Source organism: Streptomyces noursei ATCC 11455, assembly GCF_001704275.1.
GTDB lineage: Bacteria > Actinomycetota > Actinomycetes > Streptomycetales > Streptomycetaceae > Streptomyces > Streptomyces noursei.
The window spans coordinates 5,239,494-5,294,107 of record NZ_CP011533.1 but is presented as its reverse complement, the minus strand read 5'-3'; the positions used below and the strand labels follow the sequence as shown (position 1 = coordinate 5,294,107).

General features: G+C 68.7%; 65 protein-coding genes and 1 tRNA gene (2 of these 66 cut by a window edge). 5 read left to right on the top strand and 61 right to left on the bottom strand.

Features of this window, described 5'->3' with window-relative positions; all coding sequences use genetic code 11:
- The 3 genes in view from tsaD to tsaB are tightly spaced (at most 44 nt apart) and all read right to left on the bottom strand, a layout consistent with a single transcriptional unit that may run on beyond the window.
- Positions 1–595: the 5' portion of a tRNA (adenosine(37)-N6)-threonylcarbamoyltransferase complex transferase subunit TsaD gene (gene tsaD / locus SNOUR_RS22540; RefSeq protein ID WP_067350046.1), read on the bottom strand. It extends 533 nt beyond the left edge of the window; only the first 595 of its 1,128 coding nucleotides appear in the window; it begins with the start codon at positions 593–595; the stop codon falls past the left edge of the window.
- Between the two features lie 2 nt (positions 596–597).
- Positions 598–1,122 (bottom strand): ribosomal protein S18-alanine N-acetyltransferase, encoded by a 525-nt coding sequence (gene rimI, locus SNOUR_RS22535; protein WP_067358637.1) that lies wholly within the window; start codon positions 1,120–1,122, stop codon positions 598–600.
- 44 nt (positions 1,123–1,166) lie between these two features.
- Positions 1,167–1,844 carry a tRNA (adenosine(37)-N6)-threonylcarbamoyltransferase complex dimerization subunit type 1 TsaB gene (tsaB, locus tag SNOUR_RS22530; protein ID WP_067350041.1) on the bottom strand — a complete coding sequence of 226 codons (678 nt, stop codon included), beginning with the start codon at positions 1,842–1,844 and terminating at the stop codon, positions 1,167–1,169.
- Between the two features lie 131 nt (positions 1,845–1,975).
- Here tsaB and SNOUR_RS22525 point away from each other — a divergent pair, with 131 nt between their 5' ends.
- Positions 1,976–2,554 (top strand): hypothetical protein, encoded by a 579-nt coding sequence (locus tag SNOUR_RS22525; RefSeq protein WP_067350038.1) that lies wholly within the window; start codon positions 1,976–1,978, stop codon positions 2,552–2,554.
- Positions 2,555–2,587: 33 nt separating this feature from the next.
- Here SNOUR_RS22525 and SNOUR_RS22520 read toward each other — a convergent pair whose 3' ends face one another.
- From SNOUR_RS22520 to SNOUR_RS22485, 8 genes are all read right to left on the bottom strand, one after another.
- Entirely contained in the window at positions 2,588–2,878 is a 291-nt protein-coding gene (locus tag SNOUR_RS22520; RefSeq protein WP_067350035.1) for a hypothetical protein, read from the bottom strand.
- Between the two features lie 178 nt (positions 2,879–3,056).
- Positions 3,057–3,611 carry a tRNA (adenosine(37)-N6)-threonylcarbamoyltransferase complex ATPase subunit type 1 TsaE gene (gene tsaE, locus SNOUR_RS22515; RefSeq protein ID WP_067350033.1) on the bottom strand — a complete coding sequence of 185 codons (555 nt, stop codon included), beginning with the start codon at positions 3,609–3,611 and terminating at the stop codon, positions 3,057–3,059.
- A gap of 70 nt (positions 3,612–3,681) precedes the next feature.
- Positions 3,682–4,989 carry an alpha/beta fold hydrolase gene (locus tag SNOUR_RS22510; protein ID WP_067350030.1) on the bottom strand — a complete coding sequence of 436 codons (1,308 nt, stop codon included), beginning with the start codon at positions 4,987–4,989 and terminating at the stop codon, positions 3,682–3,684.
- On the bottom strand, positions 4,986–6,173 hold the full coding sequence (gene alr, locus SNOUR_RS22505; RefSeq protein WP_067350027.1) for an alanine racemase: 1,188 nt from the start codon (positions 6,171–6,173) through the stop codon (positions 4,986–4,988). Before alr ends, SNOUR_RS22510 begins: the two co-directional genes overlap by 4 nt.
- Before the next feature lie 319 nt (positions 6,174–6,492).
- Positions 6,493–7,923 carry a bifunctional ADP-dependent NAD(P)H-hydrate dehydratase/NAD(P)H-hydrate epimerase gene (locus tag SNOUR_RS22500; protein ID WP_067350024.1) on the bottom strand — a complete coding sequence of 477 codons (1,431 nt, stop codon included), beginning with the start codon at positions 7,921–7,923 and terminating at the stop codon, positions 6,493–6,495.
- A gap of 86 nt (positions 7,924–8,009) precedes the next feature.
- On the bottom strand, positions 8,010–8,378 hold the full coding sequence (locus SNOUR_RS22495; protein ID WP_067350023.1) for a holo-ACP synthase: 369 nt from the start codon (positions 8,376–8,378) through the stop codon (positions 8,010–8,012).
- Positions 8,379–8,382: 4 nt separating this feature from the next.
- Positions 8,383–10,230 (bottom strand): glutamine--fructose-6-phosphate transaminase (isomerizing), encoded by a 1,848-nt coding sequence (gene glmS / locus SNOUR_RS22490; RefSeq protein ID WP_067350020.1) that lies wholly within the window; start codon positions 10,228–10,230, stop codon positions 8,383–8,385.
- A gap of 70 nt (positions 10,231–10,300) precedes the next feature.
- Positions 10,301–10,558 (bottom strand): hypothetical protein, encoded by a 258-nt coding sequence (locus SNOUR_RS22485; protein ID WP_079142825.1) that lies wholly within the window; start codon positions 10,556–10,558, stop codon positions 10,301–10,303.
- Between the two features lie 155 nt (positions 10,559–10,713).
- On the opposite strand from SNOUR_RS22485, the gene coaA reads away from it, so the two are divergent.
- Positions 10,714–11,712, top strand: coding sequence for a type I pantothenate kinase (gene coaA, locus SNOUR_RS22480; RefSeq protein WP_376738535.1), 999 nt, complete (start codon positions 10,714–10,716; stop codon positions 11,710–11,712).
- Between the two features lie 75 nt (positions 11,713–11,787).
- Here coaA and glmM read toward each other — a convergent pair whose 3' ends face one another.
- The 3 genes from glmM to rplM form a co-directional block, all read right to left on the bottom strand.
- Complete coding sequence (gene glmM / locus SNOUR_RS22475) at positions 11,788–13,146, bottom strand: phosphoglucosamine mutase (RefSeq protein ID WP_067350015.1); 1,359 nt, start codon at positions 13,144–13,146, stop codon at positions 11,788–11,790.
- A 140-nt stretch (positions 13,147–13,286) separates the two neighbouring features.
- Entirely contained in the window at positions 13,287–13,799 is a 513-nt protein-coding gene (gene rpsI / locus SNOUR_RS22470) for a 30S ribosomal protein S9 (RefSeq protein ID WP_018538734.1), read from the bottom strand.
- Between the two features lie 42 nt (positions 13,800–13,841).
- Positions 13,842–14,285 (bottom strand): 50S ribosomal protein L13, encoded by a 444-nt coding sequence (gene rplM / locus SNOUR_RS22465; RefSeq protein WP_067350012.1) that lies wholly within the window; start codon positions 14,283–14,285, stop codon positions 13,842–13,844.
- A gap of 337 nt (positions 14,286–14,622) precedes the next feature.
- Between rplM and SNOUR_RS22460 the strand changes: the two genes are divergently transcribed.
- The gene (locus SNOUR_RS22460; protein WP_067350010.1) at positions 14,623–15,486 is read left to right on the top strand and encodes a hypothetical protein; all 864 of its coding nucleotides are present in this window, start codon (positions 14,623–14,625) and stop codon (positions 15,484–15,486) included.
- A 45-nt stretch (positions 15,487–15,531) separates the two neighbouring features.
- On the opposite strand, the gene truA is transcribed toward SNOUR_RS22460, so the two are convergent.
- The 47 genes from truA to SNOUR_RS22225 all read right to left on the bottom strand — a co-directional run bounded on the left by truA (position 15,532) and on the right by SNOUR_RS22225 (position 52,655).
- Positions 15,532–16,383, bottom strand: a complete 852-nt coding sequence (gene truA / locus SNOUR_RS22455) for a tRNA pseudouridine(38-40) synthase TruA (protein WP_039635404.1) — start codon at positions 16,381–16,383, stop codon at positions 15,532–15,534.
- Positions 16,384–16,469: 86 nt separating this feature from the next.
- The gene (rplQ, locus tag SNOUR_RS22450; RefSeq protein ID WP_067350007.1) at positions 16,470–16,937 is read right to left on the bottom strand and encodes a 50S ribosomal protein L17; all 468 of its coding nucleotides are present in this window, start codon (positions 16,935–16,937) and stop codon (positions 16,470–16,472) included.
- Between the two features lie 191 nt (positions 16,938–17,128).
- Positions 17,129–18,151: a DNA-directed RNA polymerase subunit alpha gene (locus tag SNOUR_RS22445; RefSeq protein WP_003956430.1), complete on the bottom strand. Its 1,023-nt coding sequence runs from the start codon at positions 18,149–18,151 to the stop codon at positions 17,129–17,131.
- Positions 18,152–18,267: 116 nt separating this feature from the next.
- Positions 18,268–18,894: a 30S ribosomal protein S4 gene (gene rpsD, locus SNOUR_RS22440; RefSeq protein WP_067350004.1), complete on the bottom strand. Its 627-nt coding sequence runs from the start codon at positions 18,892–18,894 to the stop codon at positions 18,268–18,270.
- 27 nt (positions 18,895–18,921) lie between these two features.
- Positions 18,922–19,326: a 30S ribosomal protein S11 gene (gene rpsK, locus SNOUR_RS22435; RefSeq protein ID WP_004571845.1), complete on the bottom strand. Its 405-nt coding sequence runs from the start codon at positions 19,324–19,326 to the stop codon at positions 18,922–18,924.
- Positions 19,327–19,390: 64 nt separating this feature from the next.
- On the bottom strand, positions 19,391–19,771 hold the full coding sequence (gene rpsM, locus SNOUR_RS22430; RefSeq protein ID WP_067350002.1) for a 30S ribosomal protein S13: 381 nt from the start codon (positions 19,769–19,771) through the stop codon (positions 19,391–19,393).
- 197 nt (positions 19,772–19,968) lie between these two features.
- Positions 19,969–20,082: a 50S ribosomal protein L36 gene (gene rpmJ, locus SNOUR_RS22425; RefSeq protein WP_003956441.1), complete on the bottom strand. Its 114-nt coding sequence runs from the start codon at positions 20,080–20,082 to the stop codon at positions 19,969–19,971.
- 60 nt (positions 20,083–20,142) lie between these two features.
- The gene (infA, locus tag SNOUR_RS22420; RefSeq protein ID WP_003956442.1) at positions 20,143–20,364 is read right to left on the bottom strand and encodes a translation initiation factor IF-1; all 222 of its coding nucleotides are present in this window, start codon (positions 20,362–20,364) and stop codon (positions 20,143–20,145) included.
- Positions 20,365–20,550: 186 nt separating this feature from the next.
- Positions 20,551–21,387, bottom strand: a complete 837-nt coding sequence (gene map / locus SNOUR_RS22415; RefSeq protein WP_067349999.1) for a type I methionyl aminopeptidase — start codon at positions 21,385–21,387, stop codon at positions 20,551–20,553.
- A 196-nt stretch (positions 21,388–21,583) separates the two neighbouring features.
- Complete coding sequence (locus SNOUR_RS22410) at positions 21,584–22,237, bottom strand: adenylate kinase (RefSeq protein ID WP_067349997.1); 654 nt, start codon at positions 22,235–22,237, stop codon at positions 21,584–21,586.
- Positions 22,237–23,550: a preprotein translocase subunit SecY gene (gene secY, locus SNOUR_RS22405; RefSeq protein WP_067349994.1), complete on the bottom strand. Its 1,314-nt coding sequence runs from the start codon at positions 23,548–23,550 to the stop codon at positions 22,237–22,239. Before secY ends, SNOUR_RS22410 begins: the two co-directional genes overlap by 1 nt.
- 228 nt (positions 23,551–23,778) lie before the next feature.
- Complete coding sequence (rplO, locus tag SNOUR_RS22400) at positions 23,779–24,234, bottom strand: 50S ribosomal protein L15 (protein ID WP_067349991.1); 456 nt, start codon at positions 24,232–24,234, stop codon at positions 23,779–23,781.
- A 1-nt stretch (position 24,235) separates the two neighbouring features.
- Positions 24,236–24,418, bottom strand: coding sequence for a 50S ribosomal protein L30 (rpmD, locus tag SNOUR_RS22395; RefSeq protein ID WP_018538746.1), 183 nt, complete (start codon positions 24,416–24,418; stop codon positions 24,236–24,238).
- On the bottom strand, positions 24,418–25,020 hold the full coding sequence (gene rpsE, locus SNOUR_RS22390; RefSeq protein ID WP_039635375.1) for a 30S ribosomal protein S5: 603 nt from the start codon (positions 25,018–25,020) through the stop codon (positions 24,418–24,420). The genes rpmD and rpsE overlap by 1 nt, the downstream gene beginning before the upstream one ends.
- 46 nt (positions 25,021–25,066) lie before the next feature.
- Positions 25,067–25,450, bottom strand: coding sequence for a 50S ribosomal protein L18 (gene rplR, locus SNOUR_RS22385; protein WP_039635373.1), 384 nt, complete (start codon positions 25,448–25,450; stop codon positions 25,067–25,069).
- Positions 25,451–25,453: 3 nt separating this feature from the next.
- Complete coding sequence (gene rplF, locus SNOUR_RS22380; protein WP_018538749.1) at positions 25,454–25,993, bottom strand: 50S ribosomal protein L6; 540 nt, start codon at positions 25,991–25,993, stop codon at positions 25,454–25,456.
- Between the two features lie 21 nt (positions 25,994–26,014).
- Entirely contained in the window at positions 26,015–26,413 is a 399-nt protein-coding gene (rpsH, locus tag SNOUR_RS22375; RefSeq protein WP_039635369.1) for a 30S ribosomal protein S8, read from the bottom strand.
- Between the two features lie 239 nt (positions 26,414–26,652).
- Positions 26,653–26,838: a type Z 30S ribosomal protein S14 gene (locus SNOUR_RS22370; protein WP_003956452.1), complete on the bottom strand. Its 186-nt coding sequence runs from the start codon at positions 26,836–26,838 to the stop codon at positions 26,653–26,655.
- A gap of 5 nt (positions 26,839–26,843) precedes the next feature.
- Complete coding sequence (gene rplE, locus SNOUR_RS22365; RefSeq protein ID WP_018538751.1) at positions 26,844–27,404, bottom strand: 50S ribosomal protein L5; 561 nt, start codon at positions 27,402–27,404, stop codon at positions 26,844–26,846.
- Complete coding sequence (gene rplX / locus SNOUR_RS22360; protein ID WP_067349989.1) at positions 27,404–27,727, bottom strand: 50S ribosomal protein L24; 324 nt, start codon at positions 27,725–27,727, stop codon at positions 27,404–27,406. Before rplX ends, rplE begins: the two co-directional genes overlap by 1 nt.
- A gap of 3 nt (positions 27,728–27,730) precedes the next feature.
- A complete protein-coding gene (gene rplN / locus SNOUR_RS22355; RefSeq protein ID WP_003998823.1) occupies positions 27,731–28,099 on the bottom strand; it encodes a 50S ribosomal protein L14 in 369 nt (122 codons plus the stop codon).
- A gap of 141 nt (positions 28,100–28,240) precedes the next feature.
- Entirely contained in the window at positions 28,241–28,522 is a 282-nt protein-coding gene (gene rpsQ, locus SNOUR_RS22350; RefSeq protein WP_030589651.1) for a 30S ribosomal protein S17, read from the bottom strand.
- Positions 28,522–28,746, bottom strand: coding sequence for a 50S ribosomal protein L29 (gene rpmC / locus SNOUR_RS22345; RefSeq protein WP_067349986.1), 225 nt, complete (start codon positions 28,744–28,746; stop codon positions 28,522–28,524). Before rpmC ends, rpsQ begins: the two co-directional genes overlap by 1 nt.
- Entirely contained in the window at positions 28,746–29,165 is a 420-nt protein-coding gene (gene rplP, locus SNOUR_RS22340; protein WP_016571059.1) for a 50S ribosomal protein L16, read from the bottom strand. Before rplP ends, rpmC begins: the two co-directional genes overlap by 1 nt.
- A gap of 5 nt (positions 29,166–29,170) precedes the next feature.
- The gene (rpsC, locus tag SNOUR_RS22335) at positions 29,171–29,992 is read right to left on the bottom strand and encodes a 30S ribosomal protein S3 (RefSeq protein WP_067349983.1); all 822 of its coding nucleotides are present in this window, start codon (positions 29,990–29,992) and stop codon (positions 29,171–29,173) included.
- Positions 29,992–30,339 (bottom strand): 50S ribosomal protein L22, encoded by a 348-nt coding sequence (rplV, locus tag SNOUR_RS22330; RefSeq protein ID WP_039635356.1) that lies wholly within the window; start codon positions 30,337–30,339, stop codon positions 29,992–29,994. The genes rpsC and rplV overlap by 1 nt, the downstream gene beginning before the upstream one ends.
- Before the next feature lie 44 nt (positions 30,340–30,383).
- Positions 30,384–30,665: a 30S ribosomal protein S19 gene (rpsS, locus tag SNOUR_RS22325; protein WP_043264896.1), complete on the bottom strand. Its 282-nt coding sequence runs from the start codon at positions 30,663–30,665 to the stop codon at positions 30,384–30,386.
- A 12-nt stretch (positions 30,666–30,677) separates the two neighbouring features.
- On the bottom strand, positions 30,678–31,514 hold the full coding sequence (gene rplB / locus SNOUR_RS22320) for a 50S ribosomal protein L2 (protein ID WP_016571056.1): 837 nt from the start codon (positions 31,512–31,514) through the stop codon (positions 30,678–30,680).
- Positions 31,515–31,554: 40 nt separating this feature from the next.
- Entirely contained in the window at positions 31,555–31,878 is a 324-nt protein-coding gene (gene rplW, locus SNOUR_RS22315) for a 50S ribosomal protein L23 (RefSeq protein ID WP_039635354.1), read from the bottom strand.
- Positions 31,878–32,528, bottom strand: coding sequence for a 50S ribosomal protein L4 (rplD, locus tag SNOUR_RS22310; RefSeq protein ID WP_067349979.1), 651 nt, complete (start codon positions 32,526–32,528; stop codon positions 31,878–31,880). Before rplD ends, rplW begins: the two co-directional genes overlap by 1 nt.
- Before the next feature lie 8 nt (positions 32,529–32,536).
- Entirely contained in the window at positions 32,537–33,181 is a 645-nt protein-coding gene (gene rplC / locus SNOUR_RS22305) for a 50S ribosomal protein L3 (protein ID WP_067349978.1), read from the bottom strand.
- A gap of 14 nt (positions 33,182–33,195) precedes the next feature.
- A complete protein-coding gene (gene rpsJ, locus SNOUR_RS22300; RefSeq protein ID WP_003948644.1) occupies positions 33,196–33,504 on the bottom strand; it encodes a 30S ribosomal protein S10 in 309 nt (102 codons plus the stop codon).
- A gap of 423 nt (positions 33,505–33,927) precedes the next feature.
- Positions 33,928–35,121 (bottom strand): elongation factor Tu, encoded by a 1,194-nt coding sequence (tuf, locus tag SNOUR_RS22295; RefSeq protein ID WP_039635340.1) that lies wholly within the window; start codon positions 35,119–35,121, stop codon positions 33,928–33,930.
- 158 nt (positions 35,122–35,279) lie between these two features.
- Positions 35,280–37,400, bottom strand: coding sequence for an elongation factor G (gene fusA, locus SNOUR_RS22290; protein WP_067349975.1), 2,121 nt, complete (start codon positions 37,398–37,400; stop codon positions 35,280–35,282).
- A 39-nt stretch (positions 37,401–37,439) separates the two neighbouring features.
- Positions 37,440–37,910: a 30S ribosomal protein S7 gene (gene rpsG / locus SNOUR_RS22285; protein WP_018538761.1), complete on the bottom strand. Its 471-nt coding sequence runs from the start codon at positions 37,908–37,910 to the stop codon at positions 37,440–37,442.
- Between the two features lie 2 nt (positions 37,911–37,912).
- A complete protein-coding gene (rpsL, locus tag SNOUR_RS22280; protein ID WP_003948652.1) occupies positions 37,913–38,284 on the bottom strand; it encodes a 30S ribosomal protein S12 in 372 nt (123 codons plus the stop codon).
- Positions 38,285–38,630: 346 nt separating this feature from the next.
- Positions 38,631–39,119, bottom strand: coding sequence for a DUF1707 and DUF4190 domain-containing protein (locus SNOUR_RS22275; RefSeq protein ID WP_067358635.1), 489 nt, complete (start codon positions 39,117–39,119; stop codon positions 38,631–38,633).
- Positions 39,120–39,320: 201 nt separating this feature from the next.
- The gene (locus tag SNOUR_RS22270; protein WP_067349972.1) at positions 39,321–43,220 is read right to left on the bottom strand and encodes a DNA-directed RNA polymerase subunit beta'; all 3,900 of its coding nucleotides are present in this window, start codon (positions 43,218–43,220) and stop codon (positions 39,321–39,323) included.
- Positions 43,221–43,318: 98 nt separating this feature from the next.
- Positions 43,319–46,804: a DNA-directed RNA polymerase subunit beta gene (rpoB, locus tag SNOUR_RS22265; protein ID WP_067349970.1), complete on the bottom strand. Its 3,486-nt coding sequence runs from the start codon at positions 46,802–46,804 to the stop codon at positions 43,319–43,321.
- 629 nt (positions 46,805–47,433) lie between these two features.
- Positions 47,434–47,820 carry a 50S ribosomal protein L7/L12 gene (gene rplL / locus SNOUR_RS22260; RefSeq protein WP_039635312.1) on the bottom strand — a complete coding sequence of 129 codons (387 nt, stop codon included), beginning with the start codon at positions 47,818–47,820 and terminating at the stop codon, positions 47,434–47,436.
- A gap of 107 nt (positions 47,821–47,927) precedes the next feature.
- The gene (gene rplJ / locus SNOUR_RS22255; RefSeq protein WP_039635310.1) at positions 47,928–48,458 is read right to left on the bottom strand and encodes a 50S ribosomal protein L10; all 531 of its coding nucleotides are present in this window, start codon (positions 48,456–48,458) and stop codon (positions 47,928–47,930) included.
- Positions 48,459–48,766: 308 nt separating this feature from the next.
- The gene (locus tag SNOUR_RS22250; protein WP_312633222.1) at positions 48,767–49,624 is read right to left on the bottom strand and encodes an SCO4651 family lipoprotein; all 858 of its coding nucleotides are present in this window, start codon (positions 49,622–49,624) and stop codon (positions 48,767–48,769) included.
- A gap of 168 nt (positions 49,625–49,792) precedes the next feature.
- On the bottom strand, positions 49,793–50,509 hold the full coding sequence (rplA, locus tag SNOUR_RS22245; RefSeq protein WP_067349967.1) for a 50S ribosomal protein L1: 717 nt from the start codon (positions 50,507–50,509) through the stop codon (positions 49,793–49,795).
- A 109-nt stretch (positions 50,510–50,618) separates the two neighbouring features.
- Complete coding sequence (rplK, locus tag SNOUR_RS22240) at positions 50,619–51,053, bottom strand: 50S ribosomal protein L11 (protein WP_004941595.1); 435 nt, start codon at positions 51,051–51,053, stop codon at positions 50,619–50,621.
- A 167-nt stretch (positions 51,054–51,220) separates the two neighbouring features.
- Positions 51,221–52,105 (bottom strand): transcription termination/antitermination protein NusG, encoded by an 885-nt coding sequence (nusG, locus tag SNOUR_RS22235; protein WP_067349964.1) that lies wholly within the window; start codon positions 52,103–52,105, stop codon positions 51,221–51,223.
- A 73-nt stretch (positions 52,106–52,178) separates the two neighbouring features.
- A complete protein-coding gene (gene secE, locus SNOUR_RS22230; RefSeq protein ID WP_067349960.1) occupies positions 52,179–52,475 on the bottom strand; it encodes a preprotein translocase subunit SecE in 297 nt (98 codons plus the stop codon).
- A gap of 107 nt (positions 52,476–52,582) precedes the next feature.
- Positions 52,583–52,655 (bottom strand) — tRNA-Trp (locus tag SNOUR_RS22225).
- Positions 52,656–52,836: 181 nt separating this feature from the next.
- Between SNOUR_RS22225 and SNOUR_RS22220 the strand changes: the two genes are divergently transcribed.
- Entirely contained in the window at positions 52,837–54,072 is a 1,236-nt protein-coding gene (locus SNOUR_RS22220) for a pyridoxal phosphate-dependent aminotransferase (RefSeq protein WP_067349957.1), read from the top strand.
- A gap of 123 nt (positions 54,073–54,195) precedes the next feature.
- On the top strand, positions 54,196–54,614 hold the 5' end (the start) of the coding sequence (locus SNOUR_RS22215) for an adenosine deaminase (RefSeq protein WP_067358631.1). It continues 610 nt past the right edge of the window; only the first 419 of its 1,029 coding nucleotides appear in the window; it begins with the start codon at positions 54,196–54,198; its stop codon lies beyond the right edge, outside the window.

The following is a 54,614-nucleotide window of genomic DNA, read 5'->3' as shown; positions in this document are numbered from 1 at the left end:
GGTCGCCCTCGCGGGCCATCCGGTCGATGACCGGGCCGCCGGGGAAGCCGAGGTGGAGTACCCGCGCCACCTTGTCGAACGCCTCGCCGGCGGCGTCGTCGATGGTCGCGCCGAGCGGGCGGACGTCGGAGGTGATGTCCGGGGCCAGCAGCAGCGACGAGTGGCCGCCGCTGACCAGCAGCGCCATCGTCGGCTCCGGCAGCGGACCGTGCTCCAGCTGGTCCACGCAGATGTGCGAGGCGAGGTGGTTGACGCCGTAGAGCGGCTTGCCGAGGGCGTAGGCGTACGCCTTGGCGGCCGAGACGCCCACCAGCAGGGCGCCCGCCAGGCCGGGGCCCGCGGTGACCGCGATGCCGTCCAGGTCGGAGGCGGCGACCCCGGCGTCCTTCAGCGCGCGCTGGATGGTGGGGACCATCGCCTCCAGATGGGCGCGGGAGGCCACCTCGGGCACCACTCCGCCGAAGCGGGCGTGCTCGTCGACGCTGGAGGCGACCGCGTCGGCCAGGAGGGTGTGGCCGCGGACGACGCCGACACCGGTCTCGTCGCAGGAGGTCTCGATACCGAGGACGAGCGGTCCACCGCGGGAGTCAGCCATGTTCACGTTCCTTGTACGGAGGGTGCTTCGGAGGAGGTCTGGGAGGGGCGGCGCATCACCAGTGCGTCGACGTTGCCGGGCTGGTAGTAGCCGCGGCGGAAGCCGATCGGCTCGAAGCCGAAGCGCTCGTAGAGGCGCTGCGCGCGGGTGTTGTCGACCCGCACCTCCAACAGCACCTCCTGGCATTCGAAGTCGGTCGCGGTGGCGAGCAGCGCGGACAGCAGCCGGGTGCCGAGGCCGCTGCCCCACTGGTCGCGGGCGGTGGCGATGGTCTGCACGTCGCCGGTGCCGTCGATCGCGGCCAGCCCGCCGTAGCCGACGATCCGGCCGGCCCGCCCGTCGTCCGTCGAACGCCCCTCATCGGCACCGCCGCGCGGCACCTCCAACTCGGCGACGAGGTAGCGGCGGGTGGCCAGCGGGCCGCGGGCGTGCGCGAGTTCGGACCAGAACATCCCCGGCGACCAGGCGTCCTCGGGGAAGAGGTCACGCTCCAGCTCCAGCACGGGGTCCAGGTCCCACCAGCGCATCTCCCGCAGCACGACGGACGGCCCGGTCGCCTCGGGTCGGCCGCTCACTGGGGAGTGACCACCTTGTAGTTGGCCGGTACCTGGGCGTCGGGGCGGCGCAGGTACAGCGGTCGCGGCGGCAGCAGCTCCTCGCCGGCGGCCAGCTTCCGCGCGGCGAGCTCGGCCAGCGCGGCGGCGGACTGGTGCTCGGGCCCGTCCCGCCGGACGCCGGTGAAGACGGTGTCGTAGAGCAGCGCGCCGGCGCCCACGGCGGGGACCCCGGCGACCTCGTCGGCGATCTCGGCGGGGCGGTCCACGGCCGGCTCGGTCAGCCGGTCCGGGGGGAGGTCGGGCGACGGGCGGGCCGCGTAGCGCGCCCAGTAGACCTCCTTGCGGCGGGCGTCGGTGGCCACGACGAAGGGTTCGGTCAGACCGGAGGCGTGGGCGATGCCGTCCAGCGAGCACAGGCCGTGGACCGGGACGTCCAGCGCCGCCCCGAAGGTGGTGGCCGTCACCAGCCCCACCCGCAGCCCGGTGTACGGGCCGGGTCCGACGCCGACCACGATGTCGGTGACCTCGGCGAGCTTGCGCCCGGCCTCGGCCAGCACCCGGTCGACGGCGGGCAGCAGCAGTTCGCCGTGCCGGCGCGCGTCCACGTCCCCGGCGGCGGCGAGGGTGCGGGAGCCGTCGTGGAGCGCGACGGTGACGGCGGGGGTGGCGGTGTCAAGAGCTAGCAGCAGCACGCCTTCAAGACTACGGCGCGGCCGGCGGTGCCCGGCGCGGTGCTACCGTCGATCCGCAGCCAGCCCGGTCAGCACGACAGCCAGCAGCCTCCCGCCCCCGGGCGAGGAGCGTACGGAAAGGTGGCACCGCGGTGCCCGCTAAGAGCAGCACGATCGTCACCGGTCTCACCGCGGCCGCCCTGGTCGCGATCGGCGTGCTGGGCTACCAGGCGTCCGCCTCCGCCGCCGATCCGCTCGCCCCGGTCCGGGGCGACGCCCGGGCGGCCGACAAGAAGCCGGACGCCCGCGACCAGCACGACAAGAAGGACAAGCCGCCGGCCCCGGTGCCGGTCCCGGCGCAGTCCGGCGCCGGCAAGCGCGTGGTCTACGCGCTGGACGCCAAGCGGGTCTGGCTGGTGGGCGCGAACGGCACGGCGCAGCGGACGTTCACGGTGACGCCGAGCACGGTGCACCCGGCGCCGGGGACGTACCCGGTCAGCTCGCGGTCGGTGAGCGTGACCGGCTCGGACGGGGTGGCGATCGAGCACGTGGTGCGGTTCGCCGGCGTCGACGGGGTGGCCATCGGCTTCAGCGCGGCGGTCGACGGCTCCACGCCCACGCCGAGCGGGGCGAGCGGGAAGAAGACCGGCGGCATCCGGGAGTCGCGCGAGGACGGCGCGGCACTGTGGGACTTCGCGGTGCGCGGTGTGAAGGTCGTCGTCGTCCCCTGAGCCCGCCGGGCCCGGCCGCTTCGCCCCTGTGGGTTACGCGGCGTCGCGCCCCGGAGTGGACGCCCGCCCCTCGGGCCCATCGCCGCCCGCCCCGCCCGTTCGCCCGGCTTCGGTGTCCTCGGTCCGCTCCTGCGCGCCGTTGCGCTGCTGTGCGCGGGGTTCCGCCGCGGTGTCCGGCGGTGTGGAGACGGCGCTGGCCGCGGCGCAGGCCGCGAGGAGTTCGTTCATCGTCGGCGGCGCCTTCCGCGCGTCCTGTTCGGCGCGCCCGGCCGCCGCGACGGGGGTGGCCCCGCGCCGTTCGGTCGTGGGCTGGTGGGGGGACATGGACGCCTCCCGGGCTCCTGGGGCAAGCGACAGGGGTTAGGGTCTACTTAGGTACACCTAACCAGGGCTCTCCCACCCATGTGACCACGCCTGACACCGCCGACGCAACATCTTGCCGACGGCTTGTCGGAAACTACCGCCCCACACCGCCCGATAGGGGCCCTTTTGCGCCCTTTCGTCAGCAGATCTCCAGGTCCGGAAGCCCGGCGTCCGCCCAGCGCCCACCGATCCCGGTGACCGTCACCTCGCGGACGTCGTCCACGTCCTCCTCCGGGTGCCCGTCCACGCCACCCGGCTCCGACAGGAGGTCCGCGCCGTCCCCTCCCACGGCCCGGCCGATGACGACGTGCAGCCGGTCCTCCGCCAGCTCCTCGACCTTGCCGTCGCCCCACTCGACGACCACCACCGACTCCGGCAGCGAGACGTCGAGGTCCAGGTCCTCCATCTCGTCCAGGCCGCCGTCGAGGCGGTACGCGTCGACGTGCACCAGCGCCGGGCCACCGGTCAGCGACGGGTGCACCCGGGCGATGACGAAGGTCGGCGAGGTCACGGCGCCCCGCACGCCCAGGGCCTCGCCCAGACCGCGGGTCAGCGTGGTCTTCCCCGCACCCAGCTCACCGCTGAGCAGCACCAGGTCGCCGGGGCGCAGCAGCGGCGCCAACCGGCGGCCCAACTCCTGCATCTGATCGGGGGACTTGACGGTTACGCGGGCAGTCGCGCCAGTGGTGCTCATGCCGCAAATGGTACGGCCCGGACGGGGCGGCGGTCCCGCACCGAGCCCGGGACCGCCGCCCGGGGCCGGCTCAGGCCCGCGCGGTGCGCGACCGGCGGGCCGCCGCGCCCGCCCGTTCCACCAGCGCCACCAGGTGGTCGTTGACCAGCTCGGGCCGCTCCAGCATCACCAGGTGCCCGGCGTCCGGCACGCACACCAGCTCGGCGTCCGGCAGCACCTCGGCGATGGTCCGGCTGTGCTCGGCCGGGGTGATCAGGTCCTCCTCGCCGGCGAGCACCAGCGCGGGCACCGCGTCGTACGCCACCAGCGCCTCGGTCTTGTCATGGACCGCGAACGCCGGGAAGAACTCGGCGACCACATCGATCGGGGTCGCCTCGATCAGCCGCTCCCCGAACCGCGCGATCGCCGGATCCACGTCATCGGACCCGAACGAATAGCGCTTGATCAGCCCCGCGAACAGATCGGCGGTGGCCCGCCGCCCGCGCTCGACGATCTCGCTCTGCCGGCCCAGCGCCTTGAGCACCCCCGGCGCCAGCCAGTGGAACGCCTTGGAGCCCATCGACGGCAGCCCGAACCCGACCTCGCTCAGCCGGCCCGCGGACGTCCCGATCAGCGCCACGCCGACCACCCGCTCCGCGACGTACTCGGGGAACTGGTCGGCCAGCGCCATCACCGTCATCCCGCCCATGGAGTGCCCGACCAGCACGATCGGCCCCTCGGGCACCGCGGCGTCCAGCACCGCCTTCAGGTCCCGGCCCAGCAGGTCGATGGTGACCGGCTCGGTCCCGTCGACCTGTCCGTGGCCGCGGGCCGAGCGGCCGTGGCTGCGCTGGTCCCAGTGGACGGTACGGAGCGCGCCGCGCAGCGCGGCCCGCTGGAAGTGCCAGGAGTCCTGGCTGAGGCAGTAGCCGTGGCTGAAGACGACCGTGGGCGCCGGGGAGCGCCGCCCCAGGGCCGCCGTGAGCCGCTTGTGCAGCCCGCTCCGGGCGTCCTGGGCGGCCCGCGCCTCCTTGCCCACGCGGCCGCCCGCGGTGCCGTTCACGGCCGTCCTGCCGCCCTTGGTCCGCTTGGCGGCCGGGCCGTCCACCACCTCGTCGACCTCGTAGTACAGCTCGGTCCCGTCCTCGGCGATCGCCGCACCCGGGGTGCCGCGCAGCGTGCCGTACGGGCCGGCCGCGTCCAGCGCCAGCCGGGCCCGGCGGCGCATCCCGCGGCCGACCGTCAGACGCTCTATGGCCACCCCGGCCGCCGCGCCCGCCGCGACCACGCCGATCGCCAGGCCCGCGACGCCCGCGTGGCGGCCCGCCCGGGCCCAGTTCCCGGCCGCCTCCGCGGCCGTCTCCACGGCCTGCGCGGCGGCCTCCGTGCCGTCGGTCATGCCACACCCCCCGTCAGCGCCGTGTCCTCCGTGGGCCGGTCCGGCACCTCGCTGTCCACATAGACGCGCGGCACCCGCTTCCCGATCCGGGTGACGATCTCGTACCCGATCGTCCCGGCCGCCCGCGCCCAGTCCTCCGCGCTCGGCTCGCCCTGGTCGCCGGGCCCGAACAGCACCGCGGGCTCGCCGGCCTCGGCGTGGTCCCCGCCCAGATCGACGACGAACTGGTCCATCGCGACCCGCCCCGCGACCGTCCGCCACTTCCCGGCGACCAACACCGGCCCCGTCCCCGAGGCGTGCCGCGGGATGCCGTCGGCGTACCCCAGCGGGACCAGCGCCAGGGTCGTCTCCCCCGGCGTCGTGTAGTGGTGCCCGTACGACACCCCGTGCCCGCCCGGCACCCGCTTGACCGACGCCAGCGACGCCTCCAGCGTCATCGCCTGCCGCAGCCCGAAGTCCTCCGGCGTCCCCACCTCGGGGCTGGGCGACACGCCGTAGATCCCGATCCCCGTCCGCACCAGGTCGAAGTGGGCCTCGGGGAGGGTGAGCAGCGCCGGGGTGTTGGCGATGTGCCGCACCTCCGGACGCAGCCCGGCCGCCTCGGCGACCGCCAGCGCCCGGCGGAACTCCGCCAGCTGGGCGGCGATCGACGGGTGCCCGGGCTCGTCGGCACAGGCGAAGTGCGACCAGACACCGGTGACCGCGAGCACGCCCTCCGCCTCGGCGGCGCGGGCGGCGGCGGTCAGCTCCGTCCAGTCCGCCGGCTGGCAGCCGTTGCGCCCCAGACCGGTGTCGATCTTGAGCTGGACGCGGGCGACCCGGCCGCGGTCGCGGGCCGCGGCCACCACCTCCCGCAGCGCCCACATACCGCTCACCGAGACATCGACGTCCTGCTCGATCGCCTGGCCCCAGGGCCCGCCCGGCGTCCACAGCCAACACAGCAGACGGCCGGTGTCCCCGGCCGCACGCAGCGCCAACGCCTCCTCGGGGAGCGCCACGCCCAGCCAGGGCGCACCGGCCTCGCGAGCGGCGCGGGCACAGCGGATCGCGCCGTGTCCGTAGGCGTCGGACTTGACGACGGCCATCAGCTGCGCACGGGGGGCGAGGCTCCGCAGTGCATGGACGTTCGACCGCACGGCGGCGAGGTCAATGACGGCACGGGCTCGCTTCGCTGTCTCGTTCATCTCCCTCAGTGTCGCAGGCGAGGCGCCGCGCCGGCCGCCTTCCCACGTTGTGGTGAGGGTGGGGTTCGCATTCCACCGGACACCGACGCCCCGGCGTGCGCGCCGCCGCGACCGCCCCCACCTGCGCCGTCGACGGGCATCCGCCGACGGGGCCGAGCCGGACACAGGCACGCGTGACACCCGCCCCCGGCGGGGCGGCAGACGGACCACCAGCCCCCACGAGGATCGGGTAAAAGTGTGGAACCTTCACAAATCGCCAACCCTGCCACGGCGGCGCGGGCGATCCGTGTCCGTCCGGGTCCGGCGGCGTCAACGGCCGCTACGACACCACGTTCTCCCAGGCCGCCCCCAACGCCCCGGCCACCTCCGACGCCACGATCGGCTCGCCCCGCGGCCCCGCCGCGTGCCGGCCCGCGAGCCCGTGGAGGTAGGCGCCCACCGAGCCCGCGTCCCGCGGCGCGAGGCCCGCGGCCAGCAGCGCCCCGGTGAGGCCGGAGAGCACGTCCCCGCTGCCGGCCGTCGCCAACCACCCCGTCCCGGTGGGGTTGACCCGCACCGGAACCCCGGCGTCCGGATCCGCCACCAACGTCGTCGAGCCCTTCAGCAGCACCGTCGCCCCGTACCGCCCCGCCAACTCCCGCACGGCGTCCAGCCGCGCCGCCTCGACCTCCTCGCGCCCGCGCCCCAGCAGCGCCGCCGCCTCCCCCGCGTGCGGCGTCAGCAGGGTCCCGGCCGCCCGCCGCCGCACCCGATCGGGCGTCAGGAAGCGGAGCCCGTCCGCGTCCACCAGCACCGGGACGTCCGCCGACAGCACGTCCTCCAGCCCCTCCGACTCGTCACCGAGACCGGGCCCGATGACCCACGACTGGACCCGGCCCGCCTTCCCCGGCGGCCCGGTGTGCACCAGGGTCTCCGGGAACCGCGCCAGCACCGCCTCGACCGCCGGCCCCACGTACCGCACCGCCCCGGCGCCGCCCCGCAGCGCGCCGGCCACCGCCAGCACCGCCGCCCCCGGATAGCGCGCCGACCCAGCGACCACCCCGACCACCCCGCGCCGGTACTTGTCGCTCTCGGCGGCCGGCCGCGGCAGCAGCTCCGCCACGTCCGCGTGCTGCAGCGCCTCCGCGTCGGCGGTGGCCGGCGGGCGCAGGCCGATGTCCACCAGGCGGAGCGCGCCGGCCCGTTCGCGCGCCGGGTCGATCAGCAGGCCCGGCTTGTACGCGCCGAACGTGACGGTCGCGTCCGCCCGTACGGCGTCACCGGCCACCTCGCCGGTGTCGGCGTCCACCCCGCTCGGCAGATCGACGGCCACCACGATCGCCGCCTCCCGCGCCGCGCCGGCGAGCCGGGCGGCCTCCGGGCGCAGCCCGCCCCGGCCGCCGATGCCGACGATGCCGTCCACCACCAGGTCGGCCCGCCCGATGTCGCGGAGCGGATCGGCCGAGACCCGGCCACCGGCCGCGCGCAGGGCCGCCAGACCGCCGGCGTGGGCCCGTTCGGGCGAGAGCAGCACGGCGACCACCCCGGCGCCGCGGCGGGCCAGCCGGGCACCGGCGTGGAGCGCGTCCCCGCCGTTGTCGCCGCTGCCCACCAGCAGCACCACCCGGGAGCCGTACACCCGGCCCAGCAACTCGGCGCAGGCGACGGCGAGTCCGGCCGCCGCCCGCTGCATCAGGGCCCCCTCGGGCAAACGGGCCATCAGTTCCTGCTCGGCGGCCCGCACGGTCTGAACGCTGTAGGCAGTCCTCATGCGGCCAGTGTCACACCGGGACGGGGCGGCGGGGCGGCGGCGCGGAGCGGCCCGCCTCCGGAGGAGACGGGCCGGGGCGCCCCGCCCTACCCCTCGGCGATCACCACCGCCGAGGCGACGCCCGCGTCATGACTGAGCGACACATGCCAGTTCTGCACGCCGAGTTCCGCGGCGCGGGCGGCGACCGTGCCGCGCACCCGCAGCCGCGGCTGGCCGCTGTCCTCGACGTACACCTCGGCGTCCGTCCAGTGCAGGCCGCCCGGCGCGCCCAGCGCCTTGGCCACCGCCTCCTTGGCGGCGAACCGGGCGGCCAGGGAGGCGATGCCCCGCCGCTCGCCGCTCGGCAGCGTCAACTCCGTCTCGATGAACAGCCGGTGCGCCAGCTCCGGCGTCCGCCGCAGCGCCGCCTCGAACCGGTCGATCTCCGCGACGTCGATCCCGACCCCGATGATCACCCGATCACTCCACCGTGACGGACTTGGCGAGGTTGCGCGGCTGGTCGACCTCGTTGCCGCGGGCGGTGGCCAGCTCGCACGCGAACACCTGGAGCGGCACCGAGGACACCAGCGGTTGCAGCAGCACCGGCGTCCGCGGGATCCGCACGAGGTGGTCGGCGTACGGGACCACCGCCTCGTCGCCCTCCTCGGCGATCACGATGGTGCGGGCGCCGCGGGCCCGGATCTCCTGGATGTTGGAGACGATCTTGTCGTGCAGGACGGACCGGCCGCGCGGCGAGGGGACGACCACGACGACCGGGAGGTCCTCCTCGATCAGCGCGATCGGGCCGTGCTTGAGCTCGCCGGCGGCGAACCCCTCGGCATGCATGTACGCCAGTTCCTTGAGCTTGAGCGCGCCCTCCAGCGCCACCGGGTAGCCCACGTGGCGCCCCAGGAACAGCACGGTGTTCTTGTCCACGAGCGAACGGGCCAGCTCGCGGACCGGCTCCATGGTGCCCAGGACCTGCTGCACCTGCGTGCCGATGGCGGCGAGTTCGCGCACCACGTCCCGGATCTCGTCGCCCCACTTGGTGCCGCGCACCTGCCCGAGGTACAGCGCGACCAGGTAGACCGCGACGAGCTGGGTCAGGAACGCCTTGGTGGACGCCACCGCGACCTCCGGCCCGGCGTGCGTGTAGAGCACCGCGTCGGACTCGCGGGGGATCGTCGAGCCGTTGGTGTTGCAGATGGCGAGCACCCGCGCGCCCTGCTCACGGGCGTGCCGCAGCGCCATCAGGGTGTCCATGGTCTCGCCGGACTGGCTGATGGCGATCACCAGCGTGCGGTGGTCCAGGATCGGGTCGCGGTAGCGGAACTCGCTGGCCAACTCGGTCTCGCAGGGGATCCGCGTCCAGTGCTCGATGGCGTACTTGGCGATCATCCCGGCGTGGTAGGCGGTGCCGCACGCCACGATGACGACCTTGCTGACCTCCCGCAGCACCGCCGGCGGGATCCGCACCTCGTCCAGCGAGAGCACCCCGGCCGCGTCGACCCGGCCCAGCAGGGTGTCCGCGACCGCCTTCGGCTGCTCGGCGATCTCCTTGAGCATGAAGTAGTCGTAGCCGCCCTTCTCGGCGGCCGACGCGTCCCAGTCGACGTGGTAGTGGCGGACCTCCGCGGGCGCACCGTCGAAGTCGGTGACCGTCACCCCGTCCCGGCGCAGCTCGACGACCTGGTCCTGGCCGAGCTCGACGGCCTCCCGGGTGTACGCGATGAACGCCGCCACGTCCGAGGCCAGGAACGCCTCGTCCTCACCGAGGCCCACCACCAGCGGGGAGTTGCGGCGGGCCCCGACGACCACGTCCGGCACGTCGGCGTGCACCGCGACGAGGGTGAACGCCCCCTCCAGCCGCCGGCACACCTGCCGCATCGCCTCGGCCAGCTCGCCGCACGAGGAGTACTCCTCGGCCAGCAGGTGCGCGACCACCTCGGTGTCCGTCTCGGACGTCAACTCATGGCCGCGGTCGGCGAGTTCGGCGCGCAGCGCGGCGAAGTTCTCGATGATGCCGTTGTGCACGACGGAAACCCGGCCGGCGTTGTCCAGGTGCGGGTGGGCGTTGGCGTCCGTCGGACCGCCGTGCGTCGCCCACCGGGTGTGGCCGATGCCCACCGTGCCCGTGGGCAGCGGCCGGTCGGCCAGCTCCTTCTCCAGATTGGCCAGCTTGCCGGCCTTCTTCGCCGCCGCCAGCCCGCCGTCGGCCAGCACCGCCACCCCGGCCGAGTCGTAGCCCCGGTACTCCAGCCGCTTCAGCCCGGCCAGCACCACCTCAAGGGCGCTCTGCCCGCCCACGTATCCCACGATTCCGCACATGGAGGCAGCCTAGGGCCTGCCGTCACCTTCCCGTCGTCGCCCGGAGCGGCCCCGCGGCGTCCGAGCCCGCTCAGTACCCGCGGGCTATCCGTTCCTGTGCCTCCCGGACCCGTTCGCGGAGTTCCGCGTCGGCCTCCGGGTCGGCGCCCGGCTCACGGCGCTCCAGGAAGTCCGTCAGGTCCTCGCCGAGATCCTCCTCCGGCAGTTCCTCGGCCAGCTCGGCGTGCACGCGGGCCGCGAAGGCGTCCGCCGCGGCCCGCGCGCCGGCCGCCTTGATCCGACGTTCCCTGGCCCGCTCGCGCAGCAGTTCCACCAGGCGTGCTCGCACGCCACCCCCCTGTGTCTCCACGGCGCGCTCCCCTGGCGCCGCCCCCGTCACCGACCGTACCGGGCACCGCGCCGCCGGGCACAGAAACGCCGGTCCGGCCGTACCGGGCGCGGCACCGCCACCCCGCCGCCCGGCGCCGGGTCCCGCCGCGGACAATGGGGCCCGTGCCCCAGACGACGGATTCGCCGCAACGACGCCGCACCGACAGCTCGCCGTACGTCGACCTGACGCGCGCGGAGTGGAGCGCCCTGCGGGAGAAGACCCCGCTGCCGCTGACCGCCGAGGAGGTCGAACGGCTCCGCGGCCTGGGCGACGTCATCGATCTCGACGAGGTGCGCGACGTCTACCTCCCGCTGTCCCGGCTGCTCAACCTGTACGTCGGCGCCACCAGCAACCTGCGCGGCGCGCTCAACACCTTCCTGGACGACACCGGCAACGGCCACGGCTCGCAGCCCGGCACGCCCTTCGTCATAGGCGTCGCCGGCAGCGTCGCGGTCGGCAAGTCCACCACCGCCCGGCTGCTCCAGGCGCTGCTGGCCCGCTGGCCGGAGCACCCGCGCGTCGAGCTGGTCACCACCGACGGCTTCCTGTTCCCCAACGCCGAGCTGCACCGGCGGGGGCTGATGTCCCGCAAGGGCTTCCCGGAGTCCTACGACCGCCGGGCGCTGACCCGCTTCGTGGCGGACGTGAAGTCCGGCAAGGCGGAGGTCACCGCGCCCGTCTACTCGCACCTGATCTACGACATCGTGCCCGGCGAGCGGCTGACCGTGCACCGGCCCGACATCCTCATCGTCGAGGGCCTCAACGTCCTCCAGCCGGCACTGCCCGGCGGGGACGGCCGCACCCGGCTGGGCCTCGCCGACTTCTTCGACTTCTCCGTCTACGTGGACGCCCGCACCGAGGACATCGAGCGGTGGTACCTCGGCCGCTTCCGCAAGCTGCGCCAGACCGCGTTCCAGAACCCGTTCTCGTACTTCCGCAAGTACACCCAGGTCTCCGAGGACGAGGCGCTGGACTACGCCCGCCTGATGTGGCGCACCATCAACCGGCCCAACCTGGAGCAGAACGTGGCCCCCACCCGGGGCCGCGCCAACCTGGTCCTCCGCAAGGGCCCGGACCACAAGGTGCAGCGACTGTCGCTGCGGAAGCTGTAGACACCGAAGCGGGGCCGCCCTCGACCCGGCAGCATCGCTGCCATACGAGGGCGGCCCCGCCCAGACGGAATCCCGTTATCCCAGCGCGGACTTGACCGCGTCGGCCAGGCGCTGGGCGACGGCCCGCGCCTGCTCGATGTCGGCCGCCTCGACCATCACCCGGACCAGCGGCTCGGTGCCGGAGGGCCGCAGCAGCACCCGTCCGGTGGCGCCCAGCTCCCGCTCCGCCTCGGCGACCGCAGCGGCCAGCTCGGCGGAGCTGGCCACCCGCGACTTGTCGACGTCGGGGACGTTGATGAGGATCTGCGGCAGCCGCTCCATCGCGCCCGCCAGGTCGGCCAGCGACCGGCCGGTCGCCGCGACCCGGGCCGCCAGCATCAGGCCGGTCAGCGTGCCGTCGCCGGTGGTGGCGTGGTCCAGCACGATGACGTGCCCGGACTGCTCGCCGCCCAGCGCGTAGCCGTGGGCCTTCATCTCCTCCAGGACGTACCGGTCGCCGACCGCGGTCTGCACGAGGTCGATGCCCGCGCCCTCCATGGCCAGCTTGAAGCCCAGGTTGGACATGACGGTGGCGACGACGGTGTTCTTGCGCAGCGTGCCGGCCTCGCGCATGCCGAGCGCCAGGACGGCGAGGATCTGGTCGCCGTCGACCTCGTTGCCGGCGTGGTCCACGGCCAGGCAGCGGTCCGCGTCGCCGTCGTGGGCGACACCGAGCGCGGCGCCGTGCTCCAGGACGGCGGACCGGAGCTTGTCGAGGTGGGTGGAGCCGCAGGCGTCGTTGATGTTCAGCCCGTCCGGCTCGGTGCCGAGGGTGACGACCTCGGCGCCGGCCCGCGCGAACGCCTCCGGCGAGACCCGGGCCGCGGCACCGTGCGCCCCGTCGATGACGATCTTGAGCCCGTCCAGGCGGTTGGGCAGCACGCCGACCAGGTGCGCGACGTACTTGTCGAAGCCCTCGTCGTAGTCGGTGACCCGACCCACACCGGCGCCGGTCGGCCGCTCCCACGGCTCACCGGCGCTGTGCCCGCGGTAGGTCTCCTCGATGCGGTCCTCCAGCTCGTCGGCGAGCTTGTGGCCGCCGCGGGCGAAGAACTTGATGCCGTTGTCGGGCATCGGGTTGTGGCTGGCGGAGAGCATCACGCCCAGATCCGCACCGAGCGCCCCGGTCAGATAGGCGACCGCGGGGGTCGGCAGCACCCCCACCCGCAGCACGTCCACCCCGGCGCTCGCCAGGCCGGCGACCACCGCGGCCTCCAGGAACTCCCCCGACGCCCGCGGATCGCGACCGACCACGGCCACCGGCCGATGGCCTTCGAACGTGCCCGCCTCGGCCAGCACATGCGCCGCCGCGACCGACAGGCCGAGCGCCAGCTCCGCCGTCAGGTCCGCGTTGGCGACGCCGCGCACACCGTCCGTGCCGAAGAGTCGTCCCACTGGTGTCCTCCGAAGTAGATGAGCTGTGACCGGGGCTTGGATTCCAGGTATACGCCGCGGTCTGTCGGAAGCCGAACGCCCCGGCAGCACGGAAGTGCCACCGGGGCGTTCGCCAAGGGCTGCCTGCGTGCAGCGCGTGATTAGCGCTTGCTGTACTGCGGCGCCTTGCGGGCCTTCTTCAGACCGGCCTTCTTGCGCTCGACCGCACGGTCGTCACGCTTGAGGAACCCGGCCTTCTTCAGGGCGGGACGGTTCGCGTCCACGTCCGCCTCGTTCAGCGCACGGGCCACGCCCAGGCGCAGCGCACCGGCCTGGCCGGAGATGCCGCCGCCGGCGATGCGGGCGATGACGTCGTAGCGGTTGTCCAGCTCGAGCACCTTGAAGGGCTCGTTGACTTCCTGCTGGTGCACCTTGTTGGGGAAGTACTCCTCAAGGGTGCGGCCGTTGATCTTCCACTTGCCGGAGCCGGGGACGATCCGCACGCGGGCGATGGCGTTCTTGCGACGGCCCAGGCCGGCGGCCGGCTGCGGCTCGCCGAAGCGGGACGCGAGGGACTCGGAGGTGTACTCACCCTCCAGCGGAACCTCGGTCTCGGTGGTGTACTGCTCGACCTCGACCTCGTCCAGCGGGGTCTCGGGGGTGGTCTCAGCCACGATGCTTCCTCAGATTCTCTGTCGTCTTGGGGTGGCCGGGACTTACTGCGCGACCTGGGTGATCTCGAACGGGACCGGCTGCTGCGCAGCGTGCGGGTGCTCGGCGCCCGCGTAGACCTTCAGCTTCGAGAGCATCTGACGGCCGAGGGTGTTCTTGGGGAGCATGCCCTTGATGGCCTTCTCGACGGCCTTCTCGGGGTTCTTGTCCAGCAGCTCGTCGTAACGGACGGAGCGCAGACCACCCGGGAAACCGGAGTGGCGGTAGGCCATCTTCTGGGTGCGCTTGTTGCCGGAGAGGTGCACCTTCTCGGCGTTGATGATGATGACGAAGTCACCGGTGTCAACGTGAGGGGCGTAAACCGGCTTGTGCTTACCCCGGAGGAGGGACGCGGCCTGGCTGGCCAGACGGCCCAGGACAACGTCCTGCGCGTCAATGATGTGCCACTGGCGCTGAACATCGCCGGGCTTGGGGCTGAACGTACGCACGTCTTAGCCTTCGCTTCGTGAGTTGGGTTATCCCCTGGGCGAGACCCAGGGAAAGGGTCCTGTACTGGCAGCGTGACCGCTCACACAGCGGAATGGCACTACGGGTGACGCAACCCGATCGTCCACCGCCGGTCAACGGCCTGGCTAGCCGGCGTAAGGCCCCTCACGTGAGATAGAGCAAGCCCATACGCATAACGAACCAGCAGGATACTGACCCAACCCCGGACGGGTCAAAACGTGGCCCGGACAGGCGTGCGGTCGCGTCCCCCGCGCACCGGCCCGAGGCGGTTCCGCTCCCCCCGCCACACGCGCACCCGCGCGCACTAGGATGCGCGGCATGAGTTTTGGGCAAGGGGGGCCGTTCGACGGCCCGGGGGGTTCCACTCCGGACTGGTCCGCGCTGGCCGAAGAGAGCGAGGCGCGCACGCGTCGCAAGCGCTGGCTGATGATCGGCGGCGGCGCGGTCGCCGTGCTCGCGGTGGCCGGCATCGTCGCCACCGCCGTGATCAACAGCGGCGGCCCGTCCGACGACAACCCCTCGGCCCACCCCACCGCCTCCGGCCAGACCGCCGTGCCGGACGACAAGCCGTCCTTCCCCGACGTCTCGGTCCCGCCCCCGCCCAACCCGCAGGACTACATCTCCGACCCCAAGAAGGACACCGCGCCGCTCACCCCCGCCACCCTCTTCCCGCAGAAGAGCATGGTCGTCGGCGAGCACAGCTACCCGCAGACCGGCACCGCGAGCACCACCGACTGCACCGCCGGCGCCCAGGGCCCGCTGGTCTCCTCGCTCAGCCACAACGGCTGCAAGCAGCTGCTGCGCGCCACCTACTCCAGCGGCGGGGTCGCGGTCACCATCGGCGTCGCGGTCTTCGACTCGCCCGCCAAGGCCGCCGCGGTGATGAACGAGAACAAGCCCAACCTCATGCCGCTGTCCGGCGGCGGTGTCCCGGCCGACTTCTGCCAGGGCAGCAAGTGCCGGATGACCACCAACGCCACCGGCCGCTACGCGTACTTCACCATCGCCGGCTACACCAACGGCAAGGACGTCACCGGCAACGAGACCCAGGCCCTGCAGATCGGCCGGGACGGCGGCGCCTACGCCTTCACCCAGATCGCCCAGCGCGGCAAGGACCAGGCCGCCAAGGCCGGCGAGCAGCAGCTCAAGGAGGCCCGGCGGAAGGCCGGCAAGACCTCCTGACGCCCCCGGCCGTGCCGGCCCCGCGCCCCCGTGGCGGGCGCGGCCTCAGCAGCAGCCGGCCGACGGCAGCGAACGCTTGTTGCGGGCTTCCCTGCTCCGGGCGGCCAGCAGCTCGTCGGCGGGGTATCCGACCTCCTCCAGGGTCAGCCCGTGGGGTCGTACGACGTGCACGGCGGAGTCCCGCACCCCCGCGGCCAGCACCTTCCCGGGCCACTCCGGACCCCGGTGGCCGTCGCCGACGAAGAGCAGCGCGCCGATCAGCGACCGCACCATGTTGTGGCAGAAGGCGTCCGCCCGGACCGTCGCGGTGATGATCCCGTCCGCGCCCTTGACCAGGCTCAGCTCCTGGAGCGTGCGGATCGTGGTCGCACCCTCCCGCTTCTTGCAGTACGCGGCGAAGTCGTGCTCCCCGAGCAGCCGCTGCGCGGCCTCGTTCATGGCGTCCACGTCGAGCGGCCAGTCGTGCCACAGGACGTGCCCCCGCAGCAGCGGGTCCACCCCGCCCGGGTTGTCGGTGACGCGGTAGGCGTAGCGCCGCCAGATCGCCGAGAAGCGCGCGTTGAAGCCGCTGGGCGCCTCCCGCAGGGCCCACACCCGTACGTCCTTGGGCAGGCGCCCGGCGAGCCGCTTGAGCAGCTTGTCGTGGTGCTCGCGCCACACCTGCTCGGGCAGATCGACCTGCGCGACCTGTCCGCGCGCATGCACCCCGGCATCGGTCCGGCCCGCGACGGTGAGCTCATAGGTCTCGCCCGACCGCGTCACGGTCCGGATCGCGTCCTCCAGCTCCCCCTGGACCGTGCGCCGCTCCCGCTGCTTGGCCCACCCGGAGAACTCCGAGCCGTCGTAGGACAGGTCCAGCCGCACCCGGACGAACCCGGGCTCCACTTCGTCACTCACACCGCAATCCTCTCAGGCCCACCACAGACGAAAGCGGGCCCGCCCCCCAGGGGGGCGGACCCGCTCACCGCTCAGCGACGACGGACTCAGGCGTCCTTCGACTCCTCGGCGGCCTCGGCAGCCTTGGCCTCGTCGGCCTCCTTGACCGCGCGCTTGGCAGCGGCCTCGGCCTCGGCGACGGTCGCCTTCTTGGCGATCTCGCCCTCGACCAGCTCGATCACGGCCATCGGGGCGTTGTCGCCACGACGGTTGCCGATCTTGGTGATACGGGTGTAGCCACCCGGACGCTCCGCGAACCGCGGCGCGATCTCGGTGAAGAGCGTGTGCACGACGCTCTTGTCCGTGATCAGCTCCATGACCTGGCGGCGGTTGTGAAGGTCGCCCTTCTTCGCCTTGGTCACCAGACGCTCCGCGAACGGACGCAGACGACGGGCCTTGGCCTCGGTCGTCGTGATGCGGCCGTGCTCGAAGAGGTTGGTCGCCAGGTTGCGCAGGAGCGCCTTCTCGTGGGAAGCGCTGCCGCCCAGACGGGCACCCTTGGTGGGCTTCGGCATGGTGTTTCTCCTCAAACGTCTGCCCCGGCCGTATCAGGTACCGGAGTCAGTATCCGAGCAGGCGGTCGCCTGTCGGAGATCCGGCCCCCTTGCGGGGCCCGGAGGACCCGCGCCCCCAGAAGGGGCGCGGGAAACCGCGCGGCCGGCCGAGGACCGGCCCGCGGTCAGGATCGAACAGCGAGCCGGAGCCCTCAGTACTGCTCGGTCTCCACGAAACCGGCGTCCGCGTCGTCGTCCGCGCCGAACGCGTCGGCGGCGGCGGTCGGGTCGAACCCGGGGGGCGAGTCCTTCAGCGCGAGACCCATCCCGGCCAGCTTCGCCTTGACCTCGTCGATCGACTTGGCACCGAAGTTGCGGATGTCGAGCAGGTCCGCCTCGGAGCGCGCGACGAGCTCGCCCACGGAGTGGATGCCCTCACGCTTGAGGCAGTTGTAGGAGCGGACGGTGAGCTCCAGCTCCTCGATCGGCAGCGCCAGGTCGGCGGCCAGGGCGGCGTCCGTCGGGGACGGGCCCATGTCGATGCCCTCGGCGTCGATGTTCAGCTCGCGGGCGAGACCGAACAGCTCCACCAGGGTCTTACCGGCCGAGGCCATGGCGTCGCGCGGACGCATCGCCTGCTTGGTCTCGACGTCGACGATCAGCTTGTCGAAGTCGGTGCGCTGCTCGACACGGGTCGCCTCGACCTTGTAGGTGACCTTCAGCACGGGGCTGTAGATGGAGTCGACCGGGATCCGGCCGATCTCCTGGCCGACCTGCTTGTTCTGCACGGCGGAGACGTAGCCGCGACCGCGCTCGACGGTCAGCTCCATCTCCAGCTTGCCCTTGCCGTTGAGCGTGGCGAGGACGAGGTCGGGGTTGTGCACCTCGACACCGGCCGGCGGCGCGATGTCGGCGGCGGTGACCAGACCCGGGCCCTGCTTGCGCAGGTACATCACGACCGGCTCGTCGTGCTCCGAGGAGACGACCAGCTGCTTGATGTTGAGGATCAGGTCGGTGACGTCCTCCTTGACACCCGGCACGGTGGTGAACTCGTGCAGCACGCCGTCGATGCGGATGGACGTGACCGCCGCACCCGGGATCGAGGAGAGCAGGGTCCGGCGGAGGGAGTTGCCGAGGGTGTAGCCGAAGCCCGGCTCCAGCGGCTCGATGACGAACCGGGAGCGGTACTCGTCGACGACCTCTTCGGTCAACGAGGGGCGCTGAGCGATCAGCATGGTGTGTGTCCTTCAGTCGTGGACGCCCGCTATTTGACGTCCGCTGTACTTCAAAGGGTACGGGCGGTACGACACCGATGGCGCCGTACCGCCCAGACCTGTTCCGCTGGGGGCTCTTACTTGGAGTAGAGCTCCACGATCAGCTGCTCCTGCACCTGGGTGTCGATCACCTGGCGCTCGGGCATGCTGTGCACGAGGATCCGCAGCTGCGAGGGGATCGCCTCCAGCCACGCCGGGACGGTCTTCTCGCCGGCCTCCGCCTTGGCCACCTCGAAGGGGGTCAGGTTCTTGGAGCCCGTGCGGACCTCGATGATGTCGTTCACGGCGACGCGGGCCGACGGGATGTCGGTCTTGCGGCCGTTGACCTGGATGTGCCCGTGGCGGACCAGCTGACGGGCGTGGTCACGGGACTTGGCGAAGCCGGCCCGGTAGACCACGTTGTCGAGGCGGGTCTCGAGGATGCGCAGAAGGTTCTCACCGGTCTTGCCGGTCTTCTGGTTCGCTTCCTTGTAGTAGCCCACGAACTGCTTCTCAAGGACACCGTAGATGCGGCTGCACTTCTGCTTCTCGCGCAGCTGCAGCAGGTATTCGCTGTCCTTGGTGCGCCCGCGACCGTGCTCACCCGGGGGGTAAGGACGGATCTCGATCGGGCACTTCGCGCTCTCGCACTTGCTCCCCTTGAGGAAGAGCTTCTGCTTCTCCCGACGGCAACGCTTGCAGTCGGCCCCGGTGTAACGCGCCATTGTCTAGTTGTCTCCTACTTCAGTGGGTCAGACGCGGCGACGCTTGGGCGGGCGGCATCCGTTGTGCGGGGTCGGGGTGACGTCCTGGATCGAGCCCACCTCAAGACCGGTCGCCTGCAGCGAGCGGATGGCGGTCTCGCGGCCCGAACCCGGGCCCTTCACGAAGACGTCGACCTTGCGCATGCCGTGCTCCTGCGCGCGGCGGGCGGCCGACTCGGCGGCCATCTGCGCGGCGAACGGAGTGGACTTGCGCGAGCCCTTGAAGCCGACGTGGCCGGCAGAGGCCCAAGAGATCACGTTCCCGGTCGGGTCGGTGATCGAGACGATCGTGTTGTTGAACGTGCTCTTGATGTGAGCGTGCCCGTGGGCGACGTTCTTCTTCTCCTTGCGGCGCACCTTCTTGGCGCCGGCCGTACGGCCCTTCGGAGGCATTCAAATTCTCCCGTGGAGGTGATCGGTCCTACAGCGAAGACCGCTAGTGGGGTCCTGCTGAGGACTACTTCTTGCCCGGCTTCTTCTTGCCGGCGATCGCGCGACGCGGACCCTTGCGGGTACGGGCGTTCGTGCTGGTGCGCTGACCGTGCACCGGCAGACCGCGGCGGTGACGCAGACCCTGGTAGCAGCCGATCTCGACCTTGCGGCGGATGTCGGCCTGGATCTCGCGACGGAGGTCACCCTCGGTCTTGAGGTTGTTGTCCACGTACTCGCGGATCTTGACGAGGTCTTCCTCGACCAGGTCGCGGACCCGGGTGTCCGGGTTCACGCCGGTGGCGGCGAGGGTCTGCTTCGACAGCGTGCGCCCGATACCGAAGACGTAGGTGAGGGCGACCTCCACACGCTTTTCGCGCGGGAGATCAACGCCTGCGAGGCGTGCCATTGATGTGGCTCCTGATGGCTATTCGGAGGTCTTCCGCAGCACCGTTCCCGTAAGACTCTGCGGCATTACGAGCCGGGTCCCCGGCCTCCGAGCCGGGGGTGTCGTCCCTCGCGCGCGGCGCGGGGGTCGGGTGACTGCATATGTACGTTTTGTGCTTGCGTCGCGCGAACTGCGAAATTGCAGGTGGTCGGCGTGCGTCAGCCCTGGCGCTGCTTGTGGCGCAGGTTGTCGCAGATGACCATGACCCGGCCGTGGCGGCGGATCACCTTGCACTTGTCGCAGATCTTCTTGACGCTCGGCTTGACCTTCATGGGATGTGAGGTTCTCCGGGTCAGTGCCGCTGCCCCACGGGAGCGGGGCTTCGGCAAGATCTACTTGTACCGGTAGACGATACGGCCACGCGTCAGGTCGTAGGGAGAGAGCTCCACGACGACCCGGTCATCCGGGAGGATACGGATGTAGTGCATCCGCATCTTGCCGCTGATGTGCGCGAGGACCTTGTGACCGTTCTGGAGCTCTACCTTGAACATTGCGTTCGGCAGAGACTCGATCACGGTGCCCTCAATCTCGATGGCACCTTGCTTCTTGGCCACGCTTCGCCTTTCGGATCGGCTACCTTGATCGACTCACTTGCACTGTCCGCACCCGACGTGCGGGCACACGGGTGCACGAGAGCCGACGCGTCAGTCTACGTCAGTGCCTGAGAAAAGACGAATCCAGGAGTATTGCCCAACCGCGGAGATCATTACGCGCGGGGGCCGGTGACAGCGTGCCGCGGACTACGCCAGCGGGTCCGGCGCCGCGGTGATGCCGAGGCTCGCGAGCTTGGCCTTGCCACCGTCGGGAGCGGTGAGCACCAACGGGCCGTCCTCGGTCAACGCGACCGAGTGCTCCCAGTGCGAGGACCAGCTGCCGTCGTTGGACTTGACCGTCCAGTCGTCCTCGAGGACATGGGTCTTGGCGGTGCCGAGGTTGATCATCGGCTCGATGGCGATGCAGAAGCCGGGCACCAGCTTCGGGCCCCGACCGCGCTTGCGCTCGACGTAGTTCAGCAGGTGCGGGTCCATGTGCATCTGCGAGCCGATGCCGTGGCCGCCGTAGTCCTCGACGATGCCGTACTTGCCGCTGGCCGGACGGGGCTGGCGGCGGATGTAGCCCTCGATCGCCCGGGAGATGTCCACCAGCCGGTTGCCCTTGGCGACCGCGGCGACCCCCGCCCACATCGACTCCTCGGTGACCCGGCTGAGCTCGACCAGCTCCGCGGAGTGCCCGGACCCGACGAAGGCGGTGTACGCGGCGTCCCCGTGCCAGCCGTCGATGATCGCGCCGCAGTCGATGGAGATGATGTCGCCGTCCTGGAGCACCGTGTCGGCGGACGGGATGCCGTGCACGACCACGTCGTTCACGGAGGTGCAGATGGTGGCGGGGAAACCGCCGTACCCGAGGAAGTTCGACTTCGCGCCGTGCTCGGCGAGCACCTTGCGCGCCACGTCGTCCAGGTCCTTGGTGGTGGCACCCGGCACCGCGGCCTCACGAGTGGCCGCGTGGATGGCGGCTACCACCAGACCCGCCTCGCGCATCTTCGCGATCTGCGCGGGGTTCTTGATCTCCAGCATGCCGGTGCCTGCACCTCTCTGCGGCTGAACCTCCCCCGCGCCGAAGGCGCCGGGGGGAGTCCCCCATCGCTCTCGCGGAGATGGTTGCGCTCTGCTCTGGTTGCTCAGTGACTGGTTACTGCCCTAACCGTAGCCGGTCAACAGCAGATGGCCGCGGCGCCCGTGCTGGGCACCGCGGCCATACCGAGCCGTGATCTTACTCGCCGTGCCCCAGGGCGTTCATCGCCCGCTGGGTGACCTCGGCGACCTTGCCGAGGGCCGGGATCGTCACGACCAGGTCCTGGGCCTTGTAGTAGTCGATGATCGGCTCGGTCTCCGAGTGGTAGACCTCGAGCCGCTTGCGCACGGTGTCCTCGCGGTCGTCCTCGCGCTGGTACAGCTCGCCGCCACAGGCGTCGCAGACACCCTCCGTCTGCGGCTTGTTGTACTCGACGTGGAAGACGTGGCTGGAGTCCTTGCGGCAGATCCGCCGGCCGGCGATCCGCTTGACCACCTCGTCCTCGGGGACCTCCAGGTCCAGGACGGCGTCCAGCTTCAGACCCTTGCTCTGCAGGAAGGCGTCGAGCGCCTCGGCCTGGCCGAGGTTGCGCGGGAAGCCGTCGAGCAGGAAACCCTCGACCGCGTCGCCCTGTTCCATACGGTCCTCGGCCATCCCGATGGTGACCGAGTCCGGCACGAGGTTGCCGGCGTCCATGTAGGACTTGGCCTCCACGCCCAGGGGGGTGCCCTGGGAGATGTTGGCCCGGAACAGGTCCCCCGTGGAGATGTGCGGGATCGCGAGGTTCTTGGCCAGGTACGCGGCCTGCGTACCCTTACCGGCCCCCGGGGGTCCGACGAGGACGATTCGCATCAGCGGAGGAACCCTTCGTAGTTGCGCTGCTGAAGCTGGCTCTCGATCTGCTTCACGGTCTCCAGACCCACACCCACGATGATCAGGATGCTCGTCCCGCCGAACGGGAAGTTCTGGTTCGCGTTGAACAGCACCAACGCCACTGTTGGTACGAGCGCGATCAGCCCCAGGTACAGCGAGCCCGGCCACGTGATCCGGTTGAGCACATAGCTGAGGTACTCGGCCGTCGGGCGACCAGCCCGGATGCCCGGGATGAAGCCACCATACTTCTTCATGTTGTCGGCAACTTCTTCGGGGTTGAAGCTGATGGCCACGTAGAAGAAGGCGAAGAAAACGATCAGCAAGAAGTACGTAATGATGTAAACGGGGTGATTTCCCTTGGTGAAGTTGCTGGCGATCCACCTCGCCCACCCCGCGTTGGACCCGCTGAACTGAGCGATGAGCGCGGGGATGTAGAGCAGCGACGACGCGAAGATGACAGGAATCACACCTGCCTGATTCACCTTGAGCGGGATGTAAGTGGACGTACCGCCGTAGGAACGGCGCCCGATCATGCGCTTCGCGTACTGCACCGGAATGCGCCGCTGCGCCTGCTCGACGAAGACCACCAGAGCGACCATCGCCAGGCCCACCGCGATCACCGAGAAGAACTCGATCCAGCCGTCGGCCAGCTTGCCCTGCAGCTTGATCTGCCACAGCGCGCCCGGGAAGCCGGCGGCGATCGAGATGAACATCAGGATCGACATGCCGTTGCCGATGCCGCGGTCGGTCACCAGCTCACCGAGCCACATGATGAGGCAGGTGCCGGCGGTCATCGTGATCACCATCGTGATGGTGGTGAAGATCGAGTCGTTGGGCACGATCTGGCTGGCGACCGGGCAGCTCTGGAAGAGCGCACCGCTGCGGGCGGTGGCGACCAGGCCGGTGCCCTGCAGCACTGCCAGCGCCACGGTCAGGTAGCGGGTGTACTGGGTGATCTTCGTCTGGCCGGACTGTCCCTCCTTCTTGAGGGCCTCCAGCCGCGGGATCACCACGGTCAGCAGCTGGAGGATGATGCTCGCCGTGATGTACGGCATGATCCCCAGCGCGAAGATCGTGATCTGCAGCAGCGCTCCACCACTGAACATGTTCACCAGGGCGAACAACCCGCTGTTGCCGCCGGCCTGCTTCATGCAGGTCTCGACGTTCGCGTAGTTCACCCCTGGGACCGGGACGTGCGCTCCGATCCGGTAGAGCACGATGATGCCCAACGTGAACAGCAGCTTCTTGCGCAGGTCGGGCGTCTTGAACGCTCGGGCGAACGCGGTGAGCACGGTGCCTCCTGCGCCTCCCGCCTTCAACGGCCGGGAGGTGACGGTCTTGAGGATCGACGAATACGTAGCGGCTGTACCGCGCGGACACCGCCCGCACGGCGTGATCCGGGGCGGACCCCGGACAAATCAAACAGTGCAGGCCACCTTACCGGCGACCGTACCCCCGTGGAACGACCAACCGGGGATGCCCCAATCAATGGGCATCCCCGGTCAGTTGAACCAACGAACTCAGAGGAGTTCGGTGACGGTGCCGCCGGCGGCGGCAATCTTCTCCTTGGCGGAGCCGGAAACGGCGTCAACCGAAACCTGCAGCGCCACGGAGATCTCGCCCTGGCCCAGGACCTTGACGAGCTCGTTCTTGCGCACCGCGCCCTTGGCGACCAGGTCGGCCACCGTGACCTCGCCACCCTGCGGGTAGAGCGCGGCCAGCTTCTCCAGGTTCACGACCTGGAACTGCTTGTGGGCGGGGTTCTTGAAGCCCTTCAGCTTCGGGAGGCGCATGTGGAGGGGCATCTGCCCACCCTCGAAGCGCTCCGGAACCTGGTAACGGGCCTTGGTGCCCTTGGTACCACGACCAGCGGTCTTACCCTTGGACGCCTCACCACGACCGACACGGGTCTTGGGGGTCTTGGCACCCGGGGCGGGCCGGAGGTTGTGGACCTTCAGCGGGTTGGTCTCCGCCATGTCAGTCGACCTCCTTGACCGACACGAGGTGGCGGACGGTGTGCACCATGCCGCGGTACTCGGGACGGTCGTCCTTGACAACCACGTCGTTGATCCGCTTGAGACCAAGCGAACGCAGGGTGTCGCGGTGGTTCTGCTTGCTGCCGATCAGGGACTTGACCTGCGTGATCTCGAGACGGGCCATTACGCACCCACCCCGGCACGCGCCCGCAGCAGAGCGGCGGGAGCCACGTCCTCCAGCGGCAGGCCACGACGGGCGGCGATCTCCTCGGGCCGCTGCAGGCCCTTGAGCGCCGTCACCGTGGCGTGCACGATGTTGATCGGGTTCGACGAGCCGAGCGACTTGCTCAGCACGTCGTGGATGCCCGCGCACTCCAGGACGGCGCGCACCGGGCCACCGGCGATCACACCGGTACCGGGGGAAGCCGGCTTGAGCAGGACGACGCCCGCAGCCTTCTCGCCCTGGATGGGGTGCGGGACGGTACCGGCGATACGGGGGACCTTGAAGAAGTTCTTCTTGGCCTCTTCCACGCCCTTGGCGATGGCAGCCGGAACTTCCTTGGCCTTGCCGTAACCGACACCTACGGTGCCGTCACCGTCGCCCACCACGACCAGCGCGGTGAAGCTGAAGCGACGACCACCCTTGACAACCTTGGCGACGCGGTTGATCGCGACAACGCGCTCAACGTACGCGGTCTTCTCGGCGGCAGCGCCACCGTCGCGACCCTTCCGGTCCCGCCGCTCGCCGCCACCGGCACCGCTGCCGCGGCGCTGGGGTCCAGCCATTGGATTTACCTCTCTCTGTTACGTCCGCTAGCTCCGGAACCGGGGCTTAGAACTTCAGCCCGGCTTCGCGGGCGGCGTCGGCCAGAGCGGCAATCCGCCCGGCGTACTGCTTGCCACCGCGGTCGAACACGACGGCCTCGACACCGGCGGCCTTGGCACGCTCGGCGACCAGGGCGCCCACCTTCTGGGCCTGGGCGCTCTTGTCGCCCTCGCCACCACGGATCGACGCGTCCAGGGTCGACGCCGAGGCCAGCGTGTGGCCCGCGATGTCGTCGATCACCTGAGCGAAGATGCCGCGGTTGGACCGCGTCACGACCAGACGCGGACGCTCCGAAGTACCCGAAATCCGCTTGCGGATGCGGATGTGGCGACGCTTGGCAGCAGCGCGCTTGTAGGCGTTGCCCTTAGCGATCTTCACACCGTATGCCATGGCTTACTTACCCGCCTTTCCGACCTTGCGGCGGATGACTTCGCCCTCGTACTTGACGCCCTTGGCCTTGTACGGGTCGGGCTTCCGCAGCTTGCGGATGTTCGCGGCGACCTCGCCGACCTTCTGCTTGTCGATGCCCTCGACGCTGAACTTCGTCGGCGACTCGACCTTGAAAGAGATGCCCTCGGGCGCCTCGATCAGGATCGGGTGGCTGTAGCCCAGGGAGAACTCCAGGTTGGAACCCTTGGCCTGGACGCGGTAACCAACACCGCTGATCTCGAGCTTCTTCACGTAGCCCTGGGTCACGCCGGTGATCATGTTCGCCACCAGCGTGCGGGACAGGCCGTGCAGGGCCTTGTTCTGACGCTCGTCGTTCGGACGGGAGACGGCGATGACGCCGTCCTCACCCTTGGCGACCTCGATGGGCGCCGCGACGGTGTGCGAAAGGGAACCCTTGGGGCCCTTCACGTTGACCGTGCGGCCCTCGATGGTGACGTCCACACCAGCGGGAACCTGGATGGGCAGCTTGCCAATACGCGACATTAGCTATTCCTCCGTTCCCGATTACCAGACGTAGGCGAGGACTTCCCCACCCACGCCCTTCTTGCTGGCCTGCTGGCCGGTCAGGAGACCGTGGGACGTGGAGATGATCGCCACGCCCAGGCCGCCGAGGACCTTCGGCAGGTTGGTGGACTTTGCGTAGACCCGCAGACCCGGCTTAGAGATCCGCTTGATGCCGGCGATCGAGCGCTCGCGGTTCGGCCCGAACTTCAGCTCCAGGACGAGGTTCTTGCCAACCTCGGCGTCCTCGACGCTCCAGCCGGTGATGTAACCCTCCTGCTGGAGGATCTCCGCGATGTGCGACTTGATCTTGCTGTGCGGCATCGCCACGGTGTCGTGGTACGCCGAGTTCGCGTTCCGCAGACGGGTCAGCATGTCTGCGATGGGATCAGTCATGGTCATGAATTGGCCTTCGGCCTCTCTCGCCGGGGTTTCCTATCTGCGCCATCCCTCTCCCCGATCTTGGTCGGGACGGGTGCGGCGCGGGGACCTACGGCGTAGTAAGCGACGTTATGCGGGCGGTGCCCGCGGTCGGTCTCGGGCGGCGGGGCGCCCAAACCCTTCTACCCTAAGGGAAAAGAGTCCGGGCGCCCGCCGACCGAATGCTTACCGAGAGCCTCCGGTAATGCCCAACTAGGGGATTACCAGGAGCTCTTGGTCACGCCCGGCAGCTCGCCACGGTGAGCCATCTCACGAAGGCACACGCGGCAGAGGCCGAACTTGCGGTATACGGAGTGCGGGCGGCCACAGCGCTGGCAGCGGGTGTACGCGCGCACACCGAACTTGGGCTTGCGAGCAGCCTTGGCAATCAGAGCCTTCTTCGCCATCTCGCTCACGCCTCCTTGAACGGGAAGCCGAGGTGACGAAGCAGGGCGCGGCCCTCGTCGTCGTTGGTCGCCGTGGTGACCACGGTGATGTCCATACCCCGGGTACGGTCGATCTTGTCCTGGTCGATCTCGTGGAACATGACCTGCTCCGTGAGACCGAAGGTGTAGTTGCCCCGACCGTCGAACTGCTTCGGGGACAGACCACGGAAGTCGCGGATGCGCGGCAGCGCCAGCGACAGCAGGCGGTCCAGGAACTCCCACATGCGGTCACCGCGGAGGGTGACGTGGGCACCGATCGGCTGGCCCTCACGCAGCTTGAACTGCGCGATGGACTTACGGGCCTTGGTGACGGCCGGCTTCTGACCGGTGATCGTGGTGAGGTCGCGCACGGCGCCCTCGATCAGCTTGGAGTCGCGGGCGGCGTCGCCCACACCCATGTTGACCACGATCTTGACGAGGCCGGGGATCTGCATGACGTTCTCGTACGAGAACTCGTCCTTCAGCTTGCCGGCGATCTCTTCGCGGTAGCGCGTCTTCAGACGCGGCGCGTTGGTGGTGGCAGTCATCAGATGTCCTCACCGGTCCGCTTGGCAACGCGGATCTTGTTGCCCTCGTCGTCGAAGCGGTACCCGACGCGGGTGACGACCTTCTTGCCGTCCTTCTCCACGACCAGCTGAACGTTGCTGACGTGGATGGGGGCCTCGGTCGTCACGATGCCGCCGGTCTGCGAACCACGAGCGGTCTGTCCGGCCTTGGTGTGCTTCTTGACCCGGTTGACACCCTCGACCAGGACACGGTCCTCGCGGGGGTAGGCCGCGATGACCTTGCCCTGCTTGCCCTTGTCCTTACCGGTGATGACCTGGACCAGGTCGCCCTTCTTGATCTTCATCGGTTACAGCACCTCCGGCGCGAGCGAGATGATCTTCATGAACTTCTTCTCGCGCAGCTCACGGCCCACGGGGCCGAAGATACGGGTGCCGCGGGGGTCGCCATCGTTCTTGAGGATGACGGCCGCGTTCTCGTCGAAGCGGATGTACGAGCCGTCCGGACGGCGGCGCTCCTTGACGGTGCGAACGATGACGGCCTTGACGACGTCACCCTTCTTCACGTTGCCACCGGGGATCGCGTCCTTGACGGTGGCGACGATGACGTCACCGATGCCCGCGTAGCGGCGACCGGAACCACCGAGAACACGGATGCAAAGGATTTCCTTCGCACCAGTGTTGTCGGCGACGCGCAGTCGCGACTCCTGCTGGATCACGTCTATCTCCTGAATGTCTGCCGGTTCCCGGCAGGGGCGCGTCCCTTACGAGACGTCAGCCCCTGCCGAGCCTGGCGGAACTGTTCCTAGGGGGTCCCCCCAGGAGGGATGTGCTTGCCTGTCGAAATCCCCGTGAGGGAATTACTTGGCCTTCTCGAGGATCTCGACGATGCGCCAGCGCTTGCTGGCGGACAGCGGCCGGGTCTCCATCAGGAGGACGCGGTCGCCGACACCGGCAGCGTTCTGCTCGTCGTGTGCCTTGAGCTTGTTGGTACGGCGGATGACCTTGCCGTACAGCGCGTGCTTGACACGGTCCTCGACGGCGACGACGACGGTCTTGTCCATCTTGTCGCTGACGACCAGACCCTCACGGGTCTTGCGGAAACCGCGCTCGTTCGTCTCAGTCACATTCTTCTCGCTCATCAGGCGCTCTCCACCGTCTCGATGCCGAGCTCGCGCTCACGCATCAGGGTGTAGATCCGGGCGATGTCCTTCCGGACGGCCTTCAGCCGGCCGTGGTTCTCAAGCTGTCCGGTCGCCGCCTGGAAGCGGAGGTTGAACAGCTCCTCCTTGGCCTCACGCAGCTTGCCAACGAGGTCCTCGTTGTTCAGCTCGCGCAGCTCGGACGCCTTGGTAACGGCCGACATCACGATTCACCTGCCTCGCGCCGAACGATGCGGCACTTCATCGGAAGCTTGTGGGCGGCGCGGGTCAGCGCCTCCTTGGCAACCTTTTCGTTCGGGAAGGAAAGCTCGAACATCACCCGACCGGGCTTGACGTTCGCGATCCACCACTCCGGAGAACCCTTACCGGAACCCATGCGGGTCTCGGCCGGCTTCTTCGTCAGCGGACGGTCGGGGTAGATGTTGATCCACACCTTGCCGCCGCGCTTGATGTGACGGGTCATGGCGATACGAGCGGACTCGATCTGCCGGTTCGTCACGTAGGCCGCGGTCACGGCCTGAATGCCGTACTCACCGAAGGCCAGCTCGGTACCGCCCTTGGCCATACCGTTCCGCTTCGGGTGGTGCTGCTTGCGGTGCTTGACCCTGCGAGGGATCAGCATGTCGGTCAGCCCTCCGTTCCAGGGTTCTCCGCCGGAGCAGAGGCAGCGGCCTCGGCCTTGGGGGCCTCGGCGGCGGGAGCCTGCTGCTGCGGCTTGCGGCCGCGACCGCCACGCTCGCCACCGCGGCGCGGGCGCTCGTTGCCACCGCGGGCCGGGCGGTTGCCCGCACGGGCGGCGGCGTTCTCGGCACGCACCTCGGCGATGTTCTTGACGTCGCCCTTGTAGATCCAGACCTTCACGCCGATGCGGCCGAAGGTGGTCTTGGCCTCGAAGAAGCCGTAGTCGACGTTCGCGCGGAGCGTGTGCAGGGGCACACGGCCCTCGCGGTAGAACTCCGAGCGGGACATCTCGGCGCCGCCGAGACGGCCACCACACTGGATCTTGATGCCCTTGGCGCCGGCCTTCATCGTCGACTGCATGCTCTTACGCATGGCGCGACGGAAGGAGACGCGGGACGAGAGCTGCTCGGCGACGGCCTGGGCCACGAGCTGAGCATCGGTCTCGGGGTTCTTGACCTCGAGGATGTTCAGCTGGACCTGCTTGCCGGTCAGCTTCTCCAGCTCACCGCGGATGCGGTCGGCCTCGGCGCCGCGGCGGCCGATGACGATGCCCGGGCGAGCGGTGTGGATGTCAACGCGGACGCGCTCACGGGTGCGCTCGATCTCCACCTTGGAGATACCGGCGCGCTCCATGCCCTTCGTCATCATGCGACGAATGGCGACGTCTTCCTTGACGTAGTCCTTGTACAGCTTGTCGGCGTACCAGCGGGACTTGAAGTCCGTCGTCACGCCGAGCCGGAACCCGTGCGGGTTTACCTTCTGGCCCATTACCGGGTTCCTTCCTTGCTGCTGACGACCACGGTGATGTGGCTGGTCCGCTTGAGGATCCGGTAGACACGGCCCTGGCCGCCCGGACGGATCCGCTTCAGGGTCGGGCCCTCATCCACGTACGCCGCGCTGACGTACAGCGTGGAGGCGTCCGAGTGGTCGTAGTTGTGCGCGGCATTGGCAATGGCGCTGTCCAGCACCTTGCCCACGGGCACGCTCGCGGCCTGCGGGGCGAAACGCAGGACCGCCTGAGCCTCCGTGGCGTCCATGCCACGGATAAGGTCCACCACGCGGCGGGCCTTCATGGGCGTGACGCGGATGTACCGCGCCTGGGCCCTGGCTTCCATGGTTGTCCCTTCGGTGTCAGTCATAGTCTTCGCACTCCGGTCGATCAGCGACGACGCGACTTGCGGTCGTCCTTCTCGTGGCCACGGAAGGTGCGGGTCGGCGCAAACTCGCCGAGCTTGTGGCCGACCATCGACTCGGTGACGAACACCGGGACGTGCTTGCGGCCGTCGTGCACCGCGATCGTGTGGCCGAGCATGGCCGGGACGATCATGGAGCGGCGGGACCAGGTCTTGATGACGTTCTTGGTGCCGGCTTCGTTCTGCGTGTCCACCTTCTTGGCAAGGTGGTCGTCGACGAAGGGCCCCTTCTTGAGACTGCGCGGCATCTAAACCCGCTCCTAGCGCTTCTTGTTCGTCTTGCGGCGGCGGACGATGTACTTGTTGCTGGCCTTCTTCGGCGAGCGAGTACGACCCTCCTTCTTGCCCCAGGGCGAGACCGGGTGGCGACCACCGGAAGTCTTGCCCTCACCACCACCGTGCGGGTGGTCAACCGGGTTCATCACGACACCACGCACGGTCGGGCGAACGCCCTTCCAGCGCATGCGGCCGGCCTTACCCCAGTTGATGTTCGACTGCTCGGCGTTGCCGACCTCGCCGACAGTGGCGCGGCAGCGGACGTCGACCAGGCGGATCTCACCGGACGGCATACGCAGGTGGGCCATGGAGCCCTCCCGCGCCAGCAGCTGCACGGAGGCACCCGCGGAACGGGCGAACTTCGCGCCACCGCCGGGCCGCAGCTCGATCGCGTGGATGGTCGTACCGACCGGGATGTTGCGCAGCGGCAGGTTGTTGCCCGGCTTGATGTCGGCGCCAGCGCCGTTCTCAATCCGGTCACCCTGCTGCAGGCCGCGCGGGGCGATGATGTAGCGCTTCTCGCCGTCCGCGTAGTGCAGGAGCGCGATGCGCGCGGTGCGGTTGGGGTCGTACTCGATGTGCGCGACCTTGGCCGGCACGCCGTCCTTGTCGTGACGACGGAAGTCGATCACACGGTAGGCGCGCTTGTGGCCACCGCCCTGGTGGCGAACGGTCACACGACCGGCGTTGTTACGGCCGCCCTTGCTGTGCAGCGGGCGGACCAGCGACTTCTCCGGCGTGGACCGCGTGATCTCGACAAAGTCGGCGACGCTGGAGCCACGACGGCCCGGGGTCGTCGGCTTGTACTTGCGGATACCCATTTCTCAGTCCTCGTCCGATTTCGGACGATCCGGACCGCCGTTAGGCGGTCGGACCGCCGAAGATGTCGATACGGTCGCCCTCGGCGAGGGTCACGATGGCGCGCTTGGTGTTGGCACGCTTCCCGAAACCGGTGCGGGTGCGCTTGCGCTTGCCCTGCCGGTTGATCGTGTTGACCCCGGTGACCTTGACCGAGAAGACCGCCTGGACGGCCTGCTTGATCTGGGTCTTGTTGGCGCGCGGGTCGACGATGAACGTGTACTTGTTCTCGTCCAGCAGCGCGTAGCTCTTCTCGGAAACAACCGGCTTGACGAGGACGTCGCGCGGGTCCGTGAAGGTCTTGCTGGTGACGACGGCCTCAGTCATCAGGCGTCGCTCCCTTCGGTCTCAACGGCCTTGGGGCCAGACACGAAGGACTCGAAGGCGGCCTTGGTGAAGACCACGTCGTCGGAGACGAGCACGTCGTACGTGTTCAGCTGGCCCGGCTCCAGGATGTGCACCTGGGGCAGGTTACGGGCGGACAGCCACGCGGCCTCGTCGGAGCGCTCGGCGACCAGGAGCAGGTTCTTCCGCTCGCTGATCTTGCCGAACAGGCCCTTGGCGGCCTTGGTGGACACCGCGCCCTCGACCACGCCGGAGACGACGTGGATGCGGCTGTGGCGGGCCCGGTCGGAGAGGGCACCGCGCAGCGCGGCGGCCTTCATCTTCTTCGGGGTCCGCTGGCTGTAGTCACGCGGCACGGGGCCGTGGACGACGCCACCACCGGCGAACTGCGGCGCACGGGTCGAACCCTGGCGCGCACGGCCGGTGCCCTTCTGGCGGTACGGCTTCTTGCCACCGCCACGGACCTCGCCGCGGGTCTTGGTCTTGTGCGTGCCCTGACGGGCAGCGGCCAGCTGCGCGACGACGACCTGGTGGATCAGCGGGATGCTGACCTTGGCGTCGAAGATCTCCGTGGGGAGCTCGACGGTCCCGGCCTTGTCGCCTGCCGGCGAAAGGATGTCAATGGTGCTCATCGGTTACCTCAGGCCCCCTTGGCCGCGGTACGGACCAGGACGAGGCCGCCGTTCGGACCAGGAACTGCGCCCTTGATGAGCAGCAGACCCTTCTCCGCGTCAACGGCGTGGACGGTCAGGTTCTGGGTGGTGACCCGCTCATTGCCCATACGGCCGGCCATCCGCATGCCCTTGAACACGCGGCCCGGGGTGGCGCAGCCACCGATGGAGCCCGGCTTGCGGTGCACGCGGTGGGCACCGTGCGAAGCCTTGCCACCGCCGAAGCCGTGACGCTTCATGACACCGGCGAAGCCCTTGCCCTTGCTCTTGCCGGTCACGTCCACCTTCACGCCCGCCTCGAAGACGTCGGCGCTGAGCTCCTGGCCGAGGCTGTACTCGCTCGCGTCGGCGGTACGGACCTCGACGAGGTGGCGACGGGGGGTGACGTCGGCCTTCGCGAAGTGGCCCTTGAGGGGCTTGTTCACCTTGCGCGGGTCGATCTCGCCGAAGGCGATCTGGACGGAGTCGTAGCCGTCCTGGTCATTGGTGCGCACCTGGGTAACGACGCAGGGGCCGGCCTTCACCACGGTCACCGGGACGACACGGTTGTTCTCGTCCCAGACCTGGGTCATGCCGAGCTTCTCGCCCAGGAGCCCCTTGATCTGCTTAGCCATCTCTTCCGCGCCTCTCAGAGCTTGATCTCGATGTCAACGCCGGCCGGAAGGTCCAGGCGCATCAGCGAGTCAACGGTCTTGGGCGTCGGGTCGAGGATGTCGATCAGGCGCTTGTGCGTGCGCATCTCGAAGTGCTCGCGCGAGTCCTTGTACTTGTGCGGCGACTTGATGACGCAGTACACGTTCTTCTCAGTGGGCAGCGGCACCGGGCCCGCGACCGACGCACCAGTGCGGGTCACCGTCTCGACGATCTTCTTCGCCGAGGAGTCGATGACCTCGTGGTCGTAGGCCTTGAGCCGGATGCGGATCTTCTGTCCCGCCATGGCTACTTCGTAGTCCTGTCTCTCGTAACGCTCTGGGACCCGGGAGGTCACCGTTCTTCTCCGACCCACGCGGTCGGGCGTGTCGCACCCCTTCTCGTAAATCTCCACATGGAAGATCCCTCGAGGAGGAGAGCGTGGGGGAAGAACACCCACCGGGCGCCTGGAAGAGGCACCCCGCTGACACTTCCCGGAAGATTCCCGTACTTCCGCCCCTGAAAAGGGGCGACGAATACCTGGGACTCGCTTCCAGTCCTCCCGGCGGGAGGCGCGCAGCATCGGCACTCAACCGAGCAACCTGGACAGTGTGCCATACGCGGGTTGCGTAAGGCCAATCGAGCCCCGACTGTCAAGAAGCCCCGCCCACCTGATGGTGAGCGGGGCTTCCTGGATGCTCCGGAGAGCTACCGGATCAACCGGACCGTCTTACTTGACGATCTTGGTGACCTGGCCGGCGCCGACGGTCCGACCACCCTCACGGATGGCGAACTTCAGGCCCTCCTCCATGGCGACAGGCTGGATGAGGTCCACCTTCATCTCGGTGTTGTCACCCGGCATGACCATCTCGGTGCCCTCGGGGAGGGTCACAACACCGGTCACGTCAGTCGTACGGAAGTAGAACTGCGGACGGTAGTTGTTGAAGAACGGCGTGTGGCGGCCACCCTCGTCCTTGGAGAGGATGTAGGCCTGCGCCTCGAACTCGGTGTGCGGGGTGACCGAGCCCGGCTTGATGATGACCTGGCCGCGCTCGACGTCCTCGCGCTTGATGCCGCGGAGCAGCAGACCGACGTTCTCACCGGCCTGGCCCTCGTCGAGCAGCTTGCGGAACATCTCGATACCGGTGACCGTGGTGGAGGTCTTCTCGGTCTTGATGCCGATGATGTCGACGGTCTCGTTGACCTTGAGGACACCACGCTCGATACGACCGGTGACGACGGTGCCACGACCGGTGATCGTGAAGACGTCCTCGATCGGCATCAGGAACGGCTTGTCGACGTCGCGCTCGGGCTGCGGGATCGACTCGTCGACGGCCTTCATCAGCTCGAGGACGGTGTTGCCCCACTCCTTGTCGCCCTCGAGGGCCTTCAGAGCGGAGACCTTGACGACCGGAACGTCGTCGCCCGGGAACTCGTACTCGGAGAGGAGCTCACGGACCTCGAGCTCGACGAGCTCCAGGATCTCCTCGTCGTCCACCATGTCGGCCTTGTTCAGGGCGACAACGATGTACGGAACGCCGACCTGGCGGGCCAGGAGCACGTGCTCCTTGGTCTGCGGCATCGGGCCGTCGGTGGCGGCGACCACGAGGATGGCGCCGTCCATCTGCGCGGCACCCGTGATCATGTTCTTGATGTAGTCCGCGTGACCGGGGCAGTCGACGTGGGCGTAGTGACGCGTCTCGGTCTGGTACTCGACGTGCGCGATCGAGATGGTGATACCGCGCTGGCGCTCCTCAGGAGCCTTGTCGATCTGGTCGAAGGCCGAGGCCTCGTTCAGGTCCGGGTACGCGTCGTGCAGCACCTTGGTAATGGCGGCCGTGAGGGTCGTCTTACCGTGGTCAATGTGACCGATGGTGCCGATGTTGACGTGCGGCTTAGTCCGCTCGAACTTCGCCTTCGCCACTGGGGTCCTCCTGTGGAGTGGTTCTGTACGCCTTACTCATCGGCGCCAGGTGATCTTTGCTGGATAGCCCGGGCCCGAGGGGCGTTCCTCCGCTGTTGCGGCGGAACGGCCCCTACGGGTTCCGGAGTCAAGCCTAGAGCGTGAACTCGACGGGTGAGTTACTCGCCCTTGGCCTTCGCGATGATCTCCTCGGCGACGTTCCGCGGAACCTCGGCGTAGGAGTCGAACTGCATCGAGTAGCTGGCGCGACCCGACGTCTTGCTGCGGAGGTCTCCGACGTAGCCGAACATCTCCGAGAGCGGAACCAGGCCCGTGACGAGCTTGGCGCCGGCGCGGTCCTCCATGGCCTCGATCTGACCACGGCGGGAGTTGATGTCGCCGATCACGTCGCCCATGTAGTCCTCGGGCGTGGTGACCTCGACCTTCATCATCGGCTCGAGCAGGGCCGGGCTGGCCTTGCGGGCGGCCTCCTTGAAGGCCATCGAACCGGCGATCTTGAACGCCATTTCCGACGAGTCGACCTCGTGGAACGCGCCGTCGAGGAGCGTGACCTTGACACCGGTCAGCGGGTAGCCGGCGAGAACACCGAACTCCATGGCCTCCTGGCAGCCCGCGTCCACGGACGGGATGTACTCCCGCGGGATGCGGCCACCGGTGACCTTGTTCTCGAACTCGTACCCGTCGCCCTCAAGCGGCTCGATGGCGATCTGCACCTTAGCGAACTGGCCGGAACCACCAGTCTGCTTCTTGTGCGTGTAGTCGAGACGCTCGACCGGCTTGCGCAGGGTCTCGCGGTAGGCGACCTGCGGCTTGCCGACGTTGGCCTCGACCCGGAACTCACGCTTCATACGGTCGACCAGCACGTCGAGGTGCAGCTCGCCCATACCCGCGATGATGGTCTGGCCGGTCTCCTCGTCGGTGTGCACCTGGAACGAGGGGTCCTCTTCGGCCAGGCGCTGGATGGCGACACCCAGCTTCTCCTGGTCGCCCTTGGACTTGGGCTCGATGGCGACCTGGATGACCGGGGCCGGGAACTCCATCGACTCCAGGATCACCGGGGAGCCCGCGTCGCAGAGGGTCTCGCCGGTGGTGGTCTGCTTCAGACCCATGACGGCGACGATGTCGCCGGCACCCACCGCGTCGATCTCCTCACGCTTGTTCGCGTGCATCCGGTAGATCTTGCCGATGCGCTCCTTCTTGCCCTTCACCGAGTTCTGCACCTGCGTGCCGGCCTCGAGGCGGCCCGAGTACACCCGGATGAAGGTGAGCTTGCCCAGGTGGGGGTCGCTCGCGATCTTGAACGCAAGGGCGGCCAGCGGCTCGTCGTCGGACGGCTTGCGCTTGACGATCTCCTCCGGGTCGTTGACCGCGTGGCCCTCGATGGCCTCGACGTCCAGCGGGGAGGGGAGGTAGCGCACGACCGCGTCGAGCAGGGGCTGCACGCCCTTGTTCTTGAACGCGGTACCGCAGAACACCGGGGTGACGGTGACGACGTCGGCCTTGCCGGAGGCGATGGTGATACGACGGATCGCGGCGTAGAGCTGCTCCACGGTGGGCTCCTGGCCCTCCAGGTACAGCTCCATGACCTCTTCGTCGTTCTCGGCCACGGTCTCGAGGAGCTTGCCGCGCCATTCGTCGGCAGCCTCGATGTGCGTGTCCGGGATGTCGACGGTGTCGTACATCTCGCCCTTGGCGGCCTCGGCCGACCAGACCAGGGCCTTCATCGTCACGAGGTCGACGACGCCCTTGAAGTCCATCTCGGTGCCGATCGGCAGCTGCATCACGATCGGGGTCGCACCCAGGCGATCCGAGATCATGTCGACGCAGCGGTGGAACTCGGCACCCGTACGGTCGAGCTTGTTGACGAAGCAGATACGCGGAACGCCGTAGCGGTCCGCCTGACGCCAAACGGTCTCGGACTGGGGCTCGACACCGGCAACGCCGTCGAACACCGTCACCGCACCGTCGAGCACGCGCAGCGAGCGCTCCACCTCGACGGTGAAGTCGACGTGGCCCGGGGTGTCGATGATGTTGATGGTGTTGTCGACGTTGTCCAGCGGCCAGTGGCAGGTCGTCGCGGCAGACGTGATCGTGATGCCGCGCTCCTGCTCCTGCTCCATCCAGTCCATCGTGGCAGCGCCGTCGTGGACTTCACCGATCTTGTACGAAACACCGGTGTAGAACAGGATCCGCTCGGTGGTGGTCGTCTTGCCCGCGTCGATGTGGGCCATGATCCCGATGTTGCGGACCTTGGCCAGGTCAAGCGAAGTGGTAGCCATAGTGGCTCAATCTTCTCTCGGTCTCGATGGGGGTTGCGACTACCAGCGGTAGTGCGCGAAGGCCTTGTTGGACTCGGCCATCTTGTGCGTGTCCTCACGCTTCTTGACCGAAGCGCCGAGGCCGTTGGAGGCGTCGAGCAGTTCGTTCATGAGGCGCTCGGTCATGGTCTTCTCGCGGCGGGCGCGGGAGTAGCCCACGAGCCAGCGGAGCGAGAGGGTGGCGGCGCGGCCGGGCTTGACCTCGACCGGGACCTGGTAGGTCGCGCCACCGACACGGCGGGACTTGACCTCAAGGGTCGGCTTGATGTTCTCCAGCGCGCGCTTCAGCGTGATGACCGGGTCGGTGCCGGTCTTCTCACGCAGACCCTCCATGGCGCCGTAGACGATGCGCTCGGCGGTGGAGCGCTTGCCGTTCAGCAGCACCTTGTTGATGAGGGAGGTCACCAGAGGAGAGCCGTAGACCGGGTCGATGATGACCGGGCGCTTCGGGGCGGGGCCCTTACGAGGCATTCTTACTTCTCCTTCTTGGCGCCGTAGCGGCTGCGAGCCTGCTTGCGGTTCTTGACGCCCTGCGTGTCGAGGGAGCCGCGGATGATCTTGTACCGAACACCCGGCAGGTCCTTCACACGGCCGCCACGCACGAGCACGATCGAGTGCTCCTGCAGGTTGTGGCCCTCACCCGGAATGTAAGCGGTGACCTCGATCCCACTGGTCAGACGCACACGCGCGACCTTACGCAGGGCCGAGTTCGGCTTCTTCGGGGTGGTCGTGAACACACGCGTGCAGACGCCACGGCGCTGGGGCGAACCCTCAAGTGCGGGCGTCTTGTTCTTCTCGACCTTGTCCTGCCGGCCCTTACGGACCAGCTGCTGGATCGTAGGCACTACTTCTCCGGTTTCTGTGTGCCAGTCTCGGTAAAGCTAACCTGGAACATTCCCCGACCCACGCGGTCGGGTGTGTCGAATACTGCAGACCTGCCTCGCTGGAACGAGGGCGGCGGCAGATTGCGGTGTCAAAACCCGGCTTCCGTGCTGCCGGGACTCTCCGGCCGGAACTGGCGGGAGAAGGCGCGCACGGCAGCCCAGGGACACCCCAGGCACAAGGTCAGAGCGTACCTAGCGCATTGGCTGCGGTCAAAACAAATGCACACGCGAAGGACACGCCGGACTCCGCCCGCGCTGCCGCCACGGTAGTGCGCTCGACTGCGCTACGGAAGAAGGCACACGGCCCTCAGCCGCGGGACACCGCGACCAACGCCACCACCAGGAAGAACAGTGCCCAGGCGCCGATCCCGAGCCAGCCGAGCACCAGGCCGGCGACCGCCTGGCCGTCGCCCCGCTGACCCGTGCGCCGGATCTCGGCCCGCGCCTTGTGCCCCAGGACCACCGCGGGGATCGACGTCAGCCCCCAGGTCAACGGCCCTATCAGCCCGCACACCAGCGCGCCCGTCGCCGCGCCGTTGGTCGGCTGCGGCATCGGCATCTGCATCGGGAGGAACGTGGCGGGCACCGCGGGCATCATCGGTCGCGGCGCGAACTCCGCCTGCGGCACCGGTCCCTGCGGCAGGTCGGCGACCAGCATCTGGAGCTCGGCGTGGGTCTGCGCCTGATAGGCCCGGGACATCCGCTGCTCGTACTCGGACTGCGCCAGCCGCCCCTCGGCGAACCCCGCCTTCAGCACGTCGACCGCCCGCTCGCGATCCGCGTGCGAGGCCCGCATGGCCGGCGCCTGATACGGGTTCTGCGCGGGCTGCCCACCCTGCCACGGCTGGAATGCCATGTCGCGAACCTCCCCCCGCTCAACAGTTGTCCCCATCCTCTCATCACAGACGCAGCATTGGGAGGACGAGTTCCCTTGGCACCGCGAACGCCGCAGGGCGGCCACCCCGTGGGGTGACCGCCCTGCTGACGCGATATGGCCTTACTGGTTGTACGGACCGTAGTCGTAGTCCTCCAGCGGGACCGCCTGGCCGGAGCCGGTGCCGAAGGGCGAGTAGTCGATGTCGTCGTAACCGACGGCCGAGTACATCGCGGCCTTGGCCTCCTCGGTGGGCTCGACCCGGATGTTGCGGTAACGGGACAGGCCCGTACCGGCCGGGATGAGCTTACCGATGATGACGTTCTCCTTGAGGCCGATGAGGCTGTCGGACTTGGCGTTGATCGCCGCGTCCGTCAGCACTCGGGTCGTCTCCTGGAAGGAGGCGGCCGACAGCCAGGATTCCGTCGCCAGCGAAGCCTTGGTGATACCCATCAGCTGCGGACGGCCGGAGGCCGGGTGGCCGCCTTCCGCCACCACGCGACGGTTCTCGCCCTCGAACTTCGAACGCTCCACCAGCTCGCCCGGCAGCAGCTCCGCGTCGCCGGACTCGATGATCGTCACGCGGCGCAGCATCTGCCGGATGATGATCTCGATGTGCTTGTCGTGGATCGCCACGCCCTGCGAGTTGTAGACCTTCTGGACTTCGCCGACCAGGTGGACCTGGACCGCACGCTGACCGAGGATCCGCAGCACGTCGTGCGGGTTGATGGCACCGACGGTCAGCGGCTGGCCGACCACCACGTGGTCGCCCTCGCCGACCAGCAGACGGGCACGCTTGGAGACGCCGTACGGCATCTCGTCGCTGCCGTCGTCCGGGGTGACGATGACCTTCTTGGTCTTCTCGGTCTCCTCGATGCGGACGCGGCCGGCCGCCTCCGAGATCGGGGCGACACCCTTGGGCGTACGGGCCTCGAAGAGCTCGACGACACGCGGCAGACCCAGGGTGATGTCGTCACCGGCCACACCACCGGTGTGGAAGGTACGCATGGTCAGCTGGGTGCCGGGCTCACCGATGGACTGGGCGGCGATGATGCCGACCGCCTCACCGATGTCGACCAGCTTGCCGGTGGCCAGCGAACGGCCGTAGCAGAAGGCACAGGTGCCGACCGCGGACTCACAGGTCAGGACCGAGCGGGTCTTGACCTCTTCGACGCCGTGCATGATCAGCTGGTCGATCAGCACGTCACCGAGGTCGACGTTGGCCGGGGCGACGACCTTGCCGTCCACCACGACGTCCTCGGCCAGCATCCGCGCGTACACGGAGGACTCGACGTCGTCCGCCTTGCGCAGGATGCCGTCGGCACCCTTCGAACCGATCCGCAGCTTCAGGCCGCGCTCGGTGCCGCAGTCCTCCTCGCGAATGATGACGTCCTGGGAGACGTCGACCAGACGACGGGTGAGGTAACCGGAGTCGGCGGTACGCAGGGCGGTGTCCGCCAGACCCTTACGGGCACCGTGGGTGGAGATGAAGTACTCCAGCACGGACAGACCCTCGCGGAACGACGCCTTGATCGGACGCGGGATCGTCTCGTTCTTGGCGTTCGACACCAGACCACGCATACCCGCGATCTGACGCATCTGCATCATGTTTCCGCGCGCACCCGAGTCCACCATCATGAAGATGGGGTTGGTCTTCGGGAAGTTCTCATTCATCGCCTCGGCAACCTCGTTGGTCGCCTTGGTCCAGATGTTGATGAGTTCCTGCGTGCGCTCGTCCTTGGTGATCAGACCGCGCTCGTACTGCTTCTGGACCTTCTCGTCCTGCGCCTCGTAACCGGAGACGATCGCCTTCTTGGCCTCCGGCACGACGATGTCGGAGACGGCGACGGTGACGCCGGAACGGGTGGCCCAGTAGAAGCCGGACGCCTTCAGGTTGTCGAGCGTCGCCGCCACGATGACCTTCGGGTACCGCTCGGCCAGGTCGTTGACGATCGCGGAGAGCTGCTTCTTGCCCACCGAGTAGTCGACGAACGGGTAGTCCTCGGGCAGCAGCTCGTTGAAGAGCGCGCGGCCCAGGGTCGTCCGCAGCCGGAAGCTGTCGCCCTGCTGCCACTCCGGCTCGCCCTCGACCGGGGCCGGCGGGGTCCAGCCGCGCGGCGGCACCGTGCCGATCGGGAAGCGGATGTCGACCTTCGCCTGGAGCGAGAGCTCGCGGGCGTCGAAGGCCATGATTGCCTCGGAGACCGAGGAGAACGAGCGGCCCTCACCCTTGACCTCGCGCTCCTCCTCGTCCGTGGTGAGGAAGAAGAGGCCCAGCACCATGTCCTGGGTCGGCATGGTGACCGGACGGCCGTCGGCCGGCTTGAGGATGTTGTTCGAGGACAGCATCAGGATGCGGGCCTCGGCCTGCGCCTCCGCGGAGAGCGGCAGGTGGACGGCCATCTGGTCACCGTCGAAGTCCGCGTTGAACGCGGTGCAGACGAGCGGGTGGATCTGGATGGCCTTGCCCTCGACCAGCTGCGGCTCGAAGGCCTGGATGCCGAGGCGGTGCAGGGTGGGCGCACGGTTCAGCAGCACCGGGTGCTCGGCGATGACCTCTTCGAGGACGTCGTACACCACGGTGCGGCCGCGCTCGACCATGCGCTTGGCCGACTTGATGTTCTGCGCGTGGTTGAGGTCCACCAGGCGCTTCATCACGAACGGCTTGAAGAGCTCCAGCGCCATGGCCTTGGGCAGACCGCACTGGTGCAGCTTCAGCTGCGGGCCGACGACGATGACGGAACGCGCGGAGTAGTCCACACGCTTACCGAGCAGGTTCTGACGGAAGCGACCCTGCTTGCCCTTGAGCATGTCGGACAGCGACTTCAGCGGGCGGTTGCCGGGGCCCGTGACCGGGCGACCACGACGGCCGTTGTCGAAGAGCGCGTCGACGGCCTCCTGGAGCATGCGCTTCTCGTTGTTCACGATGATCTCGGGCGCGCCGAGGTCGAGAAGCCGCTTCAGGCGGTTGTTGCGGTTGATGACGCGGCGGTACAGGTCGTTCAGGTCGGAGGTCGCGAAGCGGCCACCGTCCAGCTGCACCATCGGACGCAGGTCCGGCGGGATCACCGGGATGCAGTCCAGCACCATGCCCTTGGGGCTGTTGCGGGTCTGCAGGAAGGCGGAGACGACCTTGAGGCGCTTGAGCGCACGGGTCTTCTTCTGGCCCTTGCCGGTCCGGATGATCTCGCGGAGGCGCTCGGCCTCCTCGTCCAGGTCGAAGGTCTCCAGGCGCTTCTGCAGCGCGGCGGCGCCCATCGAGCCGTCGAAGTACGTGCCGAAGCGGTCACGCAGCTCGCGGTAGAGGAGCTCGTCGCCCTCCAGGTCCTGGACCTTGAGGTTCTTGAAGCGGTTCCAGACCTCGTCGAGGCGGTCGATCTCGCGCTGCGCACGGTCGCGCAGCTGCTTCATCTCACGCTCGGCACCCTCGCGCACCTTGCGGCGGGCATCGGCCTTGGCGCCCTCGGCCTCGAGCTCGGCCAGGTCGGTCTCGAGCTTCTTGGCGCGGGCCTCCAGGTCGGAGTCGCGGCGCTGCTCGATCTGCTGGCGCTCGACGGAGACGTGGGCCTCCAGCGAGGGCAGGTCGCGGGTGCGGCGCTCCTCGTCCACGAACGTGATCATGTACGCGGCGAAGTAGATGACCTTCTCGAGGTCCTTCGGCGCGAGGTCCAGCAGGTAGCCCAGCCGGCTCGGCACACCCTTGAAGTACCAGATGTGGGTGACAGGAGCGGCCAGCTCGATGTGGCCCATCCGCTCACGACGCACCTTGGCGCGAGTGACCTCGACGCCGCAGCGCTCGCAGATGATGCCCTTGAAGCGGACGCGCTTGTACTTACCGCAGTAGCACTCCCAGTCCCGGGTAGGACCGAAGATCTTCTCGCAGAAGAGTCCGTCCTTTTCGGGCTTGAGGGTGCGGTAGTTGATGGTCTCCGGCTTCTTGACCTCGCCGTGGGACCACTGACGGATGTCGTCAGCGGTGGCAAGGCCGATCCGCAGCTCGTCGAAGAAGTTGACGTCGAGCACTATGCGTCAATCCCTCTCAGGGTCGTGTCTCTATGGTCTGTCGGGGTCCGGGGCGGGGCCGGGAGCTCTGTGGGGCTTGGAGTTCCCGGCCAGACCCGTCAGACCTCTTCGACGCTGCTCGGCTCGCGCCGGGACAGGTCGATGCCGAGCTCCTCCGCAGCGCGGAAGACGTCCTCGTCGGTGTCGCGCATCTCGATGGACATGCCGTCCGAGGACAGCACCTCCACGTTGAGGCACAGGGACTGCATCTCCTTGATGAGCACCTTGAAGGACTCGGGGATGCCGGGCTCGGGGATGTTCTCGCCCTTGACGATGGCCTCGTAGACCTTCACGCGGCCGGTGACGTCGTCGGACTTGATCGTCAGCAGCTCCTGGAGGGCGTATGCGGCGCCGTAAGCCTCCAGCGCCCACACCTCCATCTCACCGAAGCGCTGACCACCGAACTGAGCCTTACCACCCAGCGGCTGCTGGGTGATCATCGAGTACGGACCGGTCGAGCGGGCGTGCAGCTTGTCGTCGACCAGGTGGTGGAGCTTGAGGATGTACATGTACCCGACCGAGATCGGGTCCGGGAACGGCTCACCGGAACGGCCGTCGAACAGCCGCGCCTTGCCGGACGGGAGGACCATGCGGTCGCCGTCGCGGTTGGGGATGGTGTTCTCCAGCAGACCGGCCAGCTCGTCCTCGCGGGCACCGTCGAAGACCGGGGTCGCGACGTTGGTGCGCGCCTCGACCTGGTCGGCGCCGATGGCCTGCAGCCGCTGGGCCCACTCCTCACCGAGGCTGGAGACGTCCCAGCCCTGGCTGGCGAGCCAGCCGAGGTGGATCTCCAGGACCTGTCCCGGGTTCATTCGGGACGGGACACCCAGCGGGTTGAGGATGATGTCGACCGGGGTGCCGTCCTCCATGAACGGCATGTCCTCGACCGGCAGGATCTTCGAGATGACGCCCTTGTTGCCGTGGCGGCCGGCAAGCTTGTCACCGTCGGTGATCTTACGCTTCTGCGCGACGTAGACGCGGACCAGCTGGTTCACGCCCGGCGGCAGCTCGTCGCCCTCTTCGCGGTCGAAGACGCGGACGCCGATGACCTTGCCGATCTCGCCGTGCGGGACCTTCAGCGAGGTGTCACGGACCTCGCGCGCCTTCTCACCGAAGATCGCGCGGAGCAGGCGCTCCTCGGGGGTCAGCTCGGTCTCGCCCTTGGGCGTGACCTTGCCGACGAGGATGTCGCCGGCGACGACCTCGGCACCGATGCGGATGATGCCGCGCTCGTCGAGGTCGGAGAGGACCTCCTCGGAGACGTTCGGGATGTCCCGGGTGATCTCCTCGGGGCCGAGCTTGGTGTCACGGGCGTCGACCTCGTGCTCCTCGATGTGGATCGAGGAGAGGACGTCGTCCTGCACGAGGCGCTGCGACAGGATGATCGCGTCCTCGTAGTTGTGACCCTCCCACGGCATGAACGCCACGAGCAGGTTCTTGCCGAGCGCCATCTCGCCCTCGTCCGTGGACGGACCGTCGGCGAGGACCTGGCCCTCGATGACCCGCGCGCCCTCGTCCACGACGACCTTCTGGTTGAAGGAGGTGCCCTGGTTGGAACGGGTGAACTTGGCGACGCGGTACGTGGTGTACGTGCCGTCGTCGTTGGCGACGGTGATGTAGTCCGCGGAGACCTCCTGGACCACACCGTTCTTCTCGGCCTTGATGACGTCGCCGGCGTCGACCGCGCAGCGGTACTCCATGCCGGTGCCGACCAGCGGCGACTCCGCCTTGATCAGCGGAACGGCCTGGCGCATCATGTTCGATCCCATGAGCGCGCGGTTGGCGTCGTCGTGCTCGAGGAACGGGATCATGGCGGTCGCGGCCGACACCATCTGGCGCGGCGAGACGTCCATGTAGTGCACCTCGTCGGCGGGGACGAGGTCGACCTCGCCGCCACGGCGACGGACCAGCACACGCTGCTCGGCGAAGCGCAGGTCGTCGCTGAGCTTGGCGTTGGCCTGGGCGATCAGGAAGCGGTCCTCCTCGTCGGCGGTGAGGTAGTCCACCTCCTCCGTGACCTGGCCGTCGACGACCTTGCGGTACGGCGTCTCGATGAAGCCGAAGACGTTGACGCGGCCGTAGGACGCGAGCGAGCCGATCAGACCGATGTTCGGGCCTTCGGGGGTCTCGATCGGGCACATGCGGCCGTAGTGCGACGGGTGCACGTCACGGACGTCCAGACCGGCCCGCTCACGGGAGAGACCACCCGGGCCCAGCGCCGACAGACGACGCTTGTGGGTCAGACCCGACAGCGGGTTGGTCTGGTCCATGAACTGGGACAGCTGGCTGGTGCCGAAGAACTCCTTGATGGAGGCGACGACCGGCCGGATGTTGATCAGGGTCTGCGGCGTGATCGCCTCGACGTCCTGGGTGGTCATGCGCTCGCGCACGACGCGCTCCATACGGGCGAGACCCGTACGGACCTGGTTCTGGATCAGCTCGCCGACGTTGCGCAGACGGCGGTTGCCGAAGTGGTCGATGTCGTCGGTCTCGACAACGATGCTGTTGCCGTTCTCGCCGATCGTCTCGGTCTCGCCGGCGTGCAGCTTGACCAGGTACTTGATCGTGGCGATGACGTCATCGGTGGTCAGCACACCGGCGTCCAGCGGCTCGTCGCCGCCGAGCTTCTTGTTGACCTTGTAGCGGCCGACCTTGGCGAGGTCGTAGCGCTTGGGGTTGAAGTAGAGGTTCTCCAGCAGCGTCTGCGCGGCCTCGCGGGTCGGCGGCTCGCCCGGGCGCAGCTTGCGGTAGATGTCGAGCAGCGCGTCGTCCTGGCCCTGGGTGTGGTCCTTCTCCAGGGTGGCGCGCATCGACTCGTACTCGCCGAACTCCTCGAGGATCTGCTCGGTGGTCCAACCGAGCGCCTTGAGCAGGACGGTCACGGACTGCTTGCGCTTGCGGTCGATACGCACACCGACCATGTCGCGCTTGTCGATCTCCATCTCCAGCCAGGCACCCCGGGACGGGATGATCTTGGCGGAGAAGATGTCCTTGTCGGACGTCTTGTCGATCGAGCTGTCGAAGTACACACCCGGCGAGCGGACCAGCTGCGACACCACGACACGCTCGGTGCCGTTGATGACGAAGGTGCCCTTGTTGGTCATGAGCGGGAAGTCGCCCATGAAGACCGTCTGGGACTTGATCTCGCCGGTCTCGTTGTTGGTGAACTCCGCGGTGACGAACAGCGGAGCCGCGTACGTGAAGTCACGCTCCTTGCACTCGTCGATGGAGTTCTTCGGAGGCTCGAAGCGGTGGTCGCGGAACGTCAGCGACATCGACCCGGAGAAGTCCTCGATCGGGGAGATCTCTTCGAAGATCTCTTCCAGACCGGACTTGGTGGGAACTTCCTGCCCACTCTCCAGCGCAGCCTCGACGCGACCCTTCCATGCGGCATTGCCGAGCAGCCAGTCGAAGCTTTCGGTCTGCAGCGCAAGGAGGTTAGGAACCCCGAGGGGCTCCTTGATCTTCGCAAAAGAGATGCGCAGCGGGGCGGTGCTGTCGCCGTTGTTCGTATTGGCAGTCGAGGCGTTGCGCGAGGCGGCCAAGAGGGGGTCCTTCCGAGGGCTCGGACTCACTACGCGCGTACCGGTCCCGAATCGAGCAGAGCGGTCGAGAAGCCCAGGTCAGGGCGGTCCATTTAGCTTTGCTCGGGCTCGGGTATGCCCCTGGTGACGGGCAGGGAGCAGCTAACAGGCAGCGCAAAGGGTCAGTGTAGCCACATGGCCCACTGATGTCCAGAGCGAGATTCCGAAGACCGGTATCGCACCGCGTCCCGATCTTCTCCCTCCGGGAGGTCATCCCCTCCGCAACGGAGGGGCCCCTCGTTGTTCTTCTCTCCGCCCAATGCCCTGCGCCTGCCGAAAGCCCTGCGCCAGTGGCGCACACCGATGCTTCCCTCTTCGTCGGCGATCCATGCCTCGAACCCTGGACCGCTTCTGCGTCGCGTCCCGAGAATTGCGCGCCGCGTCCGGTTCGTCAAGGCCCCCCGCCTCTGGGAGATCGTCACATGGAGGTGCGTCCGGACAACGAAGATCACCATACTCGCACTCCGACGCGGGGCAACGCAGCCGGGGCGGGTACGCGGAAGGGCGACCACCCGTATGGGTGATCGCCCTTCGCGGTGTCCGCGTTACGCCCTCAGGCGCGGCGGACGGGAGTCAGAGACTCACCAAGGTCACTTGACCTCGACGGAGGCGCCGGCGCCCTTGAGGGCCTCGGCGGCCTTCTCCGCGGCGTCCTTGGCGACCTTCTCGAGGACCGGCTTCGGGGTGCCGTCGACGAGGTCCTTGGCCTCCTTCAGACCCAGGGAGGTCAGCTCACGCACGACCTTGATGACCTGGATCTTCTTGTCGCCGGCGCCGGTGAGGATGACGTCGAACTCGTCCTTCTCCTCCTCGGCCTCGGCCTCGGCGCCACCGGCGGCACCGGCGACGACGACCGGGGCAGCGGCGGCAGCGGTGACGTCGAACTTCTCCTCGAAGGCCTTCACGAACTCGGAGAGCTCGATGAGGGTCATGCCTTCGAACTGCTCGAGCAGCTCGTCCTGGGTGAGCTTCGCCATGGTGGCGGTCCTTCCACTAAATCGGCTGGTGCCGGATGTACATTTCGGCGGGCGTGCGGCCCGCTGTAACCCGCGCCGGGACGGCGCGGATCATGACGCGAGCCGAATTACTCGGCACCGCCCTGCTCGGCCTGCTTGGCGCGCAGCGCGTCCACGGTGCGGACGAGCTTCGACGGCAGCGCCTGGAAGACGGAGGCAGCCTGGGACTGCTTCGCCTTGAAGGCACCGGCCAGCTTGCTGAGCAGAACCTCGCGGGACTCGAGGTCCGCAAGCTTCTTGATCTCGTCGGCGGAGAGAGCCTTGCCGTCAAGGACGCCGCCCTTGATGACGAGGTTCTGGTTCTCCTTGGCGAAGTCACGAAGACCCTTCGCCGCCTCGACCGGGTCACCGGTAACGAAGGCGACGGCCGTCGAGCCACTGAGGTGCTCGTCCAGCGCAGAGATCCCGGCCTCCTTGGCCGCGATCTTGGTCAGCGTGTTCTTCACCACACGGTACTGAGCGTTGTCACCGAGCGAACGGCGCAGATTCCGGATCTGCGCGACGGTAAGACCGGTGTACGCCGTCACAACAGCGGCGTTCGAGTTGCGGAACTTGTCGGCAATCTCGTCGACGGCTGTGACCTTGTCGGGCCTCGCCATGAGCCTCGGCCTCCTTCCGGGTGATGAGGACCGCGCAGAAGGGGCTGGGCAAAACAAACGCCCCGGCGCAGGGCACGGGGCGTTACTCGACCGAACACAGAAATGCCCGGGAGTCTCTCCACACAACCTGCGCAGGCCGTCCGCAGCTAGCGGATCCTTCGGCCACCACACGCCCGGAATCGGACGCGCAGAGACAACCAGCGGTCTTTGGCTTCCGGGACACCGTACGGGAAGGGCCTACGCGCAGGCAAATCGGCCCGTGTGGGGCCGCGGCGGGCGTCTGGGACACCCCGCCGCGGCCGCACGGCTCAGGTGCCGGGAGCGGCCATGGTGTCGCCGGCCGGCGGCGGGGTCACGGTGACCTTGGTGCCGTAGTTCGAGTAGAAGACGGTGGAGTCCTGGGGCTGCTGGCCGTCCACCTGCTCACGCTTCTTCACGAGCGTGTTGTCCGGGCCGATCCACAGGTCGATGGTCTCCGTCGTCGCGCCGACCTTCTTGAGCTGCACCTCCAGCGCCTTCAGGTCGGCCTCGCTGAGGCTCTTGGACTGCAGCTTGGCCATCTCGGCCACGGCGACCTTGCCGGTGTAGTGGGTCGCCTGGACGCCGCGGACGTCCTCCTTGCCGGCCTCCTGGACCTTGCCGGAGGCGATGAGCAGGTTCACCGACTTGACCGGGTCGTTGTTCTGTATGGCGTCCTTCATCAGGGCGCCGGCCGGACCCTGCTTGGCCAGGGCTGCGTAGTCGTACTTGATCCAGCTCTTGCCGCCCATCGGCATGCCCATGTTCACGTACATCGCCTGGGGCGTGTACAGCGCCTTCATGGGCTTGCCGGTCGCCATCGGCCCACCGGTCGTGGTGATGTCGAGGGTCATGTTGGTCCCGTTCGACCAGTCCATCGCGCCCTTCAGCGTGCGCGTGACCGGACCCAGCTTCTGCGTGCCGTCGATCTGCGCGGACTTCTTGTCGCCCGTCTGCTGCGACGCCGTCTTCAGCGAGGCCAGCGCGGCGTCCAGCGGGGACTTCGCCCCCGCCGCGTCGTTCCTGCCACCGCTGGCGCTGCCACCGCCGGTGCCGTTGCTCTTGTCGCCACCGCTGTTGCAAGCGGTCAGACCGGCCATCATGACGACTCCCGCCGCGACGGCGGCGGCTATACGCGTGCTGCGCACGTGAGGCTCCCCCTTTGATTTCCTCTACGGACCTCGCAGGGGACTGTAGTGCAGGCCGCAGACAGCGCGCCTGGCGGCCCTGTTATGAACGCGTCAGGCCCCGCTCTCCGAACGGAAAGCGGGGCCTGACGTCACGCGTCACGCGCTATGAGGCATCGATCGAAACGATCAGACGGCCTCGTCCTCGACGAGGAGGTTGCGGGTGCGGTTGGGGTCCACCGGGACGCCGGGGCCCATGGTGGTGGTGATCGTCGCCTTCTTGATGTAGCGGCCCTTGGCGGCGGACGGCTTCAGACGGGTGATCTCCTCCAGCGCCGCGGCGTAGTTCTCCACCAGCTTGGCGTCGTCGAAGGACACCTTGCCGATGATGAAGTGGAGGTTGGAGTGCTTGTCGACCCGGAACTCGATCTTGCCGCCCTTGATGTCGGTGACGGCCTTGGCGACGTCCGGGGTGACGGTGCCGGTCTTCGGGTTCGGCATCAGACCACGGGGACCGAGCACGCGGCCGAGGCGGCCGACCTTGCCCATGAGGTCCGGGGTGGCGACGACGGCGTCGAAGTCCAGACGGCCCTTGGAGACCTCGTCGATCAGTTCGTCCGAGCCGACGATGTCGGCGCCGGCGGCTTCCGCGGCCGCAGCACGGTCACCGGTCGCGAAGACCAGGACCCGGGCGGTCTTACCGGTGCCGTGCGGGAGGTTCACGGTGCCGCGGACCATCTGGTCGGCCTTGCGCGGGTCGACGCCCAGACGCATGGCGACCTCGACGGTCGAGTCGAACTTGGCCGAGGAGGTGTCCTTGGCGAGACGGACGGCCTCGAGCGGGGCGTACAGACGCTCCCGGTCGATCTTCGCGTCCGCGTTGCGAAGAGTCTTGCTGCGCTTCACTTCTGCTCCTGATGCAGTGGGGTGGAGTCGTGGTACGGACCAGCGCCTGGTCCTGCCACGGGCTGAGCCAACGTGCGGCGTGCGCCGCACGGCCGTGCGGGGCTGAGGATCAGCCCTCGACCGTGATGCCCATGGAACGGGCGGTGCCGGCGATGATCTTCTCGGCGGCGTCCAGGTCGTTGGCGTTCAGGTCGGGCATCTTGGTGGTGGCGATGTCGCGGACCTGGTCGCGGGTGATCTTGGCGACCTTGGTCTTGTGCGGCTCGCCGGAGCCCTTGTCCACGCCCGCGGCCTTCAGGATGAGCTTCGCGGCCGGCGGAGTCTTGGTGACGAAGGTGAAGGAACGGTCCTCGTAGACCGTGATCTCCACCGGCACGACCATGCCACGCTGCGACTCGGTCGCGGCGTTGTAGGCCTTGCAGAACTCCATGATGTTGACGCCGTGCTGACCCAGCGCGGGGCCGACCGGCGGAGCCGGGTTCGCGGCACCGGCCTGGATCTGGAGCTTGATCAGCCCCGTGACCTTCTTCTTCTTGGGAGGCATGCTCTCTCCGGGTCCTAGTGAGAGGTGGTTCGCCCCACAATCCGGATCATCCGGATGGAGGCATACCGCACCACGATAACGGGTACTGTCGTGCGGCCAAAAACCGCGCAGGTCAGACCGGCTCTACGCCGGTCTGACCTGATCGGTGGCTGGTGGTCCGGAAGAACCTAGTTCTTCTGGATCTGGTCGAAGCTCAGCTCGACCGGGGTCTCGCGACCGAAGATCTCGACCAGGCCCTTGACCTTCTTCGAGTCGGCGTTGATCTCGTTGATCGTGGCCTGCAGCGTCGCGAACGGACCGTCGGTGACGGTGACGGAGTCGCCCACCTCGAAGTCCAGGACCTGGACCTCGACCTTGCGGGACGGCGCCGGCTTGCCCTCGGCCGCGGCGGCCTCCTTGGCGGCCTTCTCCTCGGCCTCCGGGGCGAGCATCTTGACGATCTCGTCGAGGGTCAGCGGGTACGGGTCGTAGGCGTTGCCGACGAAGCCGGTGACACCCGGGGTGTTGCGGACGACGCCCCAGGACTCGTTCGTCAGGTCCATGCGCACCAGAACGTAGCCCGGAAGCTTGTTCTGGCGGACGGTGCGACGGTCACCGTTCTTGATCTGAACGACCTCTTCCTGCGGCACCTCGGCCTGGAAGATGTAGTCCTCGACGTTCAGCGAGACGGCGCGCTGTTCGAGGTTGGTCTTCACGCGGTTCTCGTAACCCGCGTAGGTGTGGATGACGTACCACTCGCCGGGGAGCCCGCGCAGCTCGTCACGGAGGGCGGCCACCGGGTCGACCGGCTCCTGCTCCTCCGCGTCCTCGGAAGCCTCCTCGGCCTCCTCGTCCTCGACGTGCACGGCGGCCGACTCGGCGGGCTCGCCGGCGTCGGCGTCCTCGGCGTCCAGCTCGTCGACGTCGTCTGCGCCCGCGACGATCTCCGCGGCGGCTTCCTCGTCAGCGATCGCCGCAGCCTCCCCCTCGACCTCGGCCGAGACGGCCTCGTCAACCTCGGCCTCTGCAGCCGCGACGGGCTTGGCGGCGTCGTTCAGGTTCGGGTCAGACACGTGGCTGCTTCTTCCTTGCTTCAAGGGGTTGAACGTGCGAAAGGCCGCCCCCGCAGAGGCACCCTCCGCGGGATCAGCCGAAGACGTACCCGACGACTCGGTTGATTCCCAAGTCAATCACGGTTACGAGACCAATGATGATGGCTACGAAGACGATCACCACGGTGGTGTACGACGACAGCTGGCTGCGCGTGGGCCAGACGACCTTGCGCAGTTCCGCGATGACCTGGCGGTAGAAGAGCGCGAGACGCGCGAAAGGCCCCTTCTTGCCGCGCTTACCGCCGCGGCGGGGCTTCTTCTGGGATTCCGTGGTGTCGTCTTCGGAACGACCGCGCTCAGGCATGTCGATGGAGCCCAGGGCGTCCGTCACTCGTCCTCACCTGAATCCGGGTCGTGGCCGTGCCGCGTCCGGCCCGGCCGCACGGCGGTGCATTTCGTACGTACGCATGCACGCACTCGGTGATGAAGTGCGTGTAGCAGGGCCGGAGGGACTTGAACCCCCAACCGCTGGTTTTGGAGACCAGTGCTCTACCAATTGAGCTACGACCCTTTGTGGTTCCCCCAACTTACCGCATGCGGACGACTGCATTACGTCGTGCACTGCGGTGACCCGATGGGAGCCAACGGTCAGCGAGTGTACGTGCTTCGGGGCCGGGCGTCGAACAGGAACCTCGCGCACCGCCCCACAAACCCGTGTATCGGGCCCGACGGCGGTCTGCGACGATGCCTCCATGAGCGCTGCCACTCCCTCCGCATCGTCCCCCACCGACCGCCGGGTCTCCGCCCGGGTCGGTTCGATCTCCGAGTCCGCCACCCTCGCCGTCGACGCCAAGGCCAAGGCCCTCAAGGCCGCCGGGCGCCCGGTGATCGGCTTCGGCGCCGGTGAGCCCGACTTCCCCACGCCCGGCTACATCGTCGAGGCGGCGGTCGAGGCGTGCCGCAACCCGAAGTTCCACCGCTACACCCCCGCCGGCGGCCTCCCCGAGCTGAAGTCCGCGATCGTCGCGAAGACCCTGCGCGACTCCGGTTTCGAGATCGAGGCCGCGAACGTCCTGGTGACCAACGGTGGCAAGCAGGCCATCTACGAGGCGTTCGCCGCCATCCTGGACCCCGGCGACGAGGTCATCGTGCCGGCGCCGTACTGGACGACGTACCCCGAGTCGATCCGGCTCGCCGGCGGCGTGCCGGTCGACGTGGTCGCCGACGAGACCACCGGCTACCGCGTGTCCGTCGAGCAGTTGGAGGCGGCCCGCACCGAGCGCACCAAGGTGCTGCTGTTCGTCTCGCCGTCGAACCCGACTGGCGCGGTCTACTCCCGCGAGCAGGTCGAGGCGGTCGGCCGCTGGGCCGCCGAGCACGGCCTGTGGGTGCTGACCGACGAGATCTACGAGCACCTGGTCTACGGCGACGCGGAGTTCTCGTCGCTGCCGGTCGTGGTGCCCGAGTTGCGCGACAAGTGCATCGTCGTCAACGGCGTGGCGAAGACGTACGCGATGACCGGCTGGCGGGTGGGCTGGGCGATCGGCCCCAAGGACGTCATCAAGGCGGCCACCAACCTCCAGTCGCACGCCACCTCCAACGTCTCCAACGTGGCGCAGGCCGCGGCCATCGCCGCCGTCAGCGGCGACCTGGCGGCCGTCGAGGAGATGAAGGTCGCCTTCGACCGGCGCCGCCGCAAGATCGTGCAGATGCTCAACGAGATCGACGGCGTGGTGTGCCCGGAGCCGGAGGGCGCGTTCTACGCCTACCCGTCGGTGAAGGGGCTGCTGGGCAAGGAGATCCGCGGCAAGCGCCCGCAGTCCAGCGTCGAGCTGGCCGAGCTGATCCTGGAGGAGGCGGAGGTCGCCGTCGTCCCGGGCGAGGCGTTCGGCACCCCCGGCTACCTGCGGCTTTCGTACGCGCTGGGCGACGAGGACCTGGTCGAGGGCGTCTCCCGGATCCAGAAGCTGCTGGCCGAGGCCAAGTAGCGGGGCGGTGGCCGCCGAGGCGTGCGGGGTCGGACGGGCGTCCGGCCCCGCACGCCTTTCCGGCCGTCCCTTCGTTCGGGGCGGGGCCTATGCCGGGGCGCGCGGGTGCGGCAGTATCTGCGGATGGAGCGTGTTCGTGATCTGCGTCAACTGCCGAAGGCCCATCTGCACCTGCACTTCACCGGCTCGATGCGGCCGGCGACGCTGCTGGACCTCGCCGACAAGTACGGCGTCCACCTGCCGGACGCGCTGACCAGCGGTACGCCGCCCCGGCTGAGCGCCACCGACGAGCGCGGCTGGTTCCGCTTCCAGCGGCTCTACGACATCGCCCGGTCGTGTCTGCGCTCGCCCGAGGACATCCAGCGGCTGGTGCGGGAGGCGGCGGAGGAGGACGTCAAGGACGGCTCCCGCTGGCTGGAGATCCAGGTCGACCCGACCTCGTACGCGCCGCGGCTGGGCGGGCTGATCCCGGCGCTGGAGGTCATCCTGGACGCGGTGGAGCTGGCCTCCCGGCACACCGGGCTGGGCATCCGGGTGCTGGT

Bases quoted from the DNA above. Each gene is read 5' to 3' on its own strand.
- SNOUR_RS22275 (WP_067358635.1), bottom strand. From the start codon at position 39,119: ATGCGGGCCTCGCACGCGGATCGCGAGCGGGCGGTCGACGTGCTGAAG.
- rpmJ (WP_003956441.1), bottom strand. From the start codon at position 20,082: ATGAAGGTCAAGCCGAGCGTCAAGAAGATCTGCGACAAGTGCAAGGTG.
- rpmD (WP_018538746.1), bottom strand. From the start codon at position 24,418: ATGGCCCGTCTCGAGATCACGCAGGTCAAGTCCCTGATCGGCAGCAAG.
- rpsS (WP_043264896.1), bottom strand. From the start codon at position 30,665: ATGCCGCGCAGTCTCAAGAAGGGGCCCTTCGTCGACGACCACCTTGCC.
- rpmC (WP_067349986.1), bottom strand. From the start codon at position 28,746: ATGTCGGCCGTTACCAAGGCGTCCGAGCTGCGCGAGCTGAACAACGAG.
- rplL (WP_039635312.1), bottom strand. From the start codon at position 47,820: ATGGCGAAGCTCACCCAGGACGAGCTGCTCGAGCAGTTCGAAGGCATG.
- rplC (WP_067349978.1), bottom strand. From the start codon at position 33,181: ATGGCTAAGCAGATCAAGGGGCTCCTGGGCGAGAAGCTCGGCATGACC.
- rplB (WP_016571056.1), bottom strand. From the start codon at position 31,514: ATGGGTATCCGCAAGTACAAGCCGACGACCCCGGGCCGTCGTGGCTCC.
- rplP (WP_016571059.1), bottom strand. From the start codon at position 29,165: ATGCTGATCCCTCGCAGGGTCAAGCACCGCAAGCAGCACCACCCGAAG.
- SNOUR_RS22520 (WP_067350035.1), bottom strand. From the start codon at position 2,878: ATGTCCCCCCACCAGCCCACGACCGAACGGCGCGGGGCCACCCCCGTC.
- rplJ (WP_039635310.1), bottom strand. From the start codon at position 48,458: ATGGCGAGGCCCGACAAGGTCACAGCCGTCGACGAGATTGCCGACAAG.
- rpsD (WP_067350004.1), bottom strand. From the start codon at position 18,894: ATGGCGCGTTACACCGGGGCCGACTGCAAGCGTTGCCGTCGGGAGAAG.
- rplK (WP_004941595.1), bottom strand. From the start codon at position 51,053: ATGCCTCCCAAGAAGAAGAAGGTCACGGGGCTGATCAAGCTCCAGATC.
- rplO (WP_067349991.1), bottom strand. From the start codon at position 24,234: ATGGCGGAGACCAACCCGCTGAAGGTCCACAACCTCCGGCCCGCCCCG.
- SNOUR_RS22500 (WP_067350024.1), bottom strand. From the start codon at position 7,923: ATGAGGACTGCCTACAGCGTTCAGACCGTGCGGGCCGCCGAGCAGGAA.
- rpsK (WP_004571845.1), bottom strand. From the start codon at position 19,326: ATGCCTCCGAAGGGCCGTACGGCCGGCGCCAAGAAGGTGCGCCGCAAG.
- rplV (WP_039635356.1), bottom strand. From the start codon at position 30,339: ATGGAAGCCAGGGCCCAGGCGCGGTACATCCGCGTCACGCCCATGAAG.
- rpsQ (WP_030589651.1), bottom strand. From the start codon at position 28,522: ATGAGCGAGAAGAATGTGACTGAGACGAACGAGCGCGGTTTCCGCAAG.
- rplE (WP_018538751.1), bottom strand. From the start codon at position 27,404: ATGACTGCCACCACCAACGCGCCGCGTCTGAAGACGCGCTACCGCGAA.
- rpsG (WP_018538761.1), bottom strand. From the start codon at position 37,910: ATGCCTCGTAAGGGCCCCGCCCCGAAGCGCCCGGTCATCATCGACCCG.
- rplQ (WP_067350007.1), bottom strand. From the start codon at position 16,937: ATGCCGAAGCCCACCAAGGGTGCCCGTCTGGGCGGCAGCGCTTCCCAC.
- rpsM (WP_067350002.1), bottom strand. From the start codon at position 19,771: ATGGCACGCCTCGCAGGCGTTGATCTCCCGCGCGAAAAGCGTGTGGAG.
- SNOUR_RS22460 (WP_067350010.1), top strand. From the start codon at position 14,623: ATGAGTTTTGGGCAAGGGGGGCCGTTCGACGGCCCGGGGGGTTCCACT.
- rplW (WP_039635354.1), bottom strand. From the start codon at position 31,878: ATGACTGAGGCCGTCGTCACCAGCAAGACCTTCACGGACCCGCGCGAC.
- alr (WP_067350027.1), bottom strand. From the start codon at position 6,173: ATGAACGAGACAGCGAAGCGAGCCCGTGCCGTCATTGACCTCGCCGCC.
- coaA (WP_376738535.1), top strand. From the start codon at position 10,714: ATGGGGCCCGTGCCCCAGACGACGGATTCGCCGCAACGACGCCGCACC.
- SNOUR_RS22510 (WP_067350030.1), bottom strand. From the start codon at position 4,989: ATGACCGACGGCACGGAGGCCGCCGCGCAGGCCGTGGAGACGGCCGCG.
- tsaE (WP_067350033.1), bottom strand. From the start codon at position 3,611: ATGAGCACCACTGGCGCGACTGCCCGCGTAACCGTCAAGTCCCCCGAT.
- SNOUR_RS22220 (WP_067349957.1), top strand. From the start codon at position 52,837: ATGAGCGCTGCCACTCCCTCCGCATCGTCCCCCACCGACCGCCGGGTC.
- rplR (WP_039635373.1), bottom strand. From the start codon at position 25,450: ATGGCATACGGTGTGAAGATCGCTAAGGGCAACGCCTACAAGCGCGCT.
- rimI (WP_067358637.1), bottom strand. From the start codon at position 1,122: ATGCGCTGGTGGGACCTGGACCCCGTGCTGGAGCTGGAGCGTGACCTC.
- rpsH (WP_039635369.1), bottom strand. From the start codon at position 26,413: ATGACCATGACTGATCCCATCGCAGACATGCTGACCCGTCTGCGGAAC.
- rpsJ (WP_003948644.1), bottom strand. From the start codon at position 33,504: ATGGCGGGACAGAAGATCCGCATCCGGCTCAAGGCCTACGACCACGAG.
- map (WP_067349999.1), bottom strand. From the start codon at position 21,387: ATGCTGGAGATCAAGAACCCCGCGCAGATCGCGAAGATGCGCGAGGCG.
- SNOUR_RS22410 (WP_067349997.1), bottom strand. From the start codon at position 22,237: ATGCGAATCGTCCTCGTCGGACCCCCGGGGGCCGGTAAGGGTACGCAG.
- rplD (WP_067349979.1), bottom strand. From the start codon at position 32,528: ATGAGCACCATTGACATCCTTTCGCCGGCAGGCGACAAGGCCGGGACC.
- glmS (WP_067350020.1), bottom strand. From the start codon at position 10,230: ATGTGCGGAATCGTGGGATACGTGGGCGGGCAGAGCGCCCTTGAGGTG.
- rpsC (WP_067349983.1), bottom strand. From the start codon at position 29,992: ATGGGCCAGAAGGTAAACCCGCACGGGTTCCGGCTCGGCGTGACGACG.
- SNOUR_RS22370 (WP_003956452.1), bottom strand. From the start codon at position 26,838: ATGGCGAAGAAGGCTCTGATTGCCAAGGCTGCTCGCAAGCCCAAGTTC.
- rplX (WP_067349989.1), bottom strand. From the start codon at position 27,727: ATGAAGATCAAGAAGGGCGACCTGGTCCAGGTCATCACCGGTAAGGAC.
- SNOUR_RS22445 (WP_003956430.1), bottom strand. From the start codon at position 18,151: ATGCTGATCGCTCAGCGCCCCTCGTTGACCGAAGAGGTCGTCGACGAG.
- rplF (WP_018538749.1), bottom strand. From the start codon at position 25,993: ATGTCGCGTATTGGCAAGCTGCCCATCCAGGTTCCCGCTGGTGTGGAC.
- fusA (WP_067349975.1), bottom strand. From the start codon at position 37,400: ATGGCTACCACTTCGCTTGACCTGGCCAAGGTCCGCAACATCGGGATC.
- rpsE (WP_039635375.1), bottom strand. From the start codon at position 25,020: ATGGCTGGACCCCAGCGCCGCGGCAGCGGTGCCGGTGGCGGCGAGCGG.